Origin of the sequence: Tenacibaculum sp. Mcav3-52, from assembly GCF_022347665.1 — a bacterium.
Lineage (GTDB): Bacteria > Bacteroidota > Bacteroidia > Flavobacteriales > Flavobacteriaceae > Polaribacter > Polaribacter mesophilus.
This window is the reverse complement of the sequence record NZ_JAKRGE010000004.1, coordinates 57,672-115,342: the sequence shown is the minus strand read 5'-3', so window position 1 is coordinate 115,342 and position 57,671 is coordinate 57,672. Positions and strand designations below refer to the sequence as shown.

Below are 57,671 nucleotides of genomic sequence, written 5' to 3'. Positions count from 1 at the left end.
TTCAATCTTTTTATTCCACCAAGCTCCAATATCAAATTTATCAAACCAATATTTCAATCGTTTTTTAGCTTCCGATTTACTCAACCCTTTTAATTGAGCAAGGTACAATGCCTGCTCTCCTACCTTCATACTTTTATACAACCCTCTTTCTTCAGGTAAATATCCTATATGTTCTATATGATTTGGAGCTAACTTCTCTCCATCTAAAATAATTTCACCAGCATCAGGCATTGTTATTTGGTTGATAATTCTAATAAGCGAGGTCTTTCCTGCACCGTTAGGCCCTAACAAACCAAAAACACTACCTTTAGGAATGTGCATTGAAACATTATTTAATGCAGTATAATCGCCATAACGCTTTGCTACATTATTAATTTCTAATAAATTGTTCATAGATTTATAGTTGATTAATTACCGTTTATTTAAAAACAGTAGTGACAAACTTACATATTTTTATACTCAATTAGTATACGCTTCTCTCTAAACGTTACAAGATTAATTTTTTGTTAATTTTATTATGCATGCATAACTTTTTTACAAAATACTATGCATGCATAATAAAATTTTATATATTTGGCATTCATGGATAAGGATAAATCAATAGATCACCAATTAAGAGCCACGTGGCAAGCCGTTGCTAAAATGTATAACGAGCAAGCTGCAAAGCATGATAGCACAATGGCTACGGCTTTTGCTTTATTGAATATAGATTTTGAAAACGGTACTCCTTCAACTGCTCTGGGACCGTTAATGGGAATGGAACCTACAAGTCTTTCTCGTTTGTTAAAGACAATGGAAGACAAAGGAGTTATATGTCGCGAGAAAAATCCTAATGATGGTAGAAGCGTTATTTTAAAGCTTACTAAATATGGTAAAGAAATGCGTGAAGTTTCAAAAGGGCATGTATACCAATTCAATAATAAAGTAAGAGAACATATTACTGAAGAAGAATTAGAAACCTTCTTCAAAGTAACAACAACAATAAACAAACTAATTACAGATAAGTTAATATACGAAGAAGAAAATATTGACAATAAAGCTGTATAAAACAAACCAACAAACAAATGGCAAGAAGAATTAAAAAAGTAGCAATTATCGGTTCTGGTATCATGGGATCAGGTATTGCATGTCATTTTGCTAACATTGGCGTTGAAGTATTGCTTTTGGATATCGTTCCAAGAGAGCTTAACGACAAAGAAAAAGCAAAAGGATTAACCTTAGAAGACAAAGTAGTTCGTAACCGTTTGGTAAATGATGCTTTGACTGCTTCATTAAAGTCGAAACCATCACCTATCTACAATAAAAAATTTGCAGATAGAATTACTACTGGGAACCTTGAGGACGATTTACACAAAGTAAAAGATGTAGATTGGATTATGGAAGTAGTTGTTGAACGCTTAGACATTAAACAAAGTGTTTTTGAGCAAGTTGAGAAATACCGTACACCTGGTACTATTATTTCTACCAACACTTCAGGTATTCCTATTAAGTTTATGAACGAAGGACGTAGTGAAGATTTCCGTAAACACTTTGCGGTTACACACTTTTTTAACCCTCCTCGTTATTTAAAATTATTTGAAGTTGTTCCAGGACCTGACTGTAAACAAGAAGTAACTGACTTCTTAATGGATTATGGTTCTAAATTCTTAGGAAAAACTTCAGTATTAGCAAAAGATACCCCAGCATTTATTGGTAACCGTATTGGTATTTTCGGAATCCAATCGTTATTCCACCAAGTAAAAGAATTAGGTTTAACTATTGAAGAGGTTGATAAATTAACAGGACCAGTTATTGGACGTCCTAAATCAGCTACTTTCCGTACTGTTGATGTTGTTGGATTAGATACTTTAGTACACGTTGCTAACGGAATCTATGAAAACTGTCCTAACGACGAAGCTCACGACTTATTTAAGTTGCCAGATTTCATCAACACGATGATGGAAAATAAGTGGTTAGGTAACAAAACCAAGCAAGGTTTCTATAAAAAAACAACCAATGCTGAAGGAAAACGTGAAATTTTAGCTTTAGACTTAGATACGATGGAATACCGTCCGTCTAAAAAAGCAAAATTTGCTACCTTAGAATTAACAAAAACAATCGATAAGCCAATTGACCGATTTAAAGTATTAGTTGGCGGAAAAGATAAAGCAGGAGAATTCTACCGTAAGAACTTCGCAGCAATGTTTGCGTATGTTCAAAATAGAATTCCAGAAATTTCTGATGAATTATACAGAATTGACGATGCCATGAAAGCTGGTTTCGGATGGGAAAATGGTCCTTTCGAAATTTGGGATGCTGTAGGAGTTGAAAAAGGTATCGAATTAATGAAAGCTGAAGGAAAAGAGCCTGCTGCTTGGGTTACTGAAATGGTAGCTAAAGGAGAAAAATCTTTCTATACAGTTAAAGACGGTGCAACATATTACTACGATGTACCTGCAAAAGCACAAGTTAAAAAACCAGGACAAGATTCATTTATCATCTTAGATAACATTCGTAAAACTACTGAGGTATTCAAAAACTCTGGAGTTGTGATTGAAGATTTAGGAGACGGAATTTTAAACTGTGAATTCCAATCTAAAATGAATACCATTGGTGGTGATGTTTTAGCAGGATTAAACAAAGCAGTTGATTTAGCTGAAAAAGACTTCCAAGGATTAGTAATTGGTAACCAAGCTGCAAACTTCTCTGTAGGTGCCAACATCGGAATGATTTTTATGATGGCTGTTGAGCAAGAGTACGATGAGTTAAACATGGCGATCAAATATTTCCAAGATACCATGATGCGTATGCGTTACTCTGCAATTCCTACCATTGCTGCTCCTCACGGAATGGCATTAGGTGGTGGATGTGAATTATCATTACACGCTGATAAAGTAGTTGCTGCTGCTGAAACCTACATCGGATTAGTAGAGTTTGGAGTTGGAGTAATTCCTGGTGGTGGTGGATCTAAAGAAATGGCGTTAAGAGCTCAGGACTTATTCCACACTGGTGATGTTCAATTAAACGTATTACAAGAGCACTTCTTAACTATTGGTATGGCTAAAGTTGCAACTTCAGCTTATGAAGCATACGACTTAAACCTACTACAAAAAGGAAAAGATGTTGTGGTTGTAAACAAAGACCGTCAAATTGCAGAAGCTAAAAAGCACGCTGTGTTATTAGCTGAAGCAGGTTATACACAACCAGTAAAACGTAAAGATGTTTTAGTATTAGGTAAGCAAGCCTTAGGAATGTTCTTAGTAGGAACAGACTCTATGGAAGCTTCTAAATATATTTCTGAACACGATCAGAAAATTGCAAACAAACTAGCCTATGTAATGGCTGGAGGAGATTTATCAGAACCAACAAAAGTTACTGAGCAGTATTTATTAGACCTTGAACGTGAAGCTTTCTTAAGTTTAACTACTGAAAGAAAAACGTTAGAGCGTATTCAGCATATGTTAAAAACTGGTAAACCTTTACGCAACTAAAAGTTGCGAGTTATTAGTTTTCAGTTATAAGTGATCAATTAATAATCACTAAAAACTTAAAACTAAACACTAAAAACTTGAAAATATGAAAACAGCATATATAGTAAAAGGATATAGAACCGCCGTAGGGAAATCTAAAAAAGGTGTGTTCAGATTTAAAAGAGCTGACGAATTAGCTGCTGAAACCATCAAGTATATGATGACAAAGTTGCCAGAATTCGACGTAAAGCGTATCGATGATGTTATTGTTGGTAACGCAATGCCAGAAGGTTCTCAAGGATTAAACATGGCAAGAATTATTTCGTTAATCGGATTAGATTCTGTGGATGTTCCTGGAGTTACCGTAAACCGTTTCTGTTCATCAGGATTAGAAACTATTGGTATGGCAGTAGCAAAAATTCAATCTGGAATGGCAGAATGTATTATTGCTGGTGGAGCAGAAAGCATGAGTTCTGTACCAATGACAGGTTTTAAACCAGAATTAAACTACGATATCGTAAATGCAGGTCACGAAGATTACTATTGGGGAATGGGTAATACTGCAGAAGCAGTAGCGCAACAATACAATGTATCTCGTGCAGATCAAGATCAATTTGCATACGAATCGCACATGAAAGCTTTAAAAGCATTAGATAGCGATCGTTTCCAAGATCAAATAGCACCAATTGATGTAGAAGAAACTTACATTGATGGAAACGGAAAACGCGCTACAAGAAATTACACCGTTACTAAAGACGAAGGTCCACGTCGTGGAACCAGCGTAGAAGCCTTAGCAAAATTACGTCCAGTATTTGCTGCTAACGGTTCTGTTACCGCTGGTAACTCATCACAAACAAGTGATGGAGCTGCCTTTGTAATGGTAATGAGTGAAGATATGGTAAAAGAGTTAGGTATTCAACCAGAAGCTCGTTTAGTAAGTTATGCAGCAGCAGGAGTACCACCTCGTATTATGGGAATTGGTCCTGTAGCAGCAATTCCAAAAGCATTAAAACAAGCAGGTTTACAACAAAGTGATATTGAATTAATTGAGCTAAACGAAGCGTTTGCTTCACAATCGTTAGCAGTTATTCGCGAATTAGGATTAAATCCGGATATCGTTAACGTAAATGGTGGGGCAATTGCTTTAGGTCATCCATTAGGATGTACTGGTGGTAAACTATCTGTTCAGTTATTCGATGAAATGCGTAAGCGTAACATGAATAACAAATACGGAATGGTAACCATGTGTGTAGGTACTGGTCAAGGTGCTGCTGGTATTTTTGAATTCCTAAATTAAGAAACAAGACTATTAGAATCAAGAAACAAGACGATGCACAATTTCAAAAAATTAAAAATTTGGACTGAAAGCATGAATTTAGTTTCTGATTCTTATAAATTAACTAGAACCTTTCCAGACTTTGAAAAGTTTGGCTTGGTTTCTCAGATGAATAGATGTGCTGTTTCTATTCCTTCTAACATAGCTGAGGGTTCAAGTAAAAGCACTAACAAACATTTTAATAAATATTTAGAAGATAGCTTAGGTTCTTCATTTGAATGGGAAACACAATTAATTATTGCTTTTAATGAAAGCTACCTATCTGAAGAAAAGTTTAAAGAATTAGAACAAAAAATTAAGTCAATACAAAAAATGATTTCAAGTTTCCAATCTGGTCTGAATAAGTCTTGACTCTTGGCTCTTGAATCTTAAAATCTAATATACTATGTCAGAATTAACAAAAGATCTTTTACGCGGAGGGCAGTTCCTAGTAAAAGAAACAAAATGTGAAGATATATTTACTCCTGAAGATTTTTCAGAAGAGCAAACAATGATGCGTGATGCGGTTAAAGAATTTAACGACCGTGAAATCATTCCTCATAAAGAACGTTTCGAAAAGAAAGATTATGCACTTACCGAAGAAACTATGCGTAAAGCTGGTGAATTAGGATTTTTAGGTGTGGCTGTTCCTGAAGCTTATGGCGGATTAGGAATGGGATTCGTTTCTACCATGTTAACATGTGATTACATTTCAAGTGGAACAGGATCTTTTAGTACAGCTTTTGGTGCGCACACAGGTATTGGTACCATGCCAATTACTTTATACGGTACTGAAGAGCAAAAGCAAAAATACGTTCCTGCTTTAGCAATGGGAGAGCGTTTTGGAGCTTACTGTTTAACAGAACCAGAAGCAGGATCGGATGCTAACTCAGGAAAAACTACTGCTGAGTTAACCGAAGACGGAAAACACTACAAAATTAACGGACAAAAAATGTGGATTTCGAATGCAGGTTTTGCTGAAATCTTCATCGTTTTTGCTCGTATCGAAGACGATAAAAACATTACTGGTTTTATCTTAGAATATGATAAAAACAATCCTAACGGAGTAACTTTAGGAGAAGAAGAACACAAATTAGGTATTCGTGCATCATCTACTCGTCAGGTATTTTTCAACGATACCTTAGTTCCTGTTGAAAACATGTTATCTGTTCGTGGTGGTGGATTCAAAATTGCCATGAATGCTTTAAACGTTGGTCGTATTAAGTTAGCTGCTGCTTGTTTAGATTCTCAAAGAAGAATTGTAACTCATGCTGTAAACTATGCAAACGAGCGTAAGCAATTTAAAACTCCTATTGCTGAGTTTGGAGCTATTAAAATGAAATTAGCTGAAATGGCTACTAACGCTTATGTTGGTGAGTCTGCATCATATAGAGCAGCTAAAAATATTGAAGACAGAATCGCTATTCGTGAATCTGAAGGAAACTCTCATCAAGAAGCAGAATTAAAAGGTGTTGAAGAATACGCTATTGAATGTTCTATCTTAAAAGTAGCAGTTTCAGAAGACGTACAAAATTGTGCTGATGAAGGAATCCAAATTTTTGGAGGTATGGGATTCTCTGAAGAAACTCCAATGGAGTCTGCTTGGAGAGATGCTCGTATTGCACGTATCTACGAAGGAACTAACGAAATTAACCGTTTATTATCGGTAGGAATGTTAGTTAAAAAAGCAATGAAAGGTCATGTAGATTTATTAAATCCTGCAATGGCAGTTCAAAACGAATTAATGGGAATTCCTTCTTTCGATACTCCAGATTATTCTGAATTATTCTCAGAAGAAAAAGAAATTCTTGCTAAACTTAAGAAAGTATTCTTAATGGTTGCAGGAGCTGCGTTACAAAAATTTGGACCTGAGTTAGAGCAACACCAACAGTTATTAACTGCTGCTTCAAATATTTTAATTGAAATATATATGGCAGAATCTGGAATTTTAAGAACTGAAAAGAACGCGAAGCGTTTTGGTGAAGATGCTCAAAAAGAACAGATTGCAATGGCTAAGTTATACTTATACAATGCTGTTGAAATTATTACCAAAAGTGCAAGAGAAGGAATTATTTCTTTCGCTGAAGGTGATGAGCAACGCATGATGTTAATGGGACTTAAGCGTTTTACAAAGTATGCAAACTACCCTAACGTAGTTGAATTACGTAATACAATCGCAGAAAAATTAAAAGCAGAAAATAAATACTGCTTCTAAACATATTAAAACTACCTAATGTTGCTAACAAGCATAGGTAGTTTTTTAAAACTTTCTTCAACTTTTATAGGTTTTAGAATTTAGTTGTTTGTTTAAAAGATCGTCAAATTAGGTTTTGGCGGTCTTTTTTTATACCCTCAAAAAACGTTATTAAACCTATACGCTACAATATCAACCTACTAAAAAATCAAGAATCTTAAGGTTTTCTTAAAACGTTTTTTCATATCTTTAATGGTATATTTATTGTTATTTAGAAGCAAAAAACATAAAATAGCATGATAAAACTTACCAATTCAGCACTACTAGTAATAGCATTTTTAGCCATCGTTAGCTGTAAAAACGAAGCAAAAAAAACAGACACACAAGAAACCAAAAAACAAGAAACTGTAGCTACAATTACTGATGTTACAGGAAACTACGTTTCTTCAGAATATGAAAAAAGAAACGAAGGGTACGATTGGGTTTCAGTTGCTGTAAGACCTGCCGCAAATAACAATATAAAAATTGCTGTTCGCTCACGAGCTGACAAGAAAAAACCTACTTGTACTTTTGACGCTCTTGCTGAAAAAACAAATGACAGCACATATACAACTGACATAAATGGTAAAACTGTAGTTTTTTCTTTTAAAAACAAACAAATTTCTATTGCAACGGCAAACAAAGAAGATAACGGTTTATTAAACTTTTACTGTTCAGGTGGAGGAAGTCTTGCAGGTTCTTATCATAAAATTGAAGGAAACCTTGACCAAACACAGATAGACAAAACCATTTTTAGAAAAAATGTAACCTTACAAGGAATTAGTTTTAGCATTGCTACTAAAAAAAATGGAATGGAAACTGAATTAACAGTTACTCCTTACGGATTAGAAATTGACAATTCAGCTGTTACTCAAACAATTGATGGTAACGTCGTAGATGCTGAAATTGAAGATTTAAACTCTGATGGTTCTCCAGAAATATTAATCTATACAAAATCTGACGGAAGTGGAAGCTACGGAAATGTAATAGGATTTTCAGTAAACAATAAAAAATCGATGAGTCAAATATACTTCCCTCCTATTACCGATAATAAAGAATTAAGTAAGGGATATATGGGGCACGATGAATTTACCATTATTGAAACAACCTTAGCGCAACGTTTTCCTATTTATAAAGAAGAAGATTCTAATGCTAACCCAACAGGAGGTACCAGACAAATTACATACAAATTGGTAGATGGTGAAGCATCAAGAAAATTTGTAGTAAAAAACTCAACTGAATTTAATACTAATAACTAAACTTACATAGTATGAAAAAACTATCATTTGTATTCGCAGTAATTCTATTAATTACAGTGTCTTGTGCTAAAAAAGATACTGCTGAACAATTATACGGAACCGCTTGGGAACTAGAATACATCTCTGGACCTAGAATTGCTTTTGAAGGATTGTTTCCTGATAAAAAGCCACAACTTACGTTTGATAAAGAAACAAAGAAAGCTACAGGAAATAATGGTTGTAACGGTTATGCTGCTGAATTTACGTTAGGAGAAGAAAATGCGATTTCTTTTGGAGAACCAGGACCAACAACTATGATGTACTGCGGACAAGGAGAACAAGAGTTTTTAAAAACCATTAAAAAAGTAAACAAGTATAGTTTTGACTTAGAAGGAAAACTAAACTTATTAATGGACGATGTAACCATGATGCGTTTTAAAAAAGTAACTACTGAAGAATAATTCACGATAGTTGTTACTTTAAACGAATTAATAACTTAGGGGAAACCTCATACTATACAGCCTTTTTTTTGGCTTGTTAGTATGAGGTTTATTTTTTACTACCAAAGGCAACGTCCGCTAATAAGTATACAGAGAATGTTGGGCTGAATCTATACAGATGTAAAAGTAGAGAGCATGCCGTGATATCAGCGACCCATGCCGTGGTGTCTTCGGAGCATGCCGTGATATTAGCGACCCATGCCGTGGTGTCTGCGGAGCATGCCGTGATATTAGCGACCCATGCCGCGGTGTCTGCGGAGCACGCCGTGATATCAGCGACCCATGCCGCGGTGTCTTCGGAGCACGCCGTGATATCAGCGACCCGTGCCGTGGTGTCTGCGGAGCATGCCGTGATATTAGCGACCCGTGCCGTGGTGTCTGCGGAGCATGCCGTAATATCAGCGACCCGTGCCGTGGTATCTTCGGAGCTTGCCGTGATATTAGCGACCCGTGCCGTGGTGTCTGCGGAGCATGCCGTAGTATCAGCGACCCATGCCGCGGTGTCTTCGGAGCACACCGTGATATTAACGACCCGTTTTATGGGAGTATTCAATAAAGTGTGTCAACTTGTTTAAAATTGCTTCTATTAATAAGAAAGAAAAGACAATCCGATTAGGCTTGGGGTGTCGTCTCGATAAAAAAGTTGCACTTTTTTATCTTATTTCTTTATATTTGAAAGTGTTAATAAAATTGCTAAAAGTTCCGCATATCTTACCGTAAAAGGAATATATAAGTAATTTTATTACGTATATAAACTAGTTGTGCATAATGCAAAAAACCGTGCTAAAATTGAACATTTGAACTAAAAAAGCCAACCGCACAAACAGCACATTTATTTTTTTCCAACCGCAAAAAGCCACCGCTGAAAAAAATAAAAGAGCTGTTTTTCGCCAACGCTCGAAAAAAATGATACATTAGGAAAATGCAAACCGAAGAAGAAATCCTAAAAATAAAAAAAGTGAAAAACACCGCAGTCAGAACTGTGGTTTTACGTCATCTTTTGAGCCAAGAAAAAGCCCAATCTTTAAAAGATATTGAAAACGCATTGGCATACATGGACAGAAGTTCGATTTTCAGAACACTCAAAACATTTGAGGAAAACAAAGTCATCCACAGCATTGAAGATGGTTCTGGAATGACCAAATATGCGGTTTGTGCCAAAGGCTGTAACTGCGACCCAAAGGATTTGCACTATCATTTTTATTGCACAAACTGCGATAAAACATTCTGCCTTTTTGATGTTCCTATTCCAAAAATTCAACTTCCCGAAAACTTTAAGTTACAACAAGCAAATATGGTCGTAAAAGGCTTGTGCGACAACTGCAACAAGTAATCTTTGCAATCGAGTTGCAGTAAATCCTAAATACATTTGCATTATTCTTTTAAACCAGAATAAGCAGATGAAAAACATATTTTTAAACACATTATTTCTATTCGTATCAATTATATCTTTCGCACAGACGAGCGATATTTCCATTTCTGTTAGCGATGCAGAAACCAACGAACCATTATTGGGTGCTACGGTCTATTTTGAAGAATTAGAAAAAGGAGCAGTAACAGATTTTGACGGAATTGCCACATTTACAGAAATCCCAAATGGAAACCATATTATAAAAATTTCATACATAGGCTTCAAAACCATAGAAACTACTATTGATGTTGGAACAAAAAAGGAGTTCGCTTTCAAGCTCGAATCTGGAGGTAATGAACTTGACGAAGTTGTCATACAATCTTCAAGAAGTACACGAACTGTTAGAAAAATTCCAACTCGAATTGAATTTATTGGAGCGGAAGAATTAGGCGAAAAAGCGGTAATGAACCCAACCAATATTTCAATGGTACTTCGGGAAAGTACAGGAATACAGATGCAACAAACTTCTTTAAGTAGTGCGAATACCAACATTAGAATTCAAGGTCTTGATGGACGTTACACACAACTTTTACGAGATGGATTTCCACTTTATGGCGGATTTTCAAGCGGTTTGAGTATTCTGCAAATTCCGCCATTGGACTTAAAACAATTTGAAATCATTAAAGGAAGTTCATCAACACTTTATGGTGGTGGAGCAATTGGAGGTTTGATAAATATGGTATCAAAAACACCTGACGAAGAGCCAACTTTGGATATTATGTTGACACAAACACAAGCATTAGGAAGTACAGCTAATGTATTTTATAGCAAACGAAATGAAAAATTTGGAGTTTCATTATACGGTTCAGGTCATTATCAAAAGGCTTACGACCCAGAAGATGATGGCTTTAGTAATTTACCACAAACAACATCTATTTCTTTCAACCCAAAATTCTTTTATTATCCATCAGAAAAAACAACATTTTGGTTTAGCTTAAACGGAACGTATGACGACAGAATTGGTGGCGACATCACAAAAATTGAAAGTGGCGCAAATGGCATCCATCAATATACCGAAGAAAATCTATCAAAAAGGTTGAGCAGTCAAGCGGTTTACGAAACTCAATTAGATTCGGTTAGTTCATTAAATATTAAAAACAGCATCTCATTCTTTGATAGAAAACTAACCATTCCCGATTTTGTTTTTGATGGTAAACAAACCAATACATTCACGGAAATAAACTATCAAAAGTCCGCCAATAAAACAGATTGGATTTTTGGTGCAAATCTCTATACTTCTGCTTTTGATGAAAATAATAATGTGACTTTGCAACGTGACCAAACAGACATAACATTCGGAGCATTTGTAAATAATATTTATGACATTTCGGATAATTGGATTTTGGAAACAGGATTACGAGCAGATTACAATACTGATTTTGGATTCTTTCCGCTTCCAAGAGTTTCATTGCTATACAAAAACGATAGTGGATTTTCGAGCAGAATTGGTGGTGGATTAGGTTACAAAATTCCAGATATTTTTACAGAAGAGGCGGAATTTATCAATTTTAGAAATGTACTTGGTATTGATAAATCTTCACTAAATGCGGAATGTTCTTATGGTGTAAATCTTGATTTCAACTATCAAACACGTTTATTTGAAACCGTTGGTTTTTCTATTAATCAACTGTTTTATGTAACTGCGATTAATGATGCATTACTGTTAAATTCAACTGATAATGGATTTTTCCAATTTGAGAATGCAACAGATGAAATTTTGAGCAAAGGTGCTGAAACAAACATCAAGTTTACCTATAAAGATTTTAGGTGGTTCCTAAATTATGCACTCATTGACACAAGGTTGAACTATTTAGCTGGCAATCCTCAAAAACCTTTGACAGCAAAACATAACGCAGGAAGTGTTTTGATGTACGAATCTGAAAAATGGCGAATCGGTTATGAAACGTTTTACACAGGAAAGCAATTTTTGTCTAATGGAACAGAAACAACCGACTTCATAACAATGGGTTTTGTGGCAATGCGAAATTTTAAATGGGGAACAACTTTTGTGAATTTTGAAAACTTTACCGATAGAAGACAAAGCAGGTTCTCGCCTTTGGTTTTGCCACCACACGACAATCCAGAATTTCCCGAAATATATGCACCAACAGACGGTTTTATATTTAGCGTTGGAGTAATTATCAAACCTTTTGGAAACGAAGATGACGACTAAAATGAACAAAACGATATTTGAAATCAGTAAGATGGATTGTCCTTCAGAGGAAAATCTAATCCGAATGAAACTGGACGGAATTCAAGAAATCAAAAATCTTGATTTTGACATTCCAAACCGAAAATTGACCGTTTTTCACGATGGTCATAACGACCAAATTGAAAAGTCAATTATCGAATTAAAATTAGGCGGAAAGAAAATCTCGACCGAAGAAACCAACGAAAAAGATTTTGTAGAAAACACCAACCAAAAAAAGCTACTTTGGATTGTACTGGCGATAAATTTTGTCTTTTTTATTATCGAAATGACAACAGGAATAATCTCAAAATCAATGGGACTTGTTGCCGACAGCCTGGATATGCTTGCCGACAGTTTCGTTTACGGAATTAGCTTGTTTGCAGTTGGCGGAACGTTGATTAAGAAAAAGCGGATTGCAAAACTTGCTGGATATTTTCAAATCACACTTGCGATTATTGGATTTGTGGAAGTTTTAAGAAGATTCTTTGGTGCTAAAAAACTTCCAAACTTTTCAACAATGATAATCGTTTCAGTTTTAGCACTTATCGCAAATGGCATTTGTCTTTATATTTTACAAAAGTCAAAGAGCAAAGAAGAAGCACATATGAAAGCAAGTATGATTTTTACTTCTAATGACATTATTATTAATTTAGGAGTAATAACAGCAGGAGTTTTAGTGCATTGGTTAAATTCTAACAAACCTGATTTGATTATCGGAACCATTGTTTTTGTTTTAGTAATTCAAGGAGCTTTTCGAATTTTAAAACTAAGTAAGTAAAGACAAGGCTACATTTATAGAGTTTAGTAGCTCTTTTTTTATCTCCAAAAATATCATATAAACTAGCCCTATTAATTCCTAAATGGCAAACCAAATCTTAAACAAAAGTTGCTGAATAGCCTTCGTTTCCAAAACAAATTCATTGCTTTGGTTAATACTTCTTCTTCATTAAATGATTTAACTCTTGGCATATAAAAAATGTGGAAGTGTAAATAACTTCCACAGAATTAGTTTATTTATTAAATTAAAAATGTTAAAACTCCGAACAGACTTGTCTGTTCTTTAAAATTCATATAACTTTGACAAAAATTAAGAGTATGAGTAGCCCTAGAGAACGTATATTAGAAACTGTAGCCCATTTATTTCATCAACAAGGTTATAACAGCACGGGTATTAACCAAGTTATTAAAGAAGCTAAAGTAGCCAAAGCAAGTTTTTATCAGCACTTTAAATCAAAAGATGCTTTGTGTGTCGACTTCTTAAACAATAGACACGAATTTTGGTTTAAAGAACTATTTAAGTTTACTTCAAAAAGTAAAAATTCAAAAGACACAATACTCCTTTCTTTTGATTTTGTAGCTCATATGAATACAAAAGAGGATTTCAGGGGGTGTAGTTTTTTGAATATTCTATCAGAAATATCAAAAGAGCAAGAAACTATACTCATAGTGATTCAATCTCATAAAAAAGAATTGAATAATTTTTTTCAGGAGTTAACAGATAACGAATTACTAGCTACCCATATTTACCTACTTTTTGAAAGTGCTATCATAGAAAGTCAACTCTTCAAATCAAATGAAATAGTATATAAATCAAAAAAAATAATACAAAACTTACTATAATTATTATGGAACAGAAACATCCACTCCCTCCTTTTACTCTTGAAACAGCTAAACAAAAAATTCAACTAGCAGAAGATGCTTGGAACTCTCAAAATCCTGAAAAAATTGCATTAGCTTACACTATTGATAGTGAATGGAGAAATAGAGACACCTTTGTTAACGGTAGAGAAGAAATTATTAACTTCTTGAGTAAAAAGTGGCAAAATGAGCTTAATTATAAACTAAAAAAAGAGTATTGGGCTCACAGTGAAAATAGAATTGCTGTACGCTTTGAATATGAATATCAGAACAAAGAAGGCAGATGGTTTAGAGCTTATGGTAATGAAAACTGGGAGTTTGACAATAACGGACAAATGAAAAAAAGATATGCCAGTATTAATGATCTTGAAATAGAGGAAACTGATAGGTATCTTTAATATCCTTAATTTTTTTAGCATAAAAATAACAGTGGCTCTGATAAATCATCAGAGTCACTTTTTGTATTTTTATAACTTGAATAAAAATTGGAAAAGTTAATTTAAAAAACTCCTATTCCTAAATCTTACTCGCTGTATTTTGCTCCTAAAAATTAAAATAATAACAATATCTCATAAATTAAAACTACGCTTAAAAAATTAAACAGCTTATGAAATCTTTATTTTTAAAATATAAAATTGCTTACACTACACTTGTCTTAGCTCTATTCCTTTTTTCCTCTTGTTCTAGTGACGATGAGACTCCTGATACTGGAAACGAGGTTTATATTAGCATACCTGATAAACATTTTGAGGCAATATTAGTAGAACAAAAGTTAGATAGTGATGGTAGTATTAATCAAAAAATATCAATAGAAGATGCAAAAAAAATTACTCGTTTAAACTTAAACTTAGATCGTAGTTTTGGTGAAACGAGTGACTTAACTGGTATTGAAGCTTTTTCAAACTTAACGTATTTATCTGCTGCTGGACAGAAGATTAAAGCTATTAACCTAATCTCTAACACAAAGTTAGATACCTTATATTTAAACGCAAACTACTTAACTACTATTGATCTTAGTAATAATCCTAATCTTCTTTTAGCAGATATTCATTCTAACGACCTTACCACTATTACAGGCATGGAAAAATCTGGTAAGCTTAAAATATTAAATTTATCTTTTAATAAATTAACTCATTTAAATATATCTAATAATTCTTTAGAAGAATTAACGGTAACTAACAATTTACTAACTTCATTTAAAACAGAAGACACCTCAAAATTAAAAAGTGTTGTATTAACAAGTAATAAAATTACTTCTATTAGTATTGATGACATTAGCCCTTTAGAAACATTTTTAGCTTCAGACAATCAAATAAATACTATTAATATTCATTCATTTATAAATTTAAAACATCTGTACATCACTAGTAATTTACTTACTAATTTAGATGTTAGTTCTAATTTGAAACTTGAAGATTTAAGAGTAGACAGAAATCCTGATTTAACTTGTATTAAAATTAATGCAGACCAAGCAATACCAACTGTTTATAAATCTGATAGTCAAAAATTAAGTGACACTTGCTTATAAATTACAAATGGTTAGAATAAAAGAGGTAACTTTATAAAAATGTAACACTTAGGAAAAAAATTCTACTTTTTTGTAGTTTTACAATATACTAACTCAAACTTTTATAAACATAGGTCTATGGAAACAGTTACTACTAGGACAAGTAATGCTTTTAGTGATCGTATTAAGCTACCTCTTAACTTTAATACCGCTAAAATGCTTGAAGAGGCTAAAGCTTTACAGCTAGATAATTTTGAATATTATGATGTAATTCCTTTACGGTCACCCGCACATTTAGTGGATACCTCATTACCTTTTCCGCCCCCTGCTGAAGATTATGCTGATGGTTCTTGGACAGATTGGCTAGATACTAATGCCTTAAAAAAGTCTCCGTATTTAACTAGTGTTATCGATTTTTTTAAAGAGAATACTACTGTTAATTTAGTTAGGTTACTTCGACTGGCTCCACACTCAACAGTTAAAGAACACACAGATCCTACCTTAGGTTTGGAGGTTGAAAAATCAGTAATACGACTTACTATTCCTATCTTAAATAATGAAAATGTAACTTTTTATTTGAATAACACTCCCGTACTCATGAAACCTGGGGAATGCTGGTATATGCGACTTACCGATCCTCATAAAGTTATTAATAATGGTGATGAGGAACGCATAAACCTTACTATTGATATGATTCCTAATGATTGGATTCGACAGCTTATTCGTGAAAGCGAAAAAAATTCTAAATAAAATAAAAAGGGTACGCTAATACGTACCCTTTTTTAATTTTATATACTTTATGTTTTATTCTAATGCTCCCAAGTAACGTTCAGCATCTAAAGCCGCCATACATCCTGTACCTGCGGCTGTTACAGCTTGACGATATTCTTTGTCTTGCACATCACCTGCAGCAAAAACTCCTGGTAAATTAGTTTTAGTAGATTTTCCTTTAGTAATTAAATAACCTGTTTCATCCATGTCTAAAACATCTTTAAACAATTCAGTATTTGGTTTGTGCCCAATTGCAATAAATACACCTGTTACTGGAATCTCCGTTTTTTCACCTGTTTCATTATTCACAGCACGAACTCCTTCAACAACATTCTCACCTAATACCTCATCAATTTCAGTGTTATACATAACAGTAATATTTTCTGTTTTGTTTACGCGGTGTTGCATTGCCTTTGAAGCACGCATATAATCTTTACGAACTAACATCGTAACTTTACTACAAATGTTAGCTAAATAGGTTGCTTCTTCTGCTGCGGTATCACCTGCTCCAACAACAACAACATCTTGTCCTTTATAAAAGAACCCATCACAAGTAGCACAAGCAGAAACTCCACCACCAATTAAACGTTGCTCACTTTCTAAACCTAAATATTTAGCAGTAGCTCCTGTAGAAATAATAACAGTTTGAGCTTCTATTTCTGTTGATTCATCGACAATTACTTTATGAATTCCTCCTTCTTCGTTAGAAAACTCTACTTTAGTTACCATTCCAAAACGTACATCTGTTCCAAAACGCTCTGCTTGACTTTTTAAATCTTCCATCATTGCTGTACCATCAGTACCTTTTGGATAACCTGGAAAATTATCAACTTCTGTAGTGGTTGTTAACTGTCCTCCCATTTGCATTCCTGTGTACATAACTGGTTTCATGTCTGCCCTTGCTGCATATATTGCTGCTGTGTAACCTGCTGGACCAGACCCAATAATCAAACATTTAATTTTTTCTGCCATTATCTTGAATTTTTTGAAGTTACAAATGTAATTTTTTTTTATTTCTAGTTATATCCTTTTAAATATATTTTAACTATTACCTTATAAGGTCAAATTATTTAATAATTGTTTCTTTTTTTTATTTGTAGTTCACTTTTTTTTTCTACATTTGCAGTCCCAATTAAAAACAGGGTGTAGTCTCTCGTTTTAATCGAGATAAACTACATTATGATTTTTACACTTTTCGGGGTGTAGCGTAGCCCGGTCATCGCGCCTGCTTTGGGAGCAGGAGGTCGCAGGTTCGAATCCTGCCACCCCGACTTAAAAGTCCTATGAATTATATAATTTATAGGACTTTTTTATTTTTTAGAATTACTTATTATTCCTTGCTCTTTTTCTACTTAAATTTGTATTACATTAGTTAGATTCTAACCTCATGAAAACCATCCCTGTAAGACATTTAAAAACTTCTCAAAAAGAACCTAACCTATCTGGTGATTTTATGATTAAAAATCTTCAGGAACTTCTTAATGGAAAAGATATGGTTCACGAGCTTCATAGACATGATTTTTTCTTCTTTTTAGTATTGAAAAAAGGCACTGGAAATCACGAAATAGATTTTGTTAATTATGATGTTACAGATCATACTATTTTTATAATCCGACCTGGTCAAGTGCACGAATTAGAACTAAGAAGTAATAGTGAGGGTTTTATGATTCAGTTTAATACTGATTTTTACTATCCTTTTAATAAAAGAATGAATTCTCTATTACAAAAAGTAAGCGCTTCAAATTATTATCAATTAGAGGAAGACCTTTTTTCAAAAATTAATTTTTTATTGACATCTATTTTTTCAGAATACAAGGATAAAACTGAAGCATATAAAGAAGTTATAAAATCTAATCTTCATATTTTTTTTATAGAATTACTGAGGCTAAGAAATACCAACAATAAAACTCCTAACACTAAAGATCTGTATATTCAAGAATCTCTTGATAAATTTTTACATTTATTAGAAACAAACATTACTAGTATAAAACAAGTTTCAAAATATGCTAGCATGTTAAATCTATCTAACTATCAATTAAACACTATAACAAAACAGACTTTAGGTAAAACAGCTTCAGAACTTATAAACGAGCAAATTATATTAGAATCCAAAAGATATCTTTTAGCATCTTCCAATCAAATAAACCAAATAGCATATCACTTAGGTTATGATGATGTTTCTTATTTTATTAGATTTTTTAAAAAACATACAGGTTATTCTCCTGATGCATATAGAAAAAAACTAAAATAAGTACAATACTACTTTACATTTATCCTATCATAAAATTTTAAACTCACTATACTTTTACATCATATAATTTAAATCAAAATATGATGAAAAAAAGCGATATAAAATATACAGCATTTTGGGATGAAAGATATCAAAACTTAGATTTTGCTTATGGTAAAGAGCCTAACTTATTTTTTAAAGAAGAACTTCAAAAATTAAAAATAGGAACTATTTTACTGCCTGCTGATGGGGAAGGTAGAAATGGTGTATATGCTTCCAAATTAGGATGGAATGTTACTGCAACCGATTTAAGTATTGAAGGAAAGAATAAGGCTCAAAAATTAGCCAACGAATCAGGTGTGCCTCTAAAATATATTGTAGGCGATATACAAGATCTTGAATTTCCAAGAGAGTCTTTTGATGTTATTGGTTTAATTTACGCACATTTTTCTGCTTGGAAAATTTCTAGTATTCATCAAAAATTGACTACACTTCTTAAACCTAATGGGCATATAATTTTTGAAGCTTTTAGTAAAAATCATCTAAATTATCAGAAAAACAATCCTAAAATAGGTGGTCCAAAAGATATAGATATGCTTTTTTCTGTAGAACAAATACAACAAGATTTTACTGGTTTTGAAATTCAATTTTTAGAAGAAAAAGAAGTCTTTTTGAATGAAGGAAATTCTCACAACGGTAAAGGAAGTGTGATTCGTTTTATAGGTAAAAAACTCTAGACAATGATGAAAAAATTACTAGCTACAGTATTTTTATTTGTAATTTTTAAGAGTTATGCCCAAAAAGTCGACCAGTTTAATTCATGGTGGTATTATTCTGGTAAGTACCAATTAACTAAAAAGTTTAATATTGAAACGTTATACTCTTGGAGTAGACATAATTTTGTTAAGGATTGGCAGCAATCAAAGTTAAGGATTGGCACAAGTTATGACTACTTAAAAAATCTAAGTTTTGGTGCTGGATATGAATGGGTAGTGCTCTTTCCTTATGGAGCACATCCCGTTCCTACAAAAAGAACTGAACATCGTATTTATGAGTACTTCACCATAAAAAATAAAATTAAAAAAGTTTCTGTCAATTATGGAATGCTACTAGAACAGCGTATTATGGAAGACAAAACAAGACATAGATTACGATTAATATTTGGTGCAAAAACACCAATCATACGATCTAAAGAGGGTAAAACAATAATAGGCTTGTCATTCTCTAATCAAGTATTTCTAGATGTTGATAGATACGCAAATAATAAAAATTTTAGTCAAAATAGAATTTATGGAGCTTTCGATATTCCCCTAGATGCTTCTTTTACATTAAGTTTAGGATACATGAATCAATACATAATTATAAAAGAAAACCGTATTGAAAACGACCATACTCTAATGATTAAACTTTCTCACAAAATTGATTTTAGAAAAAAACTCTAACATATTCTCTTATAATATAAATTATTATCTCTTAAATATCTCTTTTTAATGTTTTTTGAGATTGTTTTTTTTAACTAAGCAATACATACTTATATATAAAGATTTTATTATTTTAGTCATTAAAATAACACATAGCTTGAAACGCTTTAAAGCACATATTGCCCTTATTTTCTTAACAGTCTTTATTAGTGTTAAGCTGGTTGGATTACATGCTCTTACTCATGAAGATAGTACAGTGGAGGAATGTAGCAGTTGTGAATACGTTATAGTAGGTAATAAAACTCCTATTATTTGCCTTCAAACAATCACTATAAATTTCACTGCTGTAAATAAACCTATTTTTAATAGTGTTTTTTTTAAAATTACTATATACTTCAAAGACTTTATAAACTATTCTCTTTTTTCCAGACCCCCTCCTATTTATTAGTTCTTTATTAAAATACAGAATTAAACACTGGTAGTTTATCTTAAAATAAGATACTAAAAAACAAAACATTACTACATAATTAATATTTCTATTTTTTAGAGTTTATTAATTACTGTAGTAGTACTAGATATTAATAGAATTAGTTACTTAAAACTTACATATACATGATACAAACAAACAAGCTGACAAAAAAATATGGTGATTTTATTGCTGTAAATAATTTAGACTTACAGGTTAATGAAGGTGAAATCTTATGTTTACTTGGTGCCAACGGTGCTGGTAAATCTACAACAATTAACATGTTATTAAACTTTATTAATCCTACATCTGGAATTGCAAAAATTAATGGTTTGGAGGTTACTAAACATCCAATCAAAACTAAAAATTTCATTACTTATATTCCAGAAAATCTAATGCTATATGCTTCATTATCTGCTATAGAAAATTTAGATTATTTTTTAAAACTCTCTGGAAAAAAAATTGACAAGCCTGAACTTAGTTTATTTTTAGAAGAAGCAGGTTTACAAAAAGAAGCTCATAATAAATATGTCAATACATTTTCTAAAGGAATGCGACAAAAAGTTGGAATTGCTTTAGCAATTGCTAAAGAATCTAAAGTTCTACTTTTAGATGAACCTACATCGGGTTTAGATCCTAAATCTAGTAATGAATTCTCTGATCTTTTATTAAAAATGAAATCTGAAGGAGTTGCTATTTTAATGGCTACTCATGATTTGTTTCGTGCAAAAGATATTGCTACTCACATAGGCATTATGCGTAATGGCACACTACAAAGTACTAAAGCTTCTGATGAAATAACATTATCAGAGTTAGAGAAATTGTACTTAGATATTATGAATTTTAAAAATGTAATAGCTTAATTATGAAAACTATTATTTGTAAAGAACTTACTGAACTAAGGAGAGATGGACGCTTTGGGTTTTCTATAATCATAATACTTATACTCCTTTTAATTGCTGGTATTACTAGTTATAATCAATTTAAAACTATAAATAAACAATATAGTATTTCTAAAGAAAAGGAAAGGAGTATGTGGGATACGCAAGGAGATAAAAATCCTCACTCTGCTGCTCATTACGGCACATATGCTTTTAAACCTAAGTTTGCTTTATCATTATTTGATAATGGTGTGAATAAATATACAGGAAACTCTATTTTCTTAGAAGCTCATAAAAGAAATGAAGCTGCTTATAGTGAAGCTTCGGATCAAACAGAACTAGCAAGGTTTGGTACATTATCTCTCAACTTTGTACTGTTATATTTGATTCCTCTGCTTATATTATTAATGGGCTACAATACTTTTACTAAAGAAAAAGAATTAGATACACTACGTTTGTTAAAAAGTCAAGGTGTTTCACCTGTAAGACTAGCTTTAGGTAAATGGTTTTCTATCTTTATTCCAGTTTTCATATTAAATACAATAGTTTTTCTTGTTGTTGGCATATTCCTTTCTTCCAACAGTTTTATAGGTCTTTTTAGTTGGAACAATTTAAGTCTACTTTATACCTCTTACTTAGTTTATTATATGATTATTGTTACCATAACTATACTTATATCATCAATTAGTAAATCTTCAGGAATTTCTTTAGTTGTAAATATGTCTTTATGGATCCTGTTTTGCTTCATTACACCGAAAATAGCTACCAACTTAGCAAACGACTTTCATCCTTACCCAACGAAACAACAATTTCAAGCTAGCATTAAACAAGATAAAGAAAAAGGACTAGATGGTCATAATCCATGGAGTAAAGAGGCTCAAATTTTAAAAGAAAAAACATTAAAAGAGTACGGTGTAGATAGTATTCAGCAACTGCCTTTTAATTACGATGCTTACAGAATGCAAAAAGGAGAAGAACATGAAGCTAGAGTTTACAAAAAACATTATGGTTTTTTAAAAGAGGTTTTTGAAAATCAAAACACTACTTATCAAAAACTAGCCGTAATTTCTCCTTTTATACCTATTAGAATTCTTTCTATGGATATTGCCAATACTGGTTATATAACGCATTGGAACTTTACCGATGCAGCCGAAAGTTATAGGGTTAGTACTCAGAAGTTTTTAAATGATGATTTCAAAAACAATTCAAAAACAGGAGATTGGAGCTACAAAACCGAAGCTGATAAGTTTTCAAAACTACCCGAATTTAAATATCATCCTCCAAATTTATCTACTATCATTACCTGGAACTTTAAGAACTTTTTTATTCTTTTTATTTGGTTGCTTGTACCTTTTTATTTACTAATTACTTTCTCTAAAAAATTATAATTATGTTTTTCCAAACCATAAATTACGAATTGAAAATTTTATTTAGAAATGGATGGATTACACTTTTAACTGTAATACTTCTTTCTATTATAGGTTTTGCTACATATAATGGACAAAAAAAAGTAAAACAACGTACCGACGATATTATTAAAGTAAAACAAAACTTAGTAGAGAGTGATACTAAAATGCTAAAAAACATTCTTGATATTGAAAACGGTATAGACACAGGACTCCCTTATTGGATGCTCCCTAACAATCCTTCAACTGTTGGTACAAGACACCCTAGGGTTGTTACTATGGATGCTCAACCTCTATCTTTTATTGCTACAGGTCAAAGTGATTTATACACTCATTTTATGAAGCCAAGCATATTTGGCAATAATTTTGCACTAGATTATACTGAAATTGCTAACCCTGTCCAATTATTGTTTGGTACGTTTGATATTTCTTTTGTATTTATTTTCATACTACCATTATTAATCATTGCATTTACCTATAATATTTTATCCCGAGAAAAAGAACTAGGTACATTAAGGCTTATCGGATCTCAACCTTTAACAATTAGAAAGTGGTTGATTCAAAAATTAGGTTTTCGTTTTATTTTATTTGCTAGTATTTCTTTAGTTGTTTTTTTAGTTTGTATTTTAATTTTTACAAAAAATGCTCTTTTAAACTTTTCTCAATTATTTGCTACTATTATGTTATTAATTGCTTACGAAGCTTTTTGGTTTTCGCTGGCAGGTATTGTTAATTTAAAGATCAATAATTCTTCTAAAAATGCTTTATCTCTTATTGGTCTGTGGTTACTAATTGTTTTAGTTATTCCTGCAACTGCTAATCAAATTAGTACCTCTATATACCCTACACCTTCTCGCTTAAATATGATTAATGAGATTAGAGAAGCAAATAGAGAAATTGAGAAAAAACAAGATGAAATTTTAGATGGGTATTTACGAGATCATCCTGAGTTAGCTAATAAAGAAAATAAAAATTTTACTTTCTGGCATCGTTATTTTGCCTCACAAGATTTACTTGAACAACAACTTTCTCCTTTATTATTAAACTATAATAAGGCTTTAAAAAAACAACAACAGGTTGTTGATTATTTTAAATACACATCTCCAGCTATTCTCATGCAAGAAGCTTTAAATAAAATTGCTGGAACCTCAGCTAACGATTACGAAAATTATAAACAACAAGTAGTATCTTTCTCCAATAAATGGAGAGACCACATTGTTCCGCTTTTATTTAAAAACAAAAAATACACAATAGAAACCTATGAGAGTCGTCCTACTTTTATATTTAAACCTTTAGAACAGAAAACAACAAAAAACTTAATAGCTATTTTAATGTTGACTTCTGTAGTGATACTCACTGGTTTTCTTATTAAGAAAAAAACATCTTATTTTAGTTAGTCTTTTACCTTCCTAAAAAAGGGTATAGACTTCATTAGTATAAAAATTAAAAAACCTTGGAATGTTCCAAGGTTTTTTGGATAAACTAAATATTTTAATAATACTCCTATAATAAAAACAATATTAATTTGCAGGATCTAATTTATTAATTGCTGTAATCGTTCCTCCTTCTACTTCGATTCCCTGTGTAGCTTTTGCTGTTCTAGCATCTATATTGTAAACATAGCTCCCGTTTTTTGTTGTTATACCAATATAAACTATTCCTTCAGCTTTAGACACATAATGCCCTTTTGATGCAATACTTTCTATTTCTTCTTTTGTAGGAAGCCCAGTTACATCTGTTAATGTTTTAGCATATACATCTACAATAGCCAAATCTTTCCCAGAACTATATGTCCCTTTTGAAGCTGTATCGTGCAAGTTTACTAAGAATTTACCATTTCCTAAATATAAATGAGAAGTAACATATCTATTACCTGAAGCTTCTTCAATGTTATAATAAAAAGCTTGGTCAAATGCTGTTTCTCCTTTTTTTATTCTTGTTATTGCTGATGGTTTTGTAGATGTTATTTCTCCATTAGTTGTTGCTACAGAAGAAGAAAAAGCATATGTATCTCCTTTTTCATCTACAGACAAACCATTGTTAAAATAACGTCCAATATGACTAGTTCTATCGTCATGAATCGTTTTTACATACTCCATTTCTGGATAAGAATACACTGCAATATTGGCTTCGTTAGGGTAGTTCGTTCCAAATCTATCTGTAGAATTTCCTTTAATTGTAAAATAAGGCAAATACACATAATCACCTACTTGAGTTATCCAAGTAAAGAAAGCTAACTCACCATTTTCCTTATTTGCTAAGTCCTTAGTATTAATTTGTCCTTCGGCTACAAATTGTGATGTTCTGGTATCAAGACGGTACCAAGAAGCTATAGGGGAGTCAGAATTTCTTGATATTTTTATTAATAGTAAATCGTCTTTAACTGGCGCAAACGCTTGTACAGTTTCTGATTGGAAGTTAGATAACTTTTCTAATGCTCCTTTATCGTCTAACTGATAGGTTGTAACAGCTCCTGGGTTTCCTTGTCCGTATAATAAACTAAAAAACTTATTATTACTAGTTACATAATAACGATATGTTCCATCTTGCTCAATACCGTTTCCTACTGTGCTAATTTTTCCTTGGGTTAAATTATCTGTTGTAAGTATATAATCTGCAACTCCTTCTGATGCTTTTGGTGTCGCAGTTATTAAGTATTTTGCTCCTTTTTGAGGTGTTTCTCCCTGTTTTGGAGTATTATCATCACTACATGACGTAAAAATTGCCGCTGCAATAAATAAAGCTGAATAAAGGTTTTTGTACTTCATTTGTTTTAATTTATAATTGTTATTTAATTATCTTCTATATATGTGTTCTTAAAAAAAAGTGTATTTAATTTTTCCTGTAAAATTTCTACTAGGTTTTTGTAAACTAAAATTGTCATAAAGCTCAGCATTTAACAAGTTTCTACATTCTAAAGTAAATTGTAGTTTCTTGTTTAATGAGTATGTAAAACTTATATCATGTGATATTTGTTGAGGAATTTCAAGTTTATTACTCCCTAAACTTGGCCAGTACAAATAAAAATCATGAACAAATAACAAGTTATAGACTACATTTAATTTGTCTTCTTTATTCCATAGATTAGAAAAAGTGTAGCTCACATCAGCATTTCCAAATAAATAAGGCTCGTTAGGAACTCGATCTTTGTAAACAACACTAACTTCTGTTTGATTATCTTCATATTTTGTGTTATTTCTTAAGTTTTGATAAGTTATGTTTGCTCCTAGTGAGACTTGATTATTAAAGTTATATCTTGCCTCTGCTTCTACACCAAGGTTGGTTACACTCGCTAAATTATCCATAACTTGCCTACTTTGATTTTTATTAAGTGTAGGTCTAATGAAATCTTTTGCATCTCTATAAAAACCATTTGCATTAAAATTAAAAGAGTGATTACTGCTTGTATGCTTCCAAAGGCTAACTCCTAAATTATAATTATTACTACTTTCTGGTTTTAGACTTAAGTTTCCTTCTAAATTAATTACATCTCCATAAAGTTCATTTGCTTCTGGTAAACGATAACTTTTTTCATAAGAAGCTTTTAATTGTATATCATCGTTTACAAAATATGTTGCAGCAAGCCCATACCCTGTATGATTAAACTTATTAACTTGATTTCTATACGCTACATCTCCGTAGTTTCCACTAGGATTATATGCCTCTGCAAACTTATTTCGTTGATAGTATTTTTTTATAAAAGCTGAAGTATTCCAGTTTGAACTTTTAAAATCATAGCCTAAACCCATTACATTTTTCATCACTTTTTTGGGGTGTTCGTAAATTTCGTTATCTGGATTTAACTCATTATGCCCTACTCTATCAAACGTATTAAGAGTATTACTAAATGTAATTTTATGCTTATCATTCAACTTATAGTTTAAGCTTGTTGTTGTAATACCTGCGTTATTTTTGTATTTATATAAAGAATACGAACGTTCTCCTCCAGGGCCATCATATTCTTTAAAATCTCCAAACCAATTGTAACGCCTATGTAACGTATCAATATTTTTTTCTTCTCCCAAGTTGATATTAGCGGTTAACTTAAAATCTAAGTTTTTAAATATAAAGTCGTTCTTTTTATACTTTACACTAGGCATTATAATATTACCTTTTGTATGCCAAGCACCAAACACGCTTACCATTCTTGCTCCTGTTTGAATTTCTCTATAACTCTGTCCTAGGGTCATACCAAATAATAATTGATCTGCGAACTCAGTATTTACAAAACCTACATTAAAAATGGCTACTTCGTTATGGTAAGTATCATTAAAACGTTTTACTCTTTGGTTGGGAAAATATTCTCCGGTGTTTAAATCAGATACATCAACGTTTACTTTATAATTGTTATCAGAATAGTTTTGAAAAGCATTTAATTGCGCAGTAAACCCAGATTTTGCTACATAAACAGCATTTACATGTGATCTATGAGTATTAAACGAACCAAAAGAATACGAAGCTTCTAAATGACTTTTTTTATGCTGTTGTGTTATAATGTTTACAGCTCCTCCCAATGCATCTGCTCCTAAACCTATAGGTACTACTCCTTTATATATTTCTATGCGTTCTGCTAAACTTATTGGAATGTTATTAATTTGTAGAGATGAACCAAAATTATCCATGGGTAATCCATCAATAAAAAATCGAACTTGATTTCCTCTAAAACCGTTAAGTGAAAAATTCATTCGAGAACCAACTCCTCCACTTTCTCTAATGCGTACTCCTGCTACTCTATCTAACGCATGTCCTAAATCTAAAGAGGTATGATGTAACTGTTTAGCATCAACAACACCTACATTATATGCTTTTTCTTTTACTTTTTTTACGATACTTTTTCCTGTTACAAGTACCTCATCTAACTCTACTGATGATTCTTCTAATTGTATTGATAATACTAGTTCTTCTCCCTCTTCTATCTTAAAAAATAGTTCCTTAGTTTTAAAGCCTACAAAAGAAACTTTAAGTACATATTTTCCTTTAAGCTTACCTTTAAAAAGAAAATGACCATTTATATCAGTTGAAACTCCTTTATTCGTGTCTTTTATAATAACTGTTGCTCCAGGAATTGTTTTTTTCCACGCATCTACTACTGTTCCGGATAATTTAGACTGTGTATATCCTACGAATAAAAATAGAAGGTTAATCGTTATAAAACTTATTGATTTCTTAAATATATTCACTTTGTTTTTATTTAGACTTAATTGAAATTAAAACAAAATTACTCCTATAAAACTGTAAGTTTTATACGCTAAACGGATAATTAGCTACGCTAAACGGAGTAAATAATATTGATTATTAAGATGATTCTTTTAAAGCTTTTTATTTCTTTTTATTTTGAAGAAAATACTAAATGCTGTTATTGAAAGTAGCAACCAAAAAGCATCTACCACAAAAATTTGTGAATATCCTTTTTGCCAAGAAATCCATAGCCAATTGCCTGTAATAGCACCATTTGAGATAGGTACTAGAAATCCTAAAATACTTCCTAATAAAAGTGATATTTTATTGGTAAAGTAATTGTCTTTTTTTACGATAAAAAGTGAGCTTAGTATAAGCCATCCCCAGAAAAATATCTGATAAATAAATACTTTTCTATTGTCTCCATTGCTGTTTGAAAAACATTTAACGCTAATAAAAACAAGAGCAGTTATTGGATATAAGCTTAAACATATAGCCATATAAATATTTACTAGCCAACTATTGAATTTACGTTTGTAATTAGGTACGCTTTTTTTATCTCTTGCAACTAACCAAATAAGTACACCAGATATGATTACAAAACAGGTAATAAAACCCAAAACCAAGTAAATTAATTTCATTCCATAACCACCAAAATCTCCAAAGTGTAATCTTTTTAAAAGATTTGTAGCTCCTTCTATATATGATAAGCTATTTTTTGAATCTTTTGTTTGTACTATATATCCATCTGAAGCTTTGAATGTGATTGATCCTGAACTTAAAAAGTTATCCTTATACTTTGGGTATCCTCCTACTTTTACATGCATATTTGCATCTCCATAATTAAATATTTCGACACTATTTAATTGTAAGCTTGGGTATTTTTTTTTAGTTCTAACTAAAAAATCATTAATAGAAATAGTTTTTTCTAATTCTACTGCTTTGTACTCATAATTTATATCTTTTTCGTAATTCAATGCTTCTGTTAAAGCTTTAGAATTATCATTAAAAATATAGTTTTGCACAGGTGCTAGCATTACCATATAACCAATAATTAGGTATGCGCCTGTAACAGCAAATATAAACTGATATGGTAGTCCTATTACACCGAGTGCAACATGCGCATCTGTCCAAATAGTTTTCCATTTCGTTTTTGGTCGAAATTGGTAAAAATTAGGTACTATTTTTTTCCAGTGAACGATAATTCCTGTTATAATTGCAAACAAAAAGAAAAAAGCTATTAAACCAGCAAAAACATACCCAGATCGTCCATAAAAATTTAATTGTGCAAAAAAATGTAGCCTGTAAAAAAATTCTCCTAAAGAATAGTTTTGGTTATAATTTGCTTTTTTAAAGGTTTTTAAATTTGTATAAAAAAAAGCTCTTTTAGGCTCTTTTTTTGGTGCCAATGTATCTTTAAACTGCCCCATTCTGGTGATTACATTTTGTCCTTCTATATTTCTATAAAAAGAAATGTCTCTACCTTTTAGGTAATACTCTTCTCCTAAATTATTTAATAAAGCATCAAAATCTCCTTCTAAAAAAAAGTTTTTTTCAACGGGCTCATTTCTTTCCCAAGCTATTATTTCATCTCTTAAAAAAGAAATAGATCCTGTAAAAAAAATTACATATAATGCTGCACTTATAACAATACCACTAATGGTATGTGTATGAAACATTATATTATATACTCTCTTAGTCATAATGGTATTTTAATATTTTATTATAATTGATTTGGATTATTTAAGTAAATGACTATAATAAATAGAAGACTAACAAGGGTATAAAGTGCCCATATTTTCCATGCACTTTTGGCTAAAAAGGCTAAAATCATTAAAACCGCCCACATAATAAATCCAAAAAAACGTAGTGTCATTATTACATTTGGTATGTTTAAAAAAGTCATTAACATGATGTGAAAGGTTTCTGTTACAACATATCCTCCTACAAAACCAGCACTTATTTTTGCAATACGCTGGATAGGTGAACTTGTCAAATATTTTTTATTTGCTGGCATAATTATTTAAGATAAACTTCAAGTAATAGTGATAAAATCATCATAACAACTAATATTGAGAATTTTAAAAAGCGTAAAGGTTCAATTAAAACAACTAAACTTGACACTAACATTAATAGAGTTAAATATGAAAATATTCCTGCGCCAAAACCTAAATATAAAATCGCGCTAGTTAAACCAATAATTAACAAGACTACACCTATATACTTTCCTTTTATTTTATTCTCATTAATCCATTTTTGAAGAGGTAAATAAAATGTTAAATCTGCTCTATTTGAAGTACTGTATAAAAAATAAAAACCTATGAGAGCTAAACAGCCTATAATTGTTAACATGCTATTTTTTTTTATAAGTTATAACTAAAATCGATTTTGTCATTTTTTATGTTAAAACTAATTTTACTTATTAAGACTAAATAAAAATAAATTATTTTTGTCTTCTGCAAAACTAATTTTTATTCGAAAATCGGGGGATACGTTAAACGGATAAAAAACATACGTTAAACGGAATAAGAAAGTATGAAGGTTACCATATATAATAATGAAGAAGCTATTTTTGATAAGCTATCTAATATTAAAAATATAAATGATAATTTTTACAAAACCTTAGTAACTAACTTTAATGAAGATAATTTTAAAGGTTGGTATAAGGAGCATGTATTTGAAAACTTCAAAATAGGTTTTGGCTCCATAAAAACTATAAAAGGCTATAAAATATCTTTTAATATTAAAGGAGAAAGTATAGAAATGTTATTTAACTTAAAAGGGAAGTTTACTATACATATACCTGAAATAGAAAGTAAGTATTTTTTTAACTCTAACTCACATAATATTAACTTTTATAGCAATACAAAAGGCTTTTTAGAGTGTGGATCTTCAGAATCTTTTATTGTACGCCTTAACTTATCTCCTTTATTCTTCATTCAGTATTTACCCGATGATATTAGGTTTGATGATTTTAAAAAAATCATTAGTGATAAAAAATTTGGTAAACTTAATTCAGAAAACTGCTTAATAAATTCAAGAATGCATTTTTTGATAAAAGAAGTTATTGCCTCTGAATGGGATAATCATTTTCGAAAAATACATATTACCTCTAAAATATTAGATCTTCTTTTATTACAACTTTATCAGTTTACACCTAGTACTCCTAAAAAAAACACAACAAAGCTAACTACTACTGAAGCTAATAAAATTGAAAGGGTTTATGAATATATACTTAATAATTATACATCTCCGCTAACCTTATCTTTGTTATGTAAAGAAATTGGCACCAATGAATATGCCTTAAAAAAAGGATTTAAAACCACATTTGGTATTACCGTATTTAAATTTATTGCTAATTTAAGAATGAATAAGGCTAAAGAACTATTATTAAAAGGCCATACCGTAAATGAGGTTTCTGAAAAGGTAAGTTATAAAAACCCACAACACTTTTCTACTGCCTTTAAAAAGAAGTTTGGTACTTCTCCTAGTAAATTTTTAAGTGAACTAAGTTTTTATGATATAAAAAATTAATAAGTACTTCTTTTTTAAAACAAAAAAACCTTGGAACTACATGATTCCAAGGTTTTACAACTAACTCTACAAATCTAACATACTTGCTTAACAAGAATGCTATTCTTTTAATAAGACTTCATCAAAAAATTTGTCTTTAAGTTTTTGATAAGCTTCTAAATTATTTTGATAATTCTCACGTAACCTATCGTACTCTTCTAAATAAGCCATATCGCACTGTATATCGTCACATTCTGCTACATTTACATAGGTATTTGAATATGATAAAACAGTTTTATAAAGCTCATTATTTACTTTTTTTATCTTAGAAAAGAGTTCTAGTATTTCTTTAGAAATAGTTTTATTGACTAAAGAGTATTCATGCAAGCTTAAAAGGTTCTCAATCTCTTTATTAATATACTGTAACTGATCTACCCATCCTTTTAATTCTACATGGTTGTATTTATGTACTACATCTATATCGCTACCGTGATTATTAAGTGTCATTTTTTTATCTTTAAATTAAGGTACTGAAACTTTCGTTCTTTTTTTCTTGAACTACTTTTAAAATTTTAACTTCTTTCTTCCCTCCTGGTAAATCCCAATGAACTACATCATTTAGAGCATAACCAAATAAAGCTATACCTATTGGCGTTAAAATAGAAACCTTGTTGGTTTTCAAATCCTTTTCAGTTGGTCTTACAATCTGAATAGTTTTTTCCCAAACATCTCCAGAAGCTATAGTCACAACAGTATTTAAGCGTATGACATCATCAAACATTTGTTCTTCATCTAAAATTTTTGCTGTTTTTAACTCCTCAGCAAACTTGCCTAATGATGTTTGTACTTTACTTTCTTCAGTATGCGCTGAAACATTAAGTAAACTCTTAATGTATACATACTCTTTTTTCTCTAAAACTAAACTTCCGTGTTTCATTTTACTCCTTTTTATGGAAAAATACCTCGTTGAACATACGCTTTTTCAATACGTTGTATCGCTATACAGTAAGCTGCTTTTCGCATATCAACACCTTCTAACTTTGCATAATCTGAAACTCTAGTATAGGAGTCTTTTAGCTTCTTGTCTAATCGCGTAATTACTTCTTCCATATTCCACAACTCTCCGTTACGGTTTTGAAGCCACTCGAAATAACTAGTGATTACTCCTCCTGAATTACATAGTATATCAGGTATAATTGTTACTCCTTTTTCTAAAAGAATTTTTTCTCCTTCAACATTTATAGGTCCGTTTGCTCCTTCAGCTATTAAATTAGCTTTGATTAAGTGTGCATTATCTTCAGTTATCTGATTACCCAATGCTGCTGGTATACAAATATCACAGTCAGTAGCAAAAAAATCTTCCTTCTCTATTGCTATTGATTCTGGGTACTCTACCAAACTTCCATTATTAGCTTTTGTATAATTGAAAAGGTCATCTACTTTAATTCCGTTCGTATTTTGAATACTTCCGTAAGCATCTTGAACCCCTATCATTTTTGCTCCTTCTTGTTCTAAAAAGTAAGCCGCCCAATACCCAACGTTTCCAAACCCTTGAACAATAAAAGTTTTTCCTTCTAAAGTTTGGTTATTTTCTTCTACCCAAAACTTGATGGTTAAGAAAACTCCATAACCTGTAGCTCTGTCTCTTCCTTCTAGACCTCCACTACCTATTGGTTTTCCTGTAACTACATGTTGATTCATTGAACGTTCAGCTGGTGCTTTTGTGCTCATATAGGTATCAGCCATCCACGCCATTGTTTGAGCGTTTGTATTAACATCAGGAGCAGGAATATCATGCTCTGGTCCAATATTATCTCCTAATGCAAACGTAAAACGTCTGGTAATACGCTCTAATTCATCTTTTGAATATTTTGCTGGGTCTATTTGAATTCCTCCTTTACCTCCACCGTATGGTAAGCCAGCAAGAGATGTTTTCCATGTCATCCACATAGCTAATGCTCTGGCTGCATCAATATCTACCGTTGGATGGTAACGTAAACCTCCTTTATATGGTCCCAAAGCATTGTTATGCTGTACACGATATCCTTGAAAAATTTCAACGTCTCCATTATCCATCTTTACAGGAAAATTAACAATAATTTCGTTATTCGTAATGCTTAATATTTTACGAATATTAGGGTGTAAACCAATTTGATCAGACGCACTATTAAATTGCTCTAGTACATTATCAACCATCCCTCTAGCATTCTTTCGCTTCACTGGTTTTTTTAATTCCTTAGTTAAAGTCATCTCACTTATGTTTGAATTTATGTTGCTTTTAATTTTTTCTGTTTTTATACAGCTTGCATTTCTTTTTCTATAATGACTGCCTGTTTTTTTTCTTTTTTTACATCTACCTCATTATACTCACTACACGACCATACCTTTTCTTTAAATTTGGTTAACACACATATATTTATCTCTGTACATGATGGACAAATATTAAAAGGGTTAGCATTCATAAATTATATTTATTTTATTCTCTCTCTTAAAAGCAAATGATATACCGTTAATGATGCCAAAAAAAAGAAAAACTCCCAACCCCTTGCAAACAAGAGGCTCTGGAAGTTTTTATAAATTTTTACTTAAAATAAAAACGGGTAATTTCTCCTCAAGTGGAGAAAAAACACCCATAAAAAGTTTTGTTATTCTTTCAGCTTTTCTCGTAATGTCTTACGGTCTATTTGAAGAATTTTTGCTGCTTTTGTTTTATTGTTATTAGTTGCGTTTAATACATATTGTATATGACGTTTTTCCATTTCTTTTAAGGGGATTAATCTTTCCTCAGAAAAATCGACATTATACTTTAGTGAATCAGGTAAATGCTCTACTTCTACTATACGATCACACATAATTACCGCACGCTGTATTATATTTTCTAACTCTCTAATATTCCCTGGCCAATTATATCTTTGTAGTATAGCTAAGGCTTTAGGACTTATTTTTACGAACCTATCTTTATATTCCACACCGTATTTAAACAAAAACTTTTCTACTAACATAGAAATATCTTCTTTCCTTTCTCGTAAAGGTGGTACCTCTATTTCAACTACTGTCAACCTATAAAATAAATCTTCTCGAAATGTTCCTTTTTGAATCATTTCTTTTAAATTATTGTTGGTAGCAGCAATAATTCTAACATCTACTTTCTCTGTTTTTTGAGCTCCAACCTTCACCACTTCTTTTTCTTGTAAAGCTCTTAATAACTTTGATTGTACATTTAATGAAGCATTACCTATTTCATCTAAAAAAATAGTTCCTCCATTAGCCGCTTGAAAAAAACCATTCCTGTTACTATCTGCTCCTGTAAAAGCGCCTTTTATATAACCAAACAACTCAGATTCTAATAAATTCTCAGGAATTGCTCCACAGTTTACTGCTATGTATGGACCTTTAGCAAATTTCCCTTCATAATGTATTGCACGTGCTACTAGCTCTTTACCTGTTCCACTTTCTCCTTTAATAGAAACTGTTGCTTTATTATTTTTTACTCGATCTATTATTTGAAAAATTTCATTAATCTTTTCTGAAGCCCCTATCATATCTCCATAAAAATCCTTTTTCTCTTTTTCTTGAGTAGTTTTTTTATGACTTTTTTCTGCTTTTTTTAAAGCATCATCCATTGCCGTTTTCAACTCATCTTTTGTAAATGGCTTCGTTAGATATGCTACTACTCCTGACTTAATGGCTTCCAGTGAATCTTGAACAGATGGATAACCTGTTACTATAAGTTTAGGTAACTTTGGATAGTGTTCTGAAACAAATTTTACAAGCTCAAAACCATCAACTTCTGGCATTTTTAAATCGGTTATTAACAAATCAATTGGGGTGTCTCTTAAAATTGTAACTGCTTCTTTAACCGATACTGCCTTGTAGGTGTGATAATTCCAAGATTGTAAATGCCGATGTAACAATTCTAAAATATGAACATCATCATCTACTATTAATATATTTTCTTTTTTTAACGGCATTTCTTTTATTTTGGTAACCTAACCTCAAAGATAGCACCTTTTTCAATGCCATTTTTAGCAGTTATTGTTCCTTTGTGACTTGACACAATACCGTGCACAACACTTAATCCTAATCCAGTTCCTTCTCCTGTTGGCTTCGTTGTAAAGAAAGGTTGAAATACTTTTTCAAGAGCTTCATCACTTAATCCTATCCCTTCATCAGAAATTCTTAATATCACTTCTTTATCTGTTTGAAATGTTTCAATAGTAACTAGCCCTTCTTTTGGTGAAAAGTAAATAGCATTAATAATAAGATTGAAAATAATCTGAGTAAGTTGAACCGTATCTGCTCGTAACCACAATTCTGATTCTTCTACTTTGACTAAGTATTTTACAGACTGTCTTCTAAAAGTAGCATCCAGTAAATTTATTGCATCCTTTATACTCGGAATAATGTTTACTTTCTTCATTTCTTGTGGCATTTCACAAGCAAAATACATGAGTTTTTTTACCACTTCTCTTGAAAAAATAGCACTTTGAATAATTTTATCTACATCTGCCAACCCTTTTTCATTACTAGACATATCTGCTTTCAATAGTTCTGAGTAACCTAAAATATTAGCTAGCGGGGTATTTAATTCATGGGCAATACCAGCAGTTAATTCTCCTAAGATTGATAAGCGATCGGCGTGTTCCATTTTACGCCTCATCGACAACTCATTGTTCTTTATTTCAATACGCTCTAAAAGTCCCCCTATTTTTATAGCTACAGTATCAAATAATTCTTTTTCTTCCTTTAGATATAAATTTTCCTTAAGTTCTTTACCTTTTATAAATGCTGATATTTTTCCTTTAGGTATATTAAATACTGGTATAGGACTTGAGATTATACAAAGTTCTTCCTCAGTTTTACTTTCCTCTTCAGAATATTTTTCTGTATCAATAAAAACTTGAGTATTTTTTGGAAATTGTAATGCTTTTTTTAAACTTTTTGCAATTGCTTTTAAAGTTACATCAACTTGATCTAGATTTGCGTTTATTATTAGAGATGTTACTTCATATAAACAAGTTAACTCTTTTATACGTTCTTTTAATTCTTTTTCTGTTGTGCTTGCTGACCTCATTAAGTAGTTTTTAAACTCATTTACTTTCTGAGAATAAAAATACAAAATAACTCTCCTTCACTTACTTCATTTATAAAAACTACTACATTATATATTCTCTTTTATGCTTTAGCTATTTTATGTAAATTCGTAATTATGGAATTACTTTTTATAGGTTTGGCAGGAGGTGCCATTATATCCTATTACATTTTTAAAAAATTCACCTCAGTAAAAAGAAAAAATTTAACTGAAAAACAATCGGTAGTTTTATTAGATAAAATTAAAAAAGTATCTAAATTAATTACTGTTGAAGGAGAATTTGCTGAAATATATCACCATGAAAACACCAAAGAAAAATTTTTAGGACTTGTTACCAGTAAGAAAAAAGCCATTATTCTAATTAATGCTAAAGTGCATATTGGTTTTGATTTTAGGAAAATAAAAATGCATACAGATACTAAGAAAAAAGTATTAGTTCTTTCTGAATTTCCTCAACCTGAAGTATTTTCAATAGAGCCTAATTTACGTTTCTATGATATTCAAAACGGATTACTTAACAAGTTTAGTTCTGAAGATTTAACTGAAGTTAATAAAGAAGCTAAAGATCATATTCTTCAAAAAATACCTGAAAGTAATTTAATGCAAACAGCAAATAAAGAAGCCTTAGAAGCTGTTACCTTAATGCAAAATTTAGTAGAAACCATTGGATGGAAACTAGACTACACAGCTTTAAAGATTTCTGAATCAACTCGAAATTTAATTGAATAATTAGCAGTAATGAAGAAACATTGTAAAACATTTAACCTATTATTCATTTCTGCTTTTTCTTTCTTTTTATATTATTACATAGATAACCATAACGCTTTAATATCACTTCAAGAAAAAGCTGACAAATACTCCATACGTAGAGGCTTTGAGTTTTTCATTCTCATAACTATTTTTAAATACTTTTTCTTATTACTTAGTTTTATGTCTATTATTTTCCTAGTTTTTACATCTTATAAAAATAAAAAAAATGAATATTGAAGAATTTCGTAACTATTGCATTACCAAAAAAGGAGTAACTGAACATTTTCCTTTTGATGATAATGTTTTAGTATTTAAAGTAATGAATAAAATGTTTGCTTTATCGGGTTTAGATAGTTGGGAGCAACATGAACCTAAAATTAATTTAAAATGTGAGCCTGAGCGTGCTTTAGAATTACGGACCGAATACGAAAGTATTAATCCGGGATTTCACATGAGTAAAAAACATTGGAACACGGTTACTTTAAACAATGATGTTTCTGATACTTTTGCTTTTGAATTGATTGACCATTCATACGAACTTATAGTGAAAGGATTAACAAAAAAACTTAAAGAAGAATTAAAATCGTTGTAACCCAATGCTTAAATCCGACCTTAGAAAACTATACAAGCAAAAGAGAAACTCTCTTACTCAAACAGAAAAAGAAAAACTCCAAGAAAGTATATATCAACAAATATTCAAGTTACAAACTAATGATATACATACTGTACATTTGTTTTTATCCATGCGAAAGTTTAATGAAATAGACACGAAGCCCATCATTGATTTTTTTAGAGGCAAAGGAAAAAGAATTATTGTTAGTCGTTGTAATTTCGAAGATGATTCATTAACTCATTTCTATTTTGAAAAAGACACCAAACTAGAACTTAACAAATTTGGAGTTCCAGAACCTATAAATGCAGAAGAAGCAAATGTAAAAGATATCGATTTAGTTTTTGTTCCTATGTTAATTTCTGACGAACAGAACTATAGAGTTGGTTACGGAAAGGGCTTTTATGATCGATTTTTATCAGGATGTAGAGAAGATACTCAAACTATCGGACTCAACTTCTTTCCTCCTATCAAAAAGATAGAAGATACTCATAAGTTTGACGTTTCACTAGACTTTGTAATATATCCAAAATAAAAAAATCCTGCTGAGAGCAGGATTTTTTTATTTTATATAACTGACGATTATCCGTTCATTGAAATCAAGAACTCCTCGTTATTTAATGATCTTTTAATTCTATCTTGAATAAACTCCATTGCTTCTATAGGGTTCATATCAGCTAAATACTTACGTAATACCCACATACGTTGTACAGTCTTTTCATCTAATAATAAATCATCACGACGTGTACTCGACTTAATTAAGTCAATTGCAGGATAAATTCTACGATTGGCAATATTACGCTCTAATTGTAACTCCATATTACCTGTTCCTTTGAATTCTTCAAAGATAACCTCGTCCATTTTCGAACCAGTTTCAGTAAGTGCTGTAGCAATAATAGTTAAAGAACCTCCATTTTCAATGTTACGAGCTGCTCCAAAGAAACGTTTTGGTTTGTGTAATGCATTAGCATCAATACCTCCTGATAAAATCTTACCAGATGCTGGTGCTACCGTGTTATATGCTCTTGCTAAACGCGTAATAGAGTCTAATAAAATCACAACATCATGCCCACACTCTACTAAACGTTTTGCTTTTTCTAACACAATATTAGCTACACGAACATGTTTATCAGCTGGTTCATCAAAAGTAGATGCAACCACCTCACCACGTACACTACGTTGCATATCAGTAACCTCTTCTGGACGTTCATCAATTAATAAAACAATTTGATATACTTCAGGGTGATTCGCTGCAATTGCTTTTGCTACATCTTTTAATAATACTGTTTTACCCGTTTTAGGTTGTGCCACAATCATACCACGTTGTCCCTTTCCTATTGGAGAAAACAAATCGATAATTCTAGTAGATAATGAACTTCCTTTTTCTGCTAAATTGAACTTTTCATCAGCAAATAATGGAGTTAAGTGCTCAAAAGAAACACGATCACGTACAATATTTGGGTTTAATCCATTAATTTTTGAAACCCTAATTAACGGGAAGTACTTCTCCCCTTCTTTTGGAGGACGTACATTACCTCTAACTGTATCTCCTGTTTTTAATCCAAATAATTTTATTTGAGATTGTGATACATAAATATCATCAGGTGATGATAAGTAGTTATAATCAGAAGAACGTAAAAAACCATATCCATCAGGCATCATTTCTAAAACACCTTCACTTTCAATAATACCATCAAACTCAAAATCAGGGTCACGGTACTTATTACCGCTTTTGTGATGCTGCTTATTAGTATTCTGGTTTTTATTATGCTTATTACCTCTATTATTGTGGTTTTTATTATGCTGCTGCTTTTGCTGTTGAGGTTGTTGCTTTTTATCCTCTGAAGCTTGAACTTGCTTCTTCTCTTCTTGTCTTTTCTTAGGCTTATTAACAATTTCCTTTTTTTCTGGAGTTACTTTTTCTGGAGTTTTTTTCACTTCAGTTTCGTTAACAACCTTTTCTGGATTTTCTGCAGTAGTTTTAGCTTCTGTTTTAGCTATTCTTTTCCTTTTAGGCTTGTCTGCTTTAGGTGCAGCAGGTTTAGGTTTAGCCTCATTAGCACTTGCTTCTGCTTGCGCATCTAAAATTTTGTATACTAAGTCTAGTTTTTTTAGTTGACTAATCTTTGTTAATCCTATTGATTTGGCAATAACTTGTAAATCAGCTAATTTTTTAGTTTTTAATTCCGAAATATCGAACATTCGTTAAATAATTAAGTTACTAAAATTCCTTATTTGTAAAGAATTGTTTGTATTAAGTTTTGTTTTGAGTGCTAATTATATAGGGGCTATATAATAATTTTGTGCGGTTACATACAAGGCAAATATATACAAATATTTTAACTTCTAATATTTCTTTTTAAAAAAAGAAGTATTACATTTGCTACCCGATAAAAAATTATGATACAAAGAATACAATCTATATACCTATTAGTAGCAGGAATTATCTCCGGAGGATTGACTTTTATAGTTAGTCTTTGGAGTAACTCCCAAACTAATACTATTTATGTTTTAGATTTATTTTCTGGGAACTCAATCTTACAAAAAAGTATTCCTGTTTTATTTTTTATTTCGGCTTTAGTAGCTATTGTAACAATATTTCTATTTAAAAATCGTCAGTTACAATTTGTACTAAACCGGTTAAACATATTGATAAACCTTTTTTTATTAGGACTATTGATTTATTTATCACAAACATTATCTGGAGAAGCTTTGGTTTCTGAGAAAGGTATTGGGATGTTCTTTCCTATCATTGTTATTTTGCTATTAGTTTTAGCAAATAGAGCCATTAAGAAGGATGAAGATCTTGTAAAATCTGTAGATAGATTACGATAAACCTAACATCTTAGTATATTTAGTGCGAAAAAAACCGAGAATTAAATCTCGGTTTTTTATTTTTGATTCCGTAGGCTATTCAAGCCCTCTAGCTTTAAATGTTAAAGAAATGTTAAAAAAAACTCAGGGTTTTCCCTGAGTCACTAATAAAACAATTAGGGATACTGTGTATTGTACACACTCTTTTAACCTCATAAATTTGTAACTGTAATAACAATCATGAATTACAACAAGATAAAAGTTCACATAGCAGATGACCATAAGATATTAATAGACGGTGTCATTGCTTTATTAAATACTGAAGATAATATTGAAGTTGAAGGCTATTCTTTAACTGGTAAGCAAGTAGTAAATTGGTCTTCAAAAAACACAGCTGATGTATTAGTTTTAGACATAAACATGCCTGAAATGGATGGTATTGAAGTTTTAAAAACGTTTAGAAAACGTAATACAACTATTAAAACAATAATTCTTTCTGGTTTGAGTGATCCAAAACTTGTTCAAGAAATGATTGCATTAGGAGCCAATGGTTTTGTTGATAAAAGTCGAGCTAATGAGCAAATAATTGACGCTATAAAAGTCGTTCACAATGGTATACAATACATTAGCGAAGACATTAAAGTAAAGTTATTAGACTTATATGCTTCAGATGCAAAAGACGAAGATGAACCAGAGTTTTTGCATGGAGATTTAACCGAGAGGGAAATTGCTGTATTAAGATTAATAGCAAAAGAAAAAAGCTCCAGTGAAATAGCAAAAAAACTAAATGTTAGTATTAAAACAGTAGAAACATATAGAAGTAATTTATATAAAAAATTAAAAGTAAAAAATGTAGTAGGTTTAGCGATGTATGCTGTGAGAAACAAAATAGTGTAAAGACATAATCAACCCTTCAAATTTTCTTTAGTCCCCCAGATTAAGAAGAAGCCCCCCGAGTCTATACACTTCATGCATCGCTAATCAACTGCTACTAATAATAAACCCAATAGCGATGTACGCGTTATTTAACATAGTATAGAAAACCCCTTCATTTTGTTTTCTTTTATCCCCTAAGAGATATTGTCCCCCGTCTCTTAACATCTATCCTAAGTACATCGCTATTTTTAAAAAAATCTAATCTCAATAAATATACAAGTCATGAAAAACTTTACTCCTTATTTACTAGCTTTGAGTCTTAGTGTTATTTTTGCTTCTTGTTCTTCTAACGAAGCAGAAGTTATAAAGAATAATCCAGAAAATTTATTACAATCATATACACTTAAAAGAGATGCAACTGGGGCCTACTCTATTGATTTTAATACAGCTAATAATACCGATGTAACTACATTGACTAATACAGACAATTCTAAAGAGATTATTTTAGCTGAAACTGCACAAAAGACATCTACAAAACACTCTAATGATTTTTCTATTGAAAACAATCATTTAAAAATTGGTTTTTTAGAAGCTAATAGAGGGAAAAAAACTGATATATATATTGAAGATGAAAACATTACCTTTGCTAAGGGTATTACCGAATTTTTGAACTCATATAGTATTACAGCAAATGAAGATGGTACATATCAATTAAATTTTACTATTAATAATAATGTTACTACAGATTTTGTATATAATAAAGGGATTGAAACTTACGAAGTGCATTTATCAAACGGTACCTCAACTCAAAAAACATTTTCAAGAGAATTAGAAATGAATCCTGAGTCTAAAATATTAAGATTAGATTTTGTTAATCATAAATATGTTGGTAGAATGGAAGTTGAATCTGTCGACAGAAAACCAAGATCTATTATTGTGGATCACACTATAATATAATAAAAATGTACAAAAGCTCTTTGCTCTTTTTCCTAATAACTACTATAACCTTTACTTCTATTTCTTCTCATAGCCAGAAAAAAAAGCATCCTTTATTTGATGAATATAATAAAGCTGAAGAACTCTTTAATGAAGAGAAATATAGTATTTCATTAGAAAAAAGTCTAAAAATACTTTCTGAAATAGATTCATCAGGTCATTTTGAATTAAAATATAAAACTTCATTTTTAATTGGAGATATTTTCAGGCAAATAAACGACCATGAAAAAGCTATTACGTACTACAAAAAAGCATTAGCTAACTTTAAATATAACTCTTCTTTTAAAAAAGAGCACTCGAATATAGTTGAAAATAATTTCAAAATAAACAAAATATTGTTACGTATTGGAGGACAATTTCATATTTCCAAAAAGAAAGACAGTGCTATTAAGTACTACAAAAAGATACTAGCTAGTAACTCATTTAACCAGCAAGACCTCACAACCAAAGCAAGCTCATACACCAACCTTTCTAATATATACAGAGAAGACTCTATTTACGATTTAGCCAAGGAGTATTCTTTAGAAGCTATAAAAATTTATAAGAATTCAAATAAGAAAGTTTTAGAATCCGCTGCACTCGGTAATTTAGCTAGTATTTATCTTGAACAAAAGGATTATGAGAAAGCAAAAAAAATATACTTAGAAGGTTTAGATTTAATAAAACAAGACTCAAGCAATAGAGCTACAAAATATAAAGAGTTTCTATATTTCAACCTAGCATATACTTTATATCTACAAAAAGACTACAGAGCTTATGATTATCAAGAAAAATCTTATAATATCAAGGACGACTTTAGGGATATTGAAATAAGAAGAATTGTCGATGAAATTTACACAAAACACGAACTTAACTTAGAAAAAGAAAAAACAGCCTTAGTTGAAGAACAACGTAAACTAGAAGAAGCCCAAGAAGCTAAAACCTCTATGCTCTTTGGTGCTTTAAGTTTTTTGGTATTAATTGTTTCAGGAGTAATTATATACAATTATAAGCTTCGTCAAAAAAACTTACGCCTCAAGTTATCTGAAAGTAAACTTATACAACAACAAAACCTTGAGAAAGTAAGATCAGAAGCACAAGTTAAAATTCTAAACGCTACGATTGACGGAAAAGAAACTGAACGAAAACTTATCGCAGAAATATTACACGATAATGTTAGCGCACTACTTTCATCTGCAAACATGCACTTAACAGCTACAAAAAAACAATTTAACGGCAATACTCCTCAAGAAATAGAAAAAACACAAGCTATTATTTCAGAAGCATCTCAAAAAGTAAGAGATTTATCTCATAATTTGGTTTCATCTATTCTATTAAAATTTGGGTTAGAATATGCTATTAAAGATGTTGTTAAAAAATATTCTAATAGCCAATTAAAACTTGAGGTTTCAGCAAAAAACATCAACAGATACAACCAAGAGTTTGAAATAAAAATATTTAATGTGATTCAAGAATTAATCAATAATATCTTGAAACATAGTAAAGCCAAACATGCACAAATAGATTTAAAAGAAGAGAAGAATCAACTAACCGTTCTCGTTAAGGATGATGGGGTAGGATTTTCTACCTCGTCTTCTTCTTTTTCTGATGGTATTGGACTTAACCAAGTTGAAGCTAGAGTTCACATGATGGATGGTAAGCTAACTATAAAGTCTCAAATAAATGTAGGCACTACAATACAAATTATAGTTCCAATATTAAGAAAAGAAAACAACTTTAACAAGTTAACCTCTGTTAGCTAATTCAATAATTTCCATATTTTTTATATTACTATTATCTATTTCAAAACGTAGCATCGTTCTAACTTTATGAAATCCATGATTTCCTGCTGCTCCTGGATTTAAATGTAACAAATTCAGATTCTTATCATACTGAACTTTTAATATATGCGAATGTCCACAAATAAACAGTTGTGGTGTATTACTTTTTAACTCTTCTCGAACCCTTTGATTATATTTATTCGGATAGCCTCCAATATGAGTTATCCAAACCGAAACACCATCTATTATAAATTTATTATCTAACGGAAATTCTGCCCGAGCACTTTTATCATCAATATTTCCATACACTGCTCTCAATGGTTTTAGCTTTTTTATACTATCAGTAACTTGTAGGTTTCCAATGTCACCTGCATGCCAAACCTCATCAGCTTGTTTTACAAACTTTAAAATTTGTTCATCTATAAAACTATGTGTATCGGAAAGTAATAAAATTTTCTTCATTGAAACAAAACTAATAAAAATCAAACCAACACATTATTAACTTATAAGTATTTTAGCAAAACTTAAAACATTATTTTACCTCATATCTAGTACATTTCAAGTTATAATTTTATAATTTAGCTGTTTAAAATCTTTACACTTCTTGAGGTATTTCATTGAATTAGCATACAACGGAAAAAATTATCATGGATGGCAAATACAACCACACGCAATGTCCGTTCAAGAAAAAATCAATAAGGCTATTAGCACTATTTTAAGAAAAGAAATAATTATCGTAGGTGCAGGAAGAACAGATGCTGGCGTGCATGCATCTCAAATGTTTGCTCATTTTGATGTAGAAACCCCACTAAACAGTAATTTCACCTACAAGTTAAACGCTATTTTACCTAATGACATCGTTATCTTTAATACTCAACTAGTACATAACGATGCTCATGCTCGTTTTGATGCACTTAGTAGAAGCTATGAGTACAAAATTTGGCTAGGTAGAAATCCTTTTTTATTAAATACTACTTGGCAATTACACCACCAGCAATTAAATATAGAGTTAATGAATAAAGCCGCTGCAACTCTATATGATTATGAAAATTTTGAATGCTTTTCAAAAGTAAAGACAGATGTACATACATTTAACTGTACTGTAACCAATGCTAAATGGATTAAAAATGGTAATGAGTTAACGTTTCATATCAGTGCCAATCGTTTTTTAAGAAACATGGTTCGTGCTATTGTTGGAACTTTAATTGACGTTGGTTTAGAAAAAATAACTGTAAATGATTTCAAAAAAATTATAGAAAGTAAAAATCGAAGTAAAGCAGGCGTATCTGTTCCTGCAAAAGGTTTATTTTTAACAAAAGTAAAATACGAATATATATAGTGAGTAAAACAACAGGAAAAGCATTCGATATTAAAATTTTTGCACGACTAATGAGTTTTGCAAAAAAGTATCGCATACGATTTATAATTGCAGCATTATCTACTATTTTACTAGCAGGGTTTGCTGTGCTAACCCCTGTCATTTTAATGGCTGCCATAGATGACTTTATTACAAACAAAGATTTTTCTAGACTATTGTATTTCACAATAGCCATGATTGTGGTTTTATTAATTCAAGTCTTTTTCCAATTTAGTTTTATTTACTACGCTAACTGGGTTGGACAACATATTATTAGAGACATAAGAGCTATCACTTTTAGAAAAATACTCCAATTTAAAATGGGATATTTTGATAACTCTTCAGTTGGAAAATTAGTAACTCGTGTTGTTTCTGATATAGAAACTATTGCTAATTTTTTTACACAAGGTGTTTTTATGATCGTTAGCGATGTTTTGAAAATGATTGTGGTAATAGTCGTAATGCTATATACCAATTGGAAACTAGCAATAATAGCACTTGCAACCTTACCTGTTTTAATTTATGCTACTAAATTATTTCAAATAGCCATAAAATCTACTTTTCAAGATGTAAGAAACCAAGTAGCAAACCTAAACAGCTTTGTTCAGGAAAGAGTTACGGGAATGAAAATAGTTCAGCTTTTTAATAGAGAAAAGATAGAGTATAAAAACTTTATTGATATTAATAACAAACATAAAAAAGCACATGTTAAAACAGTTTGGTATTATTCTATTTTTTTCCCTATCGCAGAGATTTTATCTTCAATTGCAATAGGTTTAATTGTTTGGTATGGTGGTTTACAAGTAGTTGAAAACAAAGCTGCAAGTGTTGGTGCCATTATTGGTTTTATAAAAATGGCTCAAATGCTTTTTAGACCCTTAAGACAAATAGCTGACAAATTTAATCAGTTACAAATGGGGATTGTTGCTGGTGAACGTGTTTTTAACATAATAGACACCGAGAGCTCTATAGATAAGAATGGATCAATTATTGCTAACAACATACAAGGAGCTATTAATTTTAAAGATGTAAAATTTAGTTATATAGAAGGGGAAGAAATTTTAAAAGGTATTAATTTTAGTGTTAAAAAAGGACAAACCGTTGCCATTGTTGGGGCTACAGGAGCCGGAAAATCAACTATAATTAATCTTATAAATCGTTTTTACGAAATAGATAGTGGTGAAATATCTATTGACAATATTCCTGTTCAAGATTACAAAATAACTTCTTTACGTCAAAAAATAGCTGTGGTATTACAAGATGTTTTTTTATTTTCTGATAGTATTTTAAACAACATCACTCTTAAAAATGATAAAATTTCTCTCAAAGAAGTACAAACTGCCGCTAAACAAATAGGAATTCATGAATTTATTATGAGTCTTCCTAACAATTACTATTATAATGTAAAAGAACGTGGTGGTATGTTATCATCTGGTCAACGCCAATTAATTGCTTTCTTACGAGCATATGTTAGTAAACCTAGTATTTTAATTTTAGACGAAGCTACTTCTTCAGTTGATGCACATGCAGAACAAATGATTCAATATGCTACGGATGAAATTACAAAAAATAGAACTTCTATTGTAATTGCTCATCGTTTAGCAACTATTAAAAAGGCTGATATGATTATAGTTATGGACAAAGGATCCATAGTCGAAAAAGGAAACCACATAGAGTTATTAAAAAAACACGACGGCTATTATAAGAATTTGTACGAAAAACAGTTTAATAATGAAACGGTAGTGTAAATAAATTTGTTTACATCAATCAAAATAGTACATTTGTTATTCAATCTAAAAATTAAAAATCAAAAACGATGAAAAAAGTAATTTTATCTGCATTTGTAGTTGCTTCTTTATTAGCAACCTCTTGTAAAAACACAAAAGAAGAAGCTAAAGACGTTAAAAAAGAAGCTGTTGAAACAGTAGACAAAGCTACTGAAGAAACTAAAGAAGCTGCTAAGGAAGTTGAAGAAACTACTGAAGAAGCTGTTAAAGCTGTAGAGTCTGCAATTGAAGGTATCGAAATTCCTGAATTTGAAGATCCAAAAGTAGGTGAATACTTACAGTCTTATACTGAGTATGCTAAAACATACATAGAAGCAAAAGGAGATGTAGTAAAAAACTCTGAATTAGCTCAAAAAGGTGTTGAATTAGCTAGTAAATCACAAGAAATTCTTGGTAATTTAAGTCAAGATGATGCTGTTAAGTTTAGCCAAGTTATGACTGCTATTCAATCTAAAATGGCTCCTGCTCAATAATCTTTTTTGGACAGAACATAAAAAAAGCTCGCAAGTTGCGAGCTTTTTTTATGCCATGACATCTTTTTCTAATTTTTTACGAAGTTCTTCCAGCGACTTATACAACACAAATTCACCATCTTTTATATAAGAAAGCTCACCTGTTTCTTCTGAAACCAATAAACAAAGGGCATCTGTTTTCTCACTAACCCCAATAGCTGCTCTATGGCGTAACCCAAACCTAGAAGGTATTTTAGTACTACTAGAAATAGGTAGTATTACTCGAGTAGCTACAATATAATTATCACGAATAACTGTTGCTCCATCATGTAACGGGCTATTTTTATAAAAAATACTCTCTATAATTGCTTCATTCACCAAAGCATTCATTTTATCTCCCGTATTAATTAAAAAATCAAGGTTGTTTGTTTTTTCAATGACTAATAATGCCCCTGTTTTAGTTTTTGACAAGTTAACACAAGCTGTTAAAATAGTTTCAACATCTGTTTCGGAATGAATTTCAGTTTTTAGAAACTTCAACTGATTTAAAAACCCCTTTTTAGTAGAAAAATTAGTAGTTCCTATCATTAATAAAAACTTACGAATTTCTTGTTGAAACACAATAATCAATGCTATAACACCACCAGAAAGTAAATAACCTAAAATACCACTTAACATCTCCATGTGCAAGGCTTGAGTAACTTTCCATATTAAAAATATAAATGCAATTCCTATTACAATGTTAATCGCTACGGTTCCTTTTAACAACTTATAGATATAGAAAAGCAACACAGCTACCAAAAAAATATCTAACACATCAAGAAACGAAAAGTTGATGAAATCTAAATTCATTAATTTTTTGAAGTTTTTTAACTTTAAAACAAGCTTTTAGGCATTTTGTCTTTACCTAATAAGTAAATGTAAGGATTTTATTACAACTGTTCCACAATTTTAACCGCCTCAACTGCTTCTTTTACATCGTGCACCCTTAAAATGTGTGTTCCGTTTAGCAAAGCAATTGTATTTGCTACAGTAGTAGCATTTAGAGCTTCTTGCGATGTAATTCCTAACAATTTATATAACATAGATTTTCTAGAAACCCCAGTTAAAATAGGAACATCTAAACTTTTAAACATTGATAACCTTTTAAGCAACTCATAGTTTTGATTAAGTGTTTTACCAAAACCAAAACCAACATCTATAATTACATCATTCACCTTTAGCTGGCGCAATTTAAAAAGCTGTTCTGCAAAAAAAGAAACCACTTCTGTAACCACATTTTCATATTGAGGATTTTGTTGCATATTTTGCGGTGTTCCCTGCATATGCATCATAATATATGGAACTTGTAATTTTGCCACTGTCTCAAACATTTTCACATCCATCTTTCCACCAGAAATATCATTTATAATTCCAGCACCTGCATTTATCGACTCTTCCACTACTCTACTTCTAAATGAGTCTACCGAAATAATAATTTCAGGAAAATTTTTAACCAACGACTCCACCACAGGAAGCATTCTTTGTAGTTCCTCTTCTTCCGAAATATGCTTTGCTCCTGGTCTTGAAGAATATGCACCTACATCAATAAACGTAGCCCCTTCACTCAACATCTTTTCTGCCTGTACAAGGATATCTCGTTCATTTTTATACTTTCCTCCATCAAAAAAAGAATCAGGAGTAACATTTAAAATCCCCATAACCTTAGGCTTAGTTAAATCCACCAAGGTTCCTTTACAATTAATTGTCATCATGCTAAATTTCCAAGTAAAAATAAATGAAAAGCTTGTAATATTTACTATTTTTGGTCGAATACTTTTAAACAGGAAAGATGCAAGATACCTCAAAACAGTATGATGCTGTAGTTGAAGAATGTAAAAGTTTATTTATAAAAAAAATGAGCGATTATGGTAGTGCTTGGAGGATTTTAAGACTTCCATCACTAACCGATCAGATATTTATCAAAGCTCAACGTATACGTCAATTACAAGAAAATACTGAGCGAAAAGTTGATGAAGGAGAAAAATCAGAATTTATAGGCATTATCAATTATTCGGTAATGGCATTAATTCAAATTGAGTTAGGTATTGTTGAGCAACCTGATTTAACTACCGAAGAGGCTACTACTTTATACGATAAACACATAAAAATCACCAAAGAGTTAATGGAAAACAAAAACCATGATTATGGTGAAGCTTGGAGAGACATGAGAGTTTCTTCGTTAACCGATTTAATTCTGCAAAAACTACTTCGTGTAAAACAAATTGAAAACAATCAAGGCAAAACTTTAGTTTCTGAAGGAATTGATGCTAATTATCAAGATATGATTAATTATGCTATTTTTGCCATGATTCACCTTTCTGAATCAGATAATTAACCTAAAAAACACCCCTATGATTTTAAAAATGCTAACTCATATTTCAAGAGTACTTGTAGGACTTCTTTTTATTTACTCTGGATTTGTAAAATTGATAGATCCAATCGGATCTCAATATAAATTTGAAGAATATTTTGGCGCCGATGTATTAAATTTAGAATTCTTAATTCCTTTCGCTTTACCTTTTTCAATTCTTTTAATTGTTACCGAATTGGTTTTAGGTATTATGCTTTTAGTAGGTTACAAACCTAAACTTACTGTTTGGAGCTTATTTGGTTTAAACCTAGTTTTCTTATTTTTAACTTGGTACTCTTATACCTACAACAAAGTTACAGATTGTGGATGTTTTGGTGACGCTTTAAAACTTACACCTAAAGAAACATTTTACAAGAATGTTGTTTTTATGATTTTTATTGTGATTCTTATTATTGGAGTTAAACACATTAAACCTTTAGTTTCAAATAAATTTGCTTCTTTAACAACCTTTAGCTCTGTTTTTCTATCATTAATTATAACTTATTATGTTTTACAACATTTACCAATTATTGATTTTAGAGCTTATTCTATAGGTACAGATATTGCCAAAGGAATGGAATACCCAGAAGATAGCGACGAACTTCCTCCTATACATGATTTCATGATAGAGACAGACGAAGGAGATAAGTTAGAAGAAATGCTTGCAAAAGAAAAAGCAATGCTTGTTATTATGTCTAATTTAAAGAAAACAGAAAAAGAAGGTATCGCTGATGTTTCTAAGATTGCGAAACAAGCTAGCGAACAAGGTTATGAAATTTATGTATTAACCGCTTCTTACATTGAAGATTTAGCTGCTACCCAAAAAGAATATGGCCTTCCTTACATCTTTGGTTTTTGTGATGAAACTGCTCTAAAAACCGTAATCAGAGCTAACCCTGGTATTGTTACTGTAAAAAAGGGAATCATTTCAGGAAAATGGAATTGGACAGATGCTGACGATGTAGAACTATAAACCGCTATAACATATATATAAAGAAAACCTCACAAATTTGTGAGGTTTTCTTATTTTCGCAATGATATGAAAAGCTCCTGTAGAGATTCTTACAACATCTCATTCAATAAAAGAGCAAAATTTGGCTATTAACCCAGAAGTATTTTTTGTGAAACAGTTATTATTAGTTTTTATAGGTGGTGGAGCAGGAAGCGTTTTACGATATATTATCGGAAAAGCTCTAAACAGCTCTCAAACAGGAATTCCGTACGGAACTTTTGTTGCTAACATTCTTGGTAGTTTACTTATTGGAATTATTTTAGGACTTGCTACTAAAAACGAAACCATAACACAAAACCACACTTTATTATTAGCTACTGGTTTCTGTGGCGGATTTACAACTTTTTCAACCTTTGCCTATGAAAATCATATCTTTCTAAAATCTGGAGATTTCGCCTCTTTTGCGCTATATACTGTTACTAGCTTTATCATCGGATTTTTAGCTGTTTTCGCAGGAATTTACTTAGTAAATTATTTTTGGACGAATTCACAAACTATTTAAACTACACTTTACCCTAAAAACAAATCTCACTTTGTGAGTAAATTTATATAACAAATGAGTGAACTTATACAATACAAATCAGAAGAAAACTATGTAATCATCACTATTACTAACGGAAAAGCTAATGCTATTTCTCATGAAGTGATTGATGCTTTAAACACCTCTTTTGACAAAGCTGAAAAAGAAGAAAAACCAGTAATACTAACAGGACAACCAGGAATATTCTCTGCTGGTTACGACTTAAAAAGCATGACTCAATCTCCTGAATCAGCTTTAGAATTGGTTACCAAAGGATCTAATTTCTCACATAGAATGTTGTCTTTTCCTTACCCTATAATTGCTGCCTGTTCTGGTCATGCTGTGGCAAAAGGAGCTTTCTTACTCCTATCTGTTGACTATAGACTAGGAATTGAAGGTGATTTTAAAATTGGATTAAACGAAGTTTTAATCGGTATGACCATGCACAATGCCGGTATTGAAATAGCTAAAGCACGTTTAACCCCTGTTTATTTTGAAAGAAGTGTTAGTTGCTCTGAAATTTACAATCCACAAGATGCTATTACCGCTGGTTTTTTAGATAAAATTGTTCCTCAAGAACATCTATTACCTACTGCAATCAAAGTAGCTTCAATGTTTTCTAAACTAAACAAGAAAGCTCATAAAGAAACTAAACTCAAGGTAAGAAGACCATATTTGGATTCGTTAATAAAAGCAATTAAACAAGACAGTGAAGAAGGTTTAACACCTCCTTCAAAATAAAAGAGTCCTGCAATTGCAGGACACTTTTATTTTGGTTTTTTATATGCCATTACCCCTGCTTTAATTTCCGTATTTAGGTAATTATCACTTGGCGTAATTGGACAAGAATACCTATCACTGTAAGCGCAGTAAGGATTGTAAGCTTTATTAAAATCTACCTCTACAGTTCCATCTTCCTGTATATCGGTCGTATAAATATCTATAAAACGACCACCTTTATACGATGTTTTTCCATTTGTTTTATCTAAAAAAGGTAAAAACAAATGATTTGCATACTCAGGAGTAGGATTTACATCTTGATAAATAGTAAGCTTAAAGTCTTCTCCATCAATAGAAAAAGATAAAACTCCATATTTTCTATACATTACCACCCTGTTTGTTGTTGTAGGAAAATTAGTAATAGGAGTATTAAACGTCTTTTCTAAGTTAGCTTTTACAGTGTACTTTTTATCAATAGGGAAAAAATCTAAGCCTTTAAATTTCTTTAACCCTTTTTTTGTAAGCGGAGATCTTGAAGCATCTTTAAACTTAGCATTCATTTCCTTTTGAAAATTAGAATCTCCTAAAACACTTCTTTTTCCTTGACTGTTACAAGAAAATATTAAAACAACAAAAATTAAGAATAATAACTTTCTCATGTTCCTACTTTAACGTCTATATAAACGCAAAAGTACTGCATAATAACTAAAAACTCTCTCATTCCTTAAAAATTCACTAAATTAACCAGCTAAAACTGTTAATTTTCTATTAATAATTTGAAATAGCAAAATAAAATCGTTACTTTTATATTTATAGATAATACTTATAACTGATAATACGGTAATGCTAAAAAAATATTTTAGTCTTATAAGAAAAACTTATTAACTAATAAACCAAATTGATAAGCTTATTTGTTTAGAAACAGAAAGTTTCCCATATATTTGTCGCCCCAGTTATTTTTAGGCACATATCTTTTTTATCAGACAAAACCTAATAAAGAAATTTTAAATTAAATTGGTAAATTTTATGAATTCAGAATTAATCAATAAGGCGGAAGAATTTGAAAACAGAAAATTCAAGTTTATTACTACTAGTGATAGAATACTAGCCGCTAGAGAAGCAAAAGCTCTTATACTAGAGATTAATGAGGTATATAAACAAACAAAAGACAGCGCATTAATGGATTTAATGAAACGGTTAACAGCTGTAAAACAACGCATTGAAAAACGTTTAAAAGGAAAACCTTTAACAGCTTAAACAATAAATAATGTTTAAGCTCGTTTACAGTATACACAATAGGAATAGTAGTTTCATCAACTACCACTCTCATTATAATATTTATTCTTGATAAAGTTCTAAGTAAAATTACTTAGAACTTTTCTTTTTTAAATATATTTGTAACATCGGGATGTAGCTTAGTCCGGTTAAAGTGCTGGTCTGGGGGACCAGAGATCGGTGGTTCGAATCCACTCATCCCGACTTCTTTTATTTTTTTTCAAAAAAATTCTACCTCTCTAAATAATCAAAACAAACTAAAATTCAACAACTTAAAAAACTTCTAAAATCATTACAAAAAACACCTTTTAAAAAAAATAAAAAAAAGTTTTTTCAGTTTCAAAAAACATTATATATTTGCCACGCTTTTGAGGCAAACGCCGATGTAGCTCAGCTGGCTAGAGCAGCTGATTTGTAATCAGCAGGTCGTGGGTTCGAGTCCCTCCATCGGCTCAAAACTAAAAGCGCTAACAAAAAGTTAGCGCTTTTTTTATGCGCTTATTTTGCTAAATTTGTCATAACTCTATTTTTACAAAAACTTAATGAAGAATATATTTGTTATTGGTATTGCTGGAGGTACAGGAAGTGGAAAAACCACGGTAGTAAACCAAATTATTAACGAACTTCCTGCAGATGAAGTTTGCGTTATCTCTCAAGACTCCTACTACAAACAAACAGACAACCTAACTTACGAAGAACGTACTAAGATTAATTTTGACCATCCTAGAGCAATCGATTTTGACTTAATGGTTGAACATTTAACTGAACTAAAAAATGGATGCATTATAGAACAACCAGTATATTCATTCGTTGCTCACAACAGAACCAAAGACACCATAAAAACACACCCCAGAAAAGTTATTATAATTGAAGGTATTTTGATTTTTAATAGCAAAGAACTTCGTAACTTGTGTGACATAAAAGTTTTTGTTCATGCCGATGCTGACGAACGCTTAATTAGACGTGTAAGAAGAGACATTAAAGAACGAGGTAGAGATGTTGATGAAGTTTTAAACCGCTATCAAAGTACTTTAAAACCTATGCATCAGCAATTTATTGAACCTACAAAAAATTATGCTGATATCATTATACCTAACGATAGATATAATACCGTAGCTATAGATATTGTAAGAACTGTAATTAACGACCGTTTATAACATGAGTTTAAAATCAATTAAAAACAAACCTTCCTTTAAAATAGTCACTAATATTTACGTGATTATACTCACTGTTTTTGTGGTTTGGATGCTTTTTTTTGATGAAAATTCTTACCTTACCCATAGAGAGTTTAATAAAGAGATTAATGAACTAAAGAGCTGGATTGATTATCATGAAAAAAAAATCAAGAAAGACAAAAAAACCATTCAACAACTACAAGACTCTCTTCAACTAGAACGCTATGCTAGAGAAAAGTACTTAATGAAGAAAGAAGATGAAGATATTTATATTATTGAATTTGATACCATAAAAAAGTAATGAGTAACTATTTATTTGACGAATTTCAAGGTGTTACCCCTGCAGAATGGAAACAAAAAATACAAGTAGACCTTAAAGGTGCCGATTATAACGATACACTTTTATGGAAAACTGAAGAAGGTATTACTGTAAAACCTTTTTACACTAAAGAAGACAGAACCAATATTCAGATTAATACTCCAAATAAAGGTTTTGCTATTTGTCAATCTATTAACATTGAGAATGAAGAAGAAGCAAATACATTTGCTATCTACTCAATTAAAAGAGGAGCAAACGCCATAAAATTCAGCGCAAAAAAAGAGTTTGACTACAATACCTTATTAAAAGGAATTGACACTCAAAAAACCTTACTTTACTTTACTTTTAATTTTTTATCATCACAATTTGTAAAAAAACTAGCTGATTTCACAAACTCGGACAAGTGCTACTTCAATATAGATGTTATAGGAAACTTAGCTAGCTCAGGAAACTGGTATTCTAATCTTAAAAGCGATCATACACAATTAGAAGAAATAGCAAAAGCTACTCAAAATGCTATTTGTGTTAATGCTTCCATTTATCAAAATGCAGGAGCAACCATAGTTCAACAATTAGCATATGCACTTGCACACGCAAACGAATACTTGAATCATTTTGGAAGCTCAATTGCAAACAATATTCACTTTAATTTTTCTGTAGGAAGTAATTACTTTTTTGAAATTGCCAAACTAAGAGCTTTTAGGATTTTATGGGATTCTTTATTAAACGAATACAACACCAAAGCTACTGCCCATATTTTTACACAACCAAGTTCACGTAACAAAACTATATACGACTACAATGTAAACATGCTACGCACTACCTCTGAGTGTATGAGTGCTATTTTAGGAGGAACCAACACTGTAGCTAATAGTTCCTATGATAAAATTTTCCACCACTCAAATGAATTTGGGGAACGTATTTCTAGAAACCAGCTACTAATTTTACAGCAAGAAAGTGAGCTAGCAGAAGCTCAAAAGATTGCTGATGGTGCATACTACATTGAAACAATTACTCAACAACTTGCCCAAAAAGCACTAGAAGTTTTTAAATTAATAGAAAAAGGTGGTGGTTTCTTAAAACAATTAAAAGAAGGAGTTATCCAACGAAAAATAAAAGAGTCTGCAGATAAAGAACAACAATTATTTGACTCAGGAGAATTAGTTTTACTTGGAACAAACAAAATTCAAAACGAAAATGACAAGATGAAAAACGATTTAGAAGTTTCGCCTTTCTTGAAAATTCGTAACGAAAAAACACTAATTCAACCTATTATTCAAAAACGATTAGCTGAAAAGCTAGAACAAGAACGTTTAGAAAATGAGTAGAAAACTAGTTTACATATCCGTTTTCATTACATTACTTTCCGAAACACTAGCCTTAAATGCTCAAAACTTGAGTAACATTCCAAAAACTGAGCTTATTAAATTGATGGTTGACTCATTCGAGAATCAAATTTGCAATTACTATTCAATCAACAAAGAAAATTCTAGTGAAGCTTTTTTTAAGTATGTAAATGATTTTAATTCTAACAAAATTAACATAAACGACTTAACTTCTAAAGAAGAGCTAGAACTTTTAAAGATTTCTAATGAAACTTTAAAAAAATATATCTGGGTAACTGATACAGAAAAATTTGAACGATTTATAAAAAACACTGAAGAAAAAGAACAAATTCAGATAACCGAAATTAAAGACGAGAGAGGTAGCTCAGAACCTCTATACACTAACAAGTTAGGAGTGAATTATTTTGATGAATATTCAGGTAAACTACTTAAAGAAACAAAAGTTAACGATTTAAAGGAGGTGCTAACAACCTTAAGAGATATGCCTGACACATCTCCTCAGTCAAGTGCTTTTGCTTTTACATACATAAATAAAGAAAACTACAAAGATCCTTCTTTGAAAACCTTTATTGCATTCGAACTGTATTATACCGTTTTAAACACCTTGAACAAAAATGAGTAGAAAAGATATATCAAACATACAAATAGATAAAAACCAAGAACAGCAAAGCAAAAACTTCAAACACGAAGATTTTGTTGCTGGTATTGCACCTAACTTACGTGGACCTTACTCTACCATGTATGTTCGTAGACCTTGGACAATTCGTCAATATGCAGGTTTTTCTACAGCTGAAGAAAGCAATGCTTTTTACCGTAGAAATTTAGCTGCTGGTCAAAAAGGATTATCAGTTGCTTTCGATTTAGCTACACACCGTGGTTACGACTCAGACCACGAACGTGTACAAGGTGATGTTGGAAAAGCTGGTGTTGCTATAGATTCTGTGGAAGACATGAAAGTTTTGTTCGACCAAATACCATTAGATAAAATGTCCGTTTCCATGACTATGAATGGAGCCGTTTTACCAATTTTGGCATTTTATATTGTAGCAGCTGAAGAACAAGGTGTAGCT

At 31.2% G+C, this 57,671-nt stretch carries 59 protein-coding genes and 3 tRNA genes (2 of these 62 cut by a window edge); 44 read left to right on the top strand and 18 right to left on the bottom strand.

From position 1 onward, the window contains the following. On the bottom strand, positions 1 to 393 hold the beginning of the coding sequence (locus MHM83_RS12240) for an ABC transporter ATP-binding protein (protein ID WP_239180040.1). It extends 537 nt beyond the left edge of the window; the window shows 393 of its 930 coding nt (coding positions 1-393); it begins with the start codon at positions 391 to 393; its stop codon lies beyond the left edge, outside the window. 189 nt (positions 394 to 582) lie between these two features. Here MHM83_RS12240 and MHM83_RS12235 point away from each other — a divergent pair, with 189 nt between their 5' ends. From MHM83_RS12235 to MHM83_RS12170, 14 genes are all read left to right on the top strand, one after another. Then, the gene (locus MHM83_RS12235; RefSeq protein WP_047790064.1) at positions 583 to 1,047 is read left to right on the top strand and encodes a MarR family winged helix-turn-helix transcriptional regulator; all 465 of its coding nucleotides are present in this window, start codon (positions 583 to 585) and stop codon (positions 1,045 to 1,047) included. Positions 1,048 to 1,064: 17 nt separating this feature from the next. Next, entirely contained in the window at positions 1,065 to 3,470 is a 2,406-nt protein-coding gene (locus MHM83_RS12230; RefSeq protein ID WP_125066917.1) for a 3-hydroxyacyl-CoA dehydrogenase/enoyl-CoA hydratase family protein, read from the top strand. Between the two features lie 85 nt (positions 3,471 to 3,555). Then, positions 3,556 to 4,746, top strand: coding sequence for an acetyl-CoA C-acyltransferase (locus MHM83_RS12225; RefSeq protein WP_125344664.1), 1,191 nt, complete (start codon positions 3,556 to 3,558; stop codon positions 4,744 to 4,746). A 33-nt stretch (positions 4,747 to 4,779) separates the two neighbouring features. Next, entirely contained in the window at positions 4,780 to 5,136 is a 357-nt protein-coding gene (locus tag MHM83_RS12220) for a four helix bundle protein (protein WP_073184577.1), read from the top strand. Between the two features lie 34 nt (positions 5,137 to 5,170). Continuing rightward, positions 5,171 to 6,979 (top strand): acyl-CoA dehydrogenase family protein, encoded by a 1,809-nt coding sequence (locus tag MHM83_RS12215; protein WP_239180038.1) that lies wholly within the window; start codon positions 5,171 to 5,173, stop codon positions 6,977 to 6,979. Between the two features lie 275 nt (positions 6,980 to 7,254). Further along, positions 7,255 to 8,256, top strand: coding sequence for a PliI family lysozyme inhibitor of I-type lysozyme (locus MHM83_RS12210; RefSeq protein ID WP_239180036.1), 1,002 nt, complete (start codon positions 7,255 to 7,257; stop codon positions 8,254 to 8,256). Positions 8,257 to 8,267: 11 nt separating this feature from the next. Next, positions 8,268 to 8,696: an META domain-containing protein gene (locus MHM83_RS12205; RefSeq protein ID WP_239180034.1), complete on the top strand. Its 429-nt coding sequence runs from the start codon at positions 8,268 to 8,270 to the stop codon at positions 8,694 to 8,696. Between the two features lie 961 nt (positions 8,697 to 9,657). After that, positions 9,658 to 10,068 (top strand): Fur family transcriptional regulator, encoded by a 411-nt coding sequence (locus MHM83_RS12200; protein ID WP_073184592.1) that lies wholly within the window; start codon positions 9,658 to 9,660, stop codon positions 10,066 to 10,068. 67 nt (positions 10,069 to 10,135) lie between these two features. Continuing rightward, entirely contained in the window at positions 10,136 to 12,319 is a 2,184-nt protein-coding gene (locus MHM83_RS12195; RefSeq protein ID WP_239180033.1) for a TonB-dependent receptor, read from the top strand. A 1-nt stretch (position 12,320) separates the two neighbouring features. Next, positions 12,321 to 13,115 (top strand): cation transporter, encoded by a 795-nt coding sequence (locus MHM83_RS12190; protein ID WP_239180032.1) that lies wholly within the window; start codon positions 12,321 to 12,323, stop codon positions 13,113 to 13,115. 317 nt (positions 13,116 to 13,432) lie between these two features. Continuing rightward, entirely contained in the window at positions 13,433 to 13,957 is a 525-nt protein-coding gene (locus tag MHM83_RS12185; RefSeq protein WP_047790169.1) for a TetR/AcrR family transcriptional regulator, read from the top strand. Between the two features lie 5 nt (positions 13,958 to 13,962). After that, on the top strand, positions 13,963 to 14,373 hold the full coding sequence (locus tag MHM83_RS12180) for a nuclear transport factor 2 family protein (protein WP_159615420.1): 411 nt from the start codon (positions 13,963 to 13,965) through the stop codon (positions 14,371 to 14,373). A 209-nt stretch (positions 14,374 to 14,582) separates the two neighbouring features. Continuing rightward, a complete protein-coding gene (locus tag MHM83_RS12175; protein ID WP_239180031.1) occupies positions 14,583 to 15,503 on the top strand; it encodes a hypothetical protein in 921 nt (306 codons plus the stop codon). A 117-nt stretch (positions 15,504 to 15,620) separates the two neighbouring features. Further along, entirely contained in the window at positions 15,621 to 16,232 is a 612-nt protein-coding gene (locus MHM83_RS12170) for an aspartyl/asparaginyl beta-hydroxylase domain-containing protein (protein ID WP_239180030.1), read from the top strand. A gap of 54 nt (positions 16,233 to 16,286) precedes the next feature. On the opposite strand, the gene trxB is transcribed toward MHM83_RS12170, so the two are convergent. Next, entirely contained in the window at positions 16,287 to 17,225 is a 939-nt protein-coding gene (gene trxB / locus MHM83_RS12165) for a thioredoxin-disulfide reductase (RefSeq protein WP_047790172.1), read from the bottom strand. A gap of 224 nt (positions 17,226 to 17,449) precedes the next feature. Between trxB and MHM83_RS12160 the strand changes: the two genes are divergently transcribed. The 7 genes from MHM83_RS12160 (at position 17,450) to MHM83_RS12130 (ending at position 24,054) form a co-directional block, all read left to right on the top strand. After that, positions 17,450 to 17,524 (top strand) — tRNA-Pro (locus tag MHM83_RS12160). Positions 17,525 to 17,640: 116 nt separating this feature from the next. Next, the gene (locus tag MHM83_RS12155) at positions 17,641 to 18,504 is read left to right on the top strand and encodes an AraC family transcriptional regulator (protein WP_047790173.1); all 864 of its coding nucleotides are present in this window, start codon (positions 17,641 to 17,643) and stop codon (positions 18,502 to 18,504) included. A gap of 80 nt (positions 18,505 to 18,584) precedes the next feature. Continuing rightward, positions 18,585 to 19,220 carry a class I SAM-dependent methyltransferase gene (locus MHM83_RS12150; protein ID WP_366844417.1) on the top strand — a complete coding sequence of 212 codons (636 nt, stop codon included), beginning with the start codon at positions 18,585 to 18,587 and terminating at the stop codon, positions 19,218 to 19,220. A gap of 3 nt (positions 19,221 to 19,223) precedes the next feature. Next, a complete protein-coding gene (locus MHM83_RS12145) occupies positions 19,224 to 19,925 on the top strand; it encodes a DUF2490 domain-containing protein (protein ID WP_047790175.1) in 702 nt (233 codons plus the stop codon). A 591-nt stretch (positions 19,926 to 20,516) separates the two neighbouring features. Beyond that, positions 20,517 to 21,233 carry an ABC transporter ATP-binding protein gene (locus MHM83_RS12140; RefSeq protein ID WP_073184623.1) on the top strand — a complete coding sequence of 239 codons (717 nt, stop codon included), beginning with the start codon at positions 20,517 to 20,519 and terminating at the stop codon, positions 21,231 to 21,233. Between the two features lie 2 nt (positions 21,234 to 21,235). Further along, positions 21,236 to 22,639: a DUF3526 domain-containing protein gene (locus MHM83_RS12135; protein WP_239180029.1), complete on the top strand. Its 1,404-nt coding sequence runs from the start codon at positions 21,236 to 21,238 to the stop codon at positions 22,637 to 22,639. A 2-nt stretch (positions 22,640 to 22,641) separates the two neighbouring features. Beyond that, positions 22,642 to 24,054 carry a DUF3526 domain-containing protein gene (locus MHM83_RS12130; RefSeq protein WP_239180028.1) on the top strand — a complete coding sequence of 471 codons (1,413 nt, stop codon included), beginning with the start codon at positions 22,642 to 22,644 and terminating at the stop codon, positions 24,052 to 24,054. A 123-nt stretch (positions 24,055 to 24,177) separates the two neighbouring features. Here MHM83_RS12130 and MHM83_RS12125 read toward each other — a convergent pair whose 3' ends face one another. The 5 genes from MHM83_RS12125 to MHM83_RS12105 form a co-directional block, all read right to left on the bottom strand. Next, the gene (locus tag MHM83_RS12125; RefSeq protein ID WP_047790180.1) at positions 24,178 to 25,425 is read right to left on the bottom strand and encodes a DUF4374 domain-containing protein; all 1,248 of its coding nucleotides are present in this window, start codon (positions 25,423 to 25,425) and stop codon (positions 24,178 to 24,180) included. 48 nt (positions 25,426 to 25,473) lie between these two features. Then, positions 25,474 to 27,837, bottom strand: a complete 2,364-nt coding sequence (locus MHM83_RS12120; protein ID WP_239180027.1) for a TonB-dependent receptor — start codon at positions 27,835 to 27,837, stop codon at positions 25,474 to 25,476. 129 nt (positions 27,838 to 27,966) lie between these two features. Further along, on the bottom strand, positions 27,967 to 29,538 hold the full coding sequence (locus MHM83_RS12115) for a PepSY-associated TM helix domain-containing protein (RefSeq protein ID WP_239180026.1): 1,572 nt from the start codon (positions 29,536 to 29,538) through the stop codon (positions 27,967 to 27,969). Between the two features lie 20 nt (positions 29,539 to 29,558). Then, positions 29,559 to 29,852, bottom strand: coding sequence for a hypothetical protein (locus tag MHM83_RS12110; RefSeq protein WP_073184632.1), 294 nt, complete (start codon positions 29,850 to 29,852; stop codon positions 29,559 to 29,561). A gap of 2 nt (positions 29,853 to 29,854) precedes the next feature. Then, entirely contained in the window at positions 29,855 to 30,187 is a 333-nt protein-coding gene (locus MHM83_RS12105) for a hypothetical protein (protein WP_239180025.1), read from the bottom strand. Between the two features lie 183 nt (positions 30,188 to 30,370). Between MHM83_RS12105 and MHM83_RS12100 the strand changes: the two genes are divergently transcribed. Then, a complete protein-coding gene (locus MHM83_RS12100; RefSeq protein WP_047790184.1) occupies positions 30,371 to 31,369 on the top strand; it encodes a helix-turn-helix transcriptional regulator in 999 nt (332 codons plus the stop codon). 99 nt (positions 31,370 to 31,468) lie between these two features. Here the strand turns inward: MHM83_RS12100 and MHM83_RS12095 are convergent, their stop codons facing one another. The 6 genes from MHM83_RS12095 to MHM83_RS12070 form a co-directional block, all read right to left on the bottom strand. Continuing rightward, complete coding sequence (locus MHM83_RS12095; protein ID WP_159615398.1) at positions 31,469 to 31,855, bottom strand: hypothetical protein; 387 nt, start codon at positions 31,853 to 31,855, stop codon at positions 31,469 to 31,471. Between the two features lie 10 nt (positions 31,856 to 31,865). Continuing rightward, positions 31,866 to 32,285 carry a GreA/GreB family elongation factor gene (locus MHM83_RS12090; protein ID WP_047790199.1) on the bottom strand — a complete coding sequence of 140 codons (420 nt, stop codon included), beginning with the start codon at positions 32,283 to 32,285 and terminating at the stop codon, positions 31,866 to 31,868. Between the two features lie 11 nt (positions 32,286 to 32,296). After that, positions 32,297 to 33,598: a Glu/Leu/Phe/Val family dehydrogenase gene (locus tag MHM83_RS12085; protein WP_047790200.1), complete on the bottom strand. Its 1,302-nt coding sequence runs from the start codon at positions 33,596 to 33,598 to the stop codon at positions 32,297 to 32,299. Between the two features lie 44 nt (positions 33,599 to 33,642). Continuing rightward, positions 33,643 to 33,810, bottom strand: coding sequence for a hypothetical protein (locus MHM83_RS12080; protein ID WP_156167091.1), 168 nt, complete (start codon positions 33,808 to 33,810; stop codon positions 33,643 to 33,645). A gap of 183 nt (positions 33,811 to 33,993) precedes the next feature. Further along, positions 33,994 to 35,319, bottom strand: coding sequence for a sigma-54-dependent transcriptional regulator (locus tag MHM83_RS12075; RefSeq protein WP_239180023.1), 1,326 nt, complete (start codon positions 35,317 to 35,319; stop codon positions 33,994 to 33,996). 5 nt (positions 35,320 to 35,324) lie between these two features. Next, the gene (locus MHM83_RS12070) at positions 35,325 to 36,422 is read right to left on the bottom strand and encodes a sensor histidine kinase (RefSeq protein WP_239180021.1); all 1,098 of its coding nucleotides are present in this window, start codon (positions 36,420 to 36,422) and stop codon (positions 35,325 to 35,327) included. A gap of 135 nt (positions 36,423 to 36,557) precedes the next feature. Here MHM83_RS12070 and MHM83_RS12065 point away from each other — a divergent pair, with 135 nt between their 5' ends. The 3 genes from MHM83_RS12065 (at position 36,558) to MHM83_RS12055 (ending at position 38,335) form a co-directional block, all read left to right on the top strand. Next, the gene (locus MHM83_RS12065) at positions 36,558 to 37,169 is read left to right on the top strand and encodes a DUF4230 domain-containing protein (RefSeq protein ID WP_239180019.1); all 612 of its coding nucleotides are present in this window, start codon (positions 36,558 to 36,560) and stop codon (positions 37,167 to 37,169) included. Positions 37,170 to 37,416: 247 nt separating this feature from the next. Further along, positions 37,417 to 37,782 (top strand): MmcQ/YjbR family DNA-binding protein, encoded by a 366-nt coding sequence (locus tag MHM83_RS12060; RefSeq protein WP_125344718.1) that lies wholly within the window; start codon positions 37,417 to 37,419, stop codon positions 37,780 to 37,782. Positions 37,783 to 37,786: 4 nt separating this feature from the next. After that, positions 37,787 to 38,335 carry a 5-formyltetrahydrofolate cyclo-ligase gene (locus MHM83_RS12055; RefSeq protein ID WP_239180017.1) on the top strand — a complete coding sequence of 183 codons (549 nt, stop codon included), beginning with the start codon at positions 37,787 to 37,789 and terminating at the stop codon, positions 38,333 to 38,335. A gap of 47 nt (positions 38,336 to 38,382) precedes the next feature. Here the strand turns inward: MHM83_RS12055 and rho are convergent, their stop codons facing one another. After that, on the bottom strand, positions 38,383 to 40,002 hold the full coding sequence (gene rho, locus MHM83_RS12050; protein WP_239180015.1) for a transcription termination factor Rho: 1,620 nt from the start codon (positions 40,000 to 40,002) through the stop codon (positions 38,383 to 38,385). A 198-nt stretch (positions 40,003 to 40,200) separates the two neighbouring features. Between rho and MHM83_RS12045 the strand changes: the two genes are divergently transcribed. The 4 genes from MHM83_RS12045 (at position 40,201) to MHM83_RS12030 (ending at position 44,228) form a co-directional block, all read left to right on the top strand. Continuing rightward, positions 40,201 to 40,635, top strand: coding sequence for a DUF4293 domain-containing protein (locus tag MHM83_RS12045; protein ID WP_159494553.1), 435 nt, complete (start codon positions 40,201 to 40,203; stop codon positions 40,633 to 40,635). Positions 40,636 to 40,854: 219 nt separating this feature from the next. After that, positions 40,855 to 41,511 (top strand): response regulator, encoded by a 657-nt coding sequence (locus MHM83_RS12040; protein WP_073184660.1) that lies wholly within the window; start codon positions 40,855 to 40,857, stop codon positions 41,509 to 41,511. 261 nt (positions 41,512 to 41,772) lie between these two features. Then, complete coding sequence (locus MHM83_RS12035) at positions 41,773 to 42,447, top strand: hypothetical protein (RefSeq protein ID WP_159615384.1); 675 nt, start codon at positions 41,773 to 41,775, stop codon at positions 42,445 to 42,447. A 5-nt stretch (positions 42,448 to 42,452) separates the two neighbouring features. Further along, positions 42,453 to 44,228: a tetratricopeptide repeat-containing sensor histidine kinase gene (locus MHM83_RS12030; protein WP_159615382.1), complete on the top strand. Its 1,776-nt coding sequence runs from the start codon at positions 42,453 to 42,455 to the stop codon at positions 44,226 to 44,228. Here the strand turns inward: MHM83_RS12030 and MHM83_RS12025 are convergent. Further along, positions 44,211 to 44,708: a metallophosphoesterase family protein gene (locus tag MHM83_RS12025; RefSeq protein ID WP_159494549.1), complete on the bottom strand. Its 498-nt coding sequence runs from the start codon at positions 44,706 to 44,708 to the stop codon at positions 44,211 to 44,213. The genes MHM83_RS12030 and MHM83_RS12025 overlap by 18 nt on opposite strands. A gap of 142 nt (positions 44,709 to 44,850) precedes the next feature. Here MHM83_RS12025 and truA point away from each other — a divergent pair, with 142 nt between their 5' ends. The 3 genes from truA to MHM83_RS12010 all read left to right on the top strand — a co-directional run bounded on the left by truA (position 44,851) and on the right by MHM83_RS12010 (position 47,863). Beyond that, entirely contained in the window at positions 44,851 to 45,585 is a 735-nt protein-coding gene (gene truA / locus MHM83_RS12020; RefSeq protein WP_159615380.1) for a tRNA pseudouridine(38-40) synthase TruA, read from the top strand. Continuing rightward, positions 45,585 to 47,351, top strand: coding sequence for an ABC transporter ATP-binding protein (locus MHM83_RS12015; protein WP_047790213.1), 1,767 nt, complete (start codon positions 45,585 to 45,587; stop codon positions 47,349 to 47,351). The genes truA and MHM83_RS12015 overlap by 1 nt, the downstream gene beginning before the upstream one ends. Positions 47,352 to 47,419: 68 nt before the next feature. After that, positions 47,420 to 47,863 carry a hypothetical protein gene (locus MHM83_RS12010; protein ID WP_047790214.1) on the top strand — a complete coding sequence of 148 codons (444 nt, stop codon included), beginning with the start codon at positions 47,420 to 47,422 and terminating at the stop codon, positions 47,861 to 47,863. Between the two features lie 48 nt (positions 47,864 to 47,911). Here MHM83_RS12010 and cdaA read toward each other — a convergent pair whose 3' ends face one another. Together cdaA and folP are read right to left on the bottom strand one after the other, a co-directional pair. Beyond that, positions 47,912 to 48,694: a diadenylate cyclase CdaA gene (gene cdaA, locus MHM83_RS12005; protein ID WP_047790215.1), complete on the bottom strand. Its 783-nt coding sequence runs from the start codon at positions 48,692 to 48,694 to the stop codon at positions 47,912 to 47,914. Between the two features lie 80 nt (positions 48,695 to 48,774). Next, positions 48,775 to 49,593: a dihydropteroate synthase gene (gene folP, locus MHM83_RS12000; protein WP_047790216.1), complete on the bottom strand. Its 819-nt coding sequence runs from the start codon at positions 49,591 to 49,593 to the stop codon at positions 48,775 to 48,777. A gap of 80 nt (positions 49,594 to 49,673) precedes the next feature. On the opposite strand from folP, the gene MHM83_RS11995 reads away from it, so the two are divergent. The 4 genes from MHM83_RS11995 to MHM83_RS11980 all read left to right on the top strand — a co-directional run bounded on the left by MHM83_RS11995 (position 49,674) and on the right by MHM83_RS11980 (position 52,507). Beyond that, positions 49,674 to 50,219 carry a DUF1599 domain-containing protein gene (locus MHM83_RS11995; protein WP_047790217.1) on the top strand — a complete coding sequence of 182 codons (546 nt, stop codon included), beginning with the start codon at positions 49,674 to 49,676 and terminating at the stop codon, positions 50,217 to 50,219. 16 nt (positions 50,220 to 50,235) lie between these two features. Then, positions 50,236 to 51,207: a BT_3928 family protein gene (locus MHM83_RS11990; RefSeq protein WP_239180013.1), complete on the top strand. Its 972-nt coding sequence runs from the start codon at positions 50,236 to 50,238 to the stop codon at positions 51,205 to 51,207. Positions 51,208 to 51,355: 148 nt separating this feature from the next. Beyond that, positions 51,356 to 51,748: a fluoride efflux transporter CrcB gene (crcB, locus tag MHM83_RS11985; protein ID WP_047790268.1), complete on the top strand. Its 393-nt coding sequence runs from the start codon at positions 51,356 to 51,358 to the stop codon at positions 51,746 to 51,748. A 54-nt stretch (positions 51,749 to 51,802) separates the two neighbouring features. Next, positions 51,803 to 52,507, top strand: a complete 705-nt coding sequence (locus tag MHM83_RS11980; RefSeq protein ID WP_239180011.1) for a crotonase/enoyl-CoA hydratase family protein — start codon at positions 51,803 to 51,805, stop codon at positions 52,505 to 52,507. 26 nt (positions 52,508 to 52,533) lie between these two features. Here MHM83_RS11980 and MHM83_RS11975 read toward each other — a convergent pair whose 3' ends face one another. Continuing rightward, a complete protein-coding gene (locus MHM83_RS11975) occupies positions 52,534 to 53,145 on the bottom strand; it encodes a DUF1684 domain-containing protein (RefSeq protein WP_047790220.1) in 612 nt (203 codons plus the stop codon). Between the two features lie 367 nt (positions 53,146 to 53,512). On the opposite strand from MHM83_RS11975, the gene MHM83_RS11970 reads away from it, so the two are divergent. The 8 genes from MHM83_RS11970 to scpA all read left to right on the top strand — a co-directional run. Beyond that, positions 53,513 to 53,743: a hypothetical protein gene (locus MHM83_RS11970; RefSeq protein ID WP_047790221.1), complete on the top strand. Its 231-nt coding sequence runs from the start codon at positions 53,513 to 53,515 to the stop codon at positions 53,741 to 53,743. A gap of 147 nt (positions 53,744 to 53,890) precedes the next feature. Next, positions 53,891 to 53,965, top strand: a tRNA-Pro gene (locus MHM83_RS11965). Between the two features lie 175 nt (positions 53,966 to 54,140). Next, positions 54,141 to 54,214: transfer RNA gene (locus MHM83_RS11960), tRNA-Thr, on the top strand. Positions 54,215 to 54,312: 98 nt separating this feature from the next. After that, the gene (gene udk / locus MHM83_RS11955) at positions 54,313 to 54,918 is read left to right on the top strand and encodes a uridine kinase (RefSeq protein ID WP_125069188.1); all 606 of its coding nucleotides are present in this window, start codon (positions 54,313 to 54,315) and stop codon (positions 54,916 to 54,918) included. A gap of 1 nt (position 54,919) precedes the next feature. Then, positions 54,920 to 55,237 carry an FtsB family cell division protein gene (locus MHM83_RS11950; protein WP_047790222.1) on the top strand — a complete coding sequence of 106 codons (318 nt, stop codon included), beginning with the start codon at positions 54,920 to 54,922 and terminating at the stop codon, positions 55,235 to 55,237. Then, positions 55,237 to 56,583 carry a methylmalonyl-CoA mutase subunit beta gene (locus MHM83_RS11945; RefSeq protein WP_047790223.1) on the top strand — a complete coding sequence of 449 codons (1,347 nt, stop codon included), beginning with the start codon at positions 55,237 to 55,239 and terminating at the stop codon, positions 56,581 to 56,583. Before MHM83_RS11950 ends, MHM83_RS11945 begins: the two co-directional genes overlap by 1 nt. Then, positions 56,576 to 57,223, top strand: a complete 648-nt coding sequence (locus MHM83_RS11940; RefSeq protein WP_239180009.1) for a hypothetical protein — start codon at positions 56,576 to 56,578, stop codon at positions 57,221 to 57,223. Before MHM83_RS11945 ends, MHM83_RS11940 begins: the two co-directional genes overlap by 8 nt. Beyond that, positions 57,216 to 57,671, top strand: the 5' end (the start) of a protein-coding gene (gene scpA / locus MHM83_RS11935) for a methylmalonyl-CoA mutase (RefSeq protein WP_239180007.1). 1,605 nt of this gene lie beyond the right edge of the window; 456 of the gene's 2,061 nt are visible here — the first part of the coding sequence; its start codon is at positions 57,216 to 57,218; its stop codon lies off the right edge, out of view. The genes MHM83_RS11940 and scpA overlap by 8 nt, the downstream gene beginning before the upstream one ends.

Bases quoted from the DNA above. Each gene is read 5' to 3' on its own strand.
- MHM83_RS12235 (WP_047790064.1), top strand. From the start codon at position 583: ATGGATAAGGATAAATCAATAGATCACCAATTAAGAGCCACGTGGCAA.
- MHM83_RS12230 (WP_125066917.1), top strand. From the start codon at position 1,065: ATGGCAAGAAGAATTAAAAAAGTAGCAATTATCGGTTCTGGTATCATG.
- MHM83_RS12225 (WP_125344664.1), top strand. From the start codon at position 3,556: ATGAAAACAGCATATATAGTAAAAGGATATAGAACCGCCGTAGGGAAA.
- MHM83_RS12220 (WP_073184577.1), top strand. From the start codon at position 4,780: ATGCACAATTTCAAAAAATTAAAAATTTGGACTGAAAGCATGAATTTA.
- MHM83_RS12215 (WP_239180038.1), top strand. From the start codon at position 5,171: ATGTCAGAATTAACAAAAGATCTTTTACGCGGAGGGCAGTTCCTAGTA.
- MHM83_RS12210 (WP_239180036.1), top strand. From the start codon at position 7,255: ATGATAAAACTTACCAATTCAGCACTACTAGTAATAGCATTTTTAGCC.
- MHM83_RS12205 (WP_239180034.1), top strand. From the start codon at position 8,268: ATGAAAAAACTATCATTTGTATTCGCAGTAATTCTATTAATTACAGTG.
- MHM83_RS12200 (WP_073184592.1), top strand. From the start codon at position 9,658: ATGCAAACCGAAGAAGAAATCCTAAAAATAAAAAAAGTGAAAAACACC.
- MHM83_RS12195 (WP_239180033.1), top strand. From the start codon at position 10,136: ATGAAAAACATATTTTTAAACACATTATTTCTATTCGTATCAATTATA.
- MHM83_RS12190 (WP_239180032.1), top strand. From the start codon at position 12,321: ATGAACAAAACGATATTTGAAATCAGTAAGATGGATTGTCCTTCAGAG.
- MHM83_RS12185 (WP_047790169.1), top strand. From the start codon at position 13,433: ATGAGTAGCCCTAGAGAACGTATATTAGAAACTGTAGCCCATTTATTT.
- MHM83_RS12180 (WP_159615420.1), top strand. From the start codon at position 13,963: ATGGAACAGAAACATCCACTCCCTCCTTTTACTCTTGAAACAGCTAAA.
- MHM83_RS12175 (WP_239180031.1), top strand. From the start codon at position 14,583: ATGAAATCTTTATTTTTAAAATATAAAATTGCTTACACTACACTTGTC.
- MHM83_RS12170 (WP_239180030.1), top strand. From the start codon at position 15,621: ATGGAAACAGTTACTACTAGGACAAGTAATGCTTTTAGTGATCGTATT.
- trxB (WP_047790172.1), bottom strand. From the start codon at position 17,225: ATGGCAGAAAAAATTAAATGTTTGATTATTGGGTCTGGTCCAGCAGGT.
- MHM83_RS12155 (WP_047790173.1), top strand. From the start codon at position 17,641: ATGAAAACCATCCCTGTAAGACATTTAAAAACTTCTCAAAAAGAACCT.
- MHM83_RS12150 (WP_366844417.1), top strand. From the start codon at position 18,585: ATGATGAAAAAAAGCGATATAAAATATACAGCATTTTGGGATGAAAGA.
- MHM83_RS12145 (WP_047790175.1), top strand. From the start codon at position 19,224: ATGATGAAAAAATTACTAGCTACAGTATTTTTATTTGTAATTTTTAAG.
- MHM83_RS12140 (WP_073184623.1), top strand. From the start codon at position 20,517: ATGATACAAACAAACAAGCTGACAAAAAAATATGGTGATTTTATTGCT.
- MHM83_RS12135 (WP_239180029.1), top strand. From the start codon at position 21,236: ATGAAAACTATTATTTGTAAAGAACTTACTGAACTAAGGAGAGATGGA.
- MHM83_RS12130 (WP_239180028.1), top strand. From the start codon at position 22,642: ATGTTTTTCCAAACCATAAATTACGAATTGAAAATTTTATTTAGAAAT.
- MHM83_RS12125 (WP_047790180.1), bottom strand. From the start codon at position 25,425: ATGAAGTACAAAAACCTTTATTCAGCTTTATTTATTGCAGCGGCAATT.
- MHM83_RS12115 (WP_239180026.1), bottom strand. From the start codon at position 29,538: ATGACTAAGAGAGTATATAATATAATGTTTCATACACATACCATTAGT.
- MHM83_RS12110 (WP_073184632.1), bottom strand. From the start codon at position 29,852: ATGCCAGCAAATAAAAAATATTTGACAAGTTCACCTATCCAGCGTATT.
- MHM83_RS12105 (WP_239180025.1), bottom strand. From the start codon at position 30,187: ATGTTAACAATTATAGGCTGTTTAGCTCTCATAGGTTTTTATTTTTTA.
- MHM83_RS12100 (WP_047790184.1), top strand. From the start codon at position 30,371: ATGAAGGTTACCATATATAATAATGAAGAAGCTATTTTTGATAAGCTA.
- MHM83_RS12095 (WP_159615398.1), bottom strand. From the start codon at position 31,855: ATGACACTTAATAATCACGGTAGCGATATAGATGTAGTACATAAATAC.
- MHM83_RS12090 (WP_047790199.1), bottom strand. From the start codon at position 32,285: ATGAAACACGGAAGTTTAGTTTTAGAGAAAAAAGAGTATGTATACATT.
- MHM83_RS12085 (WP_047790200.1), bottom strand. From the start codon at position 33,598: ATGACTTTAACTAAGGAATTAAAAAAACCAGTGAAGCGAAAGAATGCT.
- MHM83_RS12080 (WP_156167091.1), bottom strand. From the start codon at position 33,810: ATGAATGCTAACCCTTTTAATATTTGTCCATCATGTACAGAGATAAAT.
- MHM83_RS12075 (WP_239180023.1), bottom strand. From the start codon at position 35,319: ATGCCGTTAAAAAAAGAAAATATATTAATAGTAGATGATGATGTTCAT.
- MHM83_RS12070 (WP_239180021.1), bottom strand. From the start codon at position 36,422: ATGAGGTCAGCAAGCACAACAGAAAAAGAATTAAAAGAACGTATAAAA.
- MHM83_RS12065 (WP_239180019.1), top strand. From the start codon at position 36,558: ATGGAATTACTTTTTATAGGTTTGGCAGGAGGTGCCATTATATCCTAT.
- MHM83_RS12060 (WP_125344718.1), top strand. From the start codon at position 37,417: ATGAATATTGAAGAATTTCGTAACTATTGCATTACCAAAAAAGGAGTA.
- MHM83_RS12055 (WP_239180017.1), top strand. From the start codon at position 37,787: ATGCTTAAATCCGACCTTAGAAAACTATACAAGCAAAAGAGAAACTCT.
- rho (WP_239180015.1), bottom strand. From the start codon at position 40,002: ATGTTCGATATTTCGGAATTAAAAACTAAAAAATTAGCTGATTTACAA.
- MHM83_RS12045 (WP_159494553.1), top strand. From the start codon at position 40,201: ATGATACAAAGAATACAATCTATATACCTATTAGTAGCAGGAATTATC.
- MHM83_RS12040 (WP_073184660.1), top strand. From the start codon at position 40,855: ATGAATTACAACAAGATAAAAGTTCACATAGCAGATGACCATAAGATA.
- MHM83_RS12035 (WP_159615384.1), top strand. From the start codon at position 41,773: ATGAAAAACTTTACTCCTTATTTACTAGCTTTGAGTCTTAGTGTTATT.
- MHM83_RS12030 (WP_159615382.1), top strand. From the start codon at position 42,453: ATGTACAAAAGCTCTTTGCTCTTTTTCCTAATAACTACTATAACCTTT.
- MHM83_RS12025 (WP_159494549.1), bottom strand. From the start codon at position 44,708: ATGAAGAAAATTTTATTACTTTCCGATACACATAGTTTTATAGATGAA.
- MHM83_RS12010 (WP_047790214.1), top strand. From the start codon at position 47,420: ATGAAAAAAGTAATTTTATCTGCATTTGTAGTTGCTTCTTTATTAGCA.
- cdaA (WP_047790215.1), bottom strand. From the start codon at position 48,694: ATGAATTTAGATTTCATCAACTTTTCGTTTCTTGATGTGTTAGATATT.
- folP (WP_047790216.1), bottom strand. From the start codon at position 49,593: ATGACAATTAATTGTAAAGGAACCTTGGTGGATTTAACTAAGCCTAAG.
- MHM83_RS11995 (WP_047790217.1), top strand. From the start codon at position 49,674: ATGCAAGATACCTCAAAACAGTATGATGCTGTAGTTGAAGAATGTAAA.
- MHM83_RS11990 (WP_239180013.1), top strand. From the start codon at position 50,236: ATGATTTTAAAAATGCTAACTCATATTTCAAGAGTACTTGTAGGACTT.
- MHM83_RS11980 (WP_239180011.1), top strand. From the start codon at position 51,803: ATGAGTGAACTTATACAATACAAATCAGAAGAAAACTATGTAATCATC.
- MHM83_RS11975 (WP_047790220.1), bottom strand. From the start codon at position 53,145: ATGAGAAAGTTATTATTCTTAATTTTTGTTGTTTTAATATTTTCTTGT.
- MHM83_RS11970 (WP_047790221.1), top strand. From the start codon at position 53,513: ATGAATTCAGAATTAATCAATAAGGCGGAAGAATTTGAAAACAGAAAA.
- MHM83_RS11950 (WP_047790222.1), top strand. From the start codon at position 54,920: ATGAGTTTAAAATCAATTAAAAACAAACCTTCCTTTAAAATAGTCACT.
- MHM83_RS11945 (WP_047790223.1), top strand. From the start codon at position 55,237: ATGAGTAACTATTTATTTGACGAATTTCAAGGTGTTACCCCTGCAGAA.
- MHM83_RS11940 (WP_239180009.1), top strand. From the start codon at position 56,576: ATGAGTAGAAAACTAGTTTACATATCCGTTTTCATTACATTACTTTCC.